This window comes from Terrabacter sp. FW104-15G4B, assembly GCF_058790095.1.
Map to the genome: position 1 here is coordinate 114,135 of NZ_JBYTCI010000001.1, position 56,976 is coordinate 171,110.

The window sequence follows — 56,976 nt, forward strand, 5'->3', positions numbered from 1 at the left end:
CGGCCAGGTAGACCTTCGTCTTGCTGCCGTCCTCGGAGACGAACTCGCCCTCGGTGCCGAGGTGGTACTTCACGTCACCCGAGCCCTGAACCGACTTGGGGTCCTGGGTGCCCTCGAACTCGCGGAAGATCTGGCCGTAGGACTTGCCGGCGATGTTGGCCAGCACGTTGAGCCGGCCACGGTGCGGCATACCGATGCAGACCTCGTCGAGGTTCTCGCTCGCGGCGCGGCACAGGATGCGGTCGAGGAGCGCGATGACCGACTCGCCGCCCTCGAGCGAGAAGCGCTTCTGACCGACGAACTTCGTCTGCAGGAACGTCTCGAAGGCCTCGGCCGCGTTGAGCCGGCGCATGATCCGCATCTGCTCGTCGCGGTTGGCCTTCTCGTAGGGGCGCTCGACCTTGTTCTGGATCCACTTGCGCTGATCGGGGTCCTGGATGTGCATGTACTCGATGCCGACGGTGCGGCAGTACGAGTCGCGGAGGATGCCGAGGATCTTGCGCAGCTTCAGGAACGGGTAACCGCCGAAGCCGCCGGTGGCGAAGGTCCGGTCGAGGTCCCAGAGGCTCAGGCCGTGGGTGGTGACGTCGAGGTCATGGTGCCGGCGCTGCTTGTACTCGAGCGGGTCGGTGTCGGCCATCAGGTGGCCGCGCACGCGGTACGCGTGGATGAGCTCCTGCACTCGCGCGACCTTGTTGATGTCGTCGTCGTGCGAGGAGTCGACGTCCTGGATCCAGCGGATCGGCTCGTAGGGGATGCGCAGCGACTCGAAGATCTCGTCGTAGAAGTGGTTGTCGCCGAGCAGCAGCTGGTGGATGATCCGCAGGAAGTCACCGCTCTGGGCGCCCTGGATGATCCGGTGGTCGTAGGTCGAGGTGAGCGTGAGGATCTTGCTCACGGCGTTCCTGTTGAGCGTCTCGTTGCTCGCGCCCTGCCACTCCGCGGGGTAGTCGAGGGCGCCGACGCCGATGATCGCGCCCTGGCCCTGCATGAGCCGCGGCACCGAGTGGACGGTGCCGATGCCGCCCGGGTTGGTGAGGGAGATCGTCGTGCCCTGGAAGTCCTCGACCGTCAGCTTGTTGCTGCGGGCCTTGCGCACGATGTCCTCGTAGGCGGTCCAGAAGTGGACGAAGTCCATCTCCTCGGCGGACTTGATCGACGGCACGACGAGGGTGCGGCTGCCGTCGTCCTTCTGCAGGTCGATGGCGAGGCCGAAGTTCACGTGGGCCGGGCGGACGAGGGCGGGCTTGCCGTTCTTCTCCGTGTAACCGTTGTTCATCTCGGGCATGAGCGCCAGGGCCTTGACCATGGCGTAGCCGATGAGGTGGGTGAAGCTGACCTTGCCGCCACGCGAGCGCGCGAGGTGGTTGTTGACGACGACGCGGTTGTCGATGAGCAACTTGGCGGGAACGGCGCGCACGCTCGTCGCCGTCGGGACGGTGAGGGAGACCTCCATGTTGGCCACGACGCGCGCCGGCGCGCCGCGCAGGGGCGTCACGACGTCCTCGCTGACGGGACCGGTCCCCTTGACGGCGGGGATGTCGCGCGGCTTCGGAGCTTCTGCCGGGGAGTCGCCCTTGGCCTCGGGCGCCTTGGTCTCGGGCGCCTTGGTCTCGGGCGCATTGGTCTCGGGCGCCTTCGCTGCCGGCGCCTCAGCGGCCTTCGTCGGAGCCTTCGGAGCGGCCTGCGGCGCAGGGGCGGCGGCCGGCTTCGTCTCTGCCTTCGTCTCTGCCTTCGTCGCTGCCCTGGCGGGGGAGCCGTTGGCGGTGCCGTTCGCCGTGCCGTTCGTGGTGGGGGTGGTGCCGGCCTGCGGCTTGGTCGCGGTCGCCGCGCGTCCGGAGGCTGCGCTGGTGTCGGCCTCAGCCGGCCGGTAGTCCTCGAAGAAGCCCCACCACGCCTTGTCGACCGACGTCTTGTCGGTCAGGAACTGCTGGTAGAGCTCGTCGACGAGCCATTCGTTCGGCCCGAATGCTGCAATCGGGTCACCGGACGTGGACTGATCGGACACGGCGAATGCGCCTCTTTCGTTTGGCTCGGGTGCGTCGTTGCGTATACAGGGGTCAAGCCTAGACCCGAACCTCGTGATACCGGCCGGGGGCTCGCGTGTCGGGCCCGAGGGGCGACGAGGCGTTCGGCGCCGGTCAGGTGATGTCCGCCCGCAGCGTGCGCCAGGTGCCCAGACCGGCCATGACGGCGGCATACGCCATCAGCACGAACGCGCCGGCCCACCATGAGAGCTGGTCGATCGGCTGCCCGTTGAGACCCCCACCCGTGGACTCCAGCATGGCACTGGTGGCACGGCTCGGCAGGTAGGGGGAGATGCTCTTGCCCCAGTCGGTGAGGGCCAGCACCAGGCTCAGCACGGGTTCGACGATCCAGGCGACGGCGACCGAGATGAGCAGCGCGGCGACCTGGTTGGGGATGAGGATGCCGGCACCGAGCCCGATCAGGGCCCACAGCCCCAGCACCAGCAGGGAGAGGGCGAGGGTGCGCCAGATGGAGGGGTCGGCGAAGGGCGAGACGCCCTTGGAGGTCAGCACGAGCGTGCCGGCGCCCACCGCGCCGGCCAGGGAGAGCACGCCGTACATGGCGCCGATGGCCAGCAGCGACACGACCTTCGCCGCCATGACTCGCCCACGTCGCGGGATCGCGAGGAAGGTCGCGGTGATGGTCTGGTGGCGGTACTCCGAACCGATGGTCAGCACCCCGATGGCGAGGGTGAGCAGGTAGCCGACCTGCAGGCCCCCGGTGAAGACGGCCTTGGTCAGGGCTGCGTCGGTCCGCGGAGCGGCAGCGGCCTGTGGCCCGCGGACGGCGTCGCTGGTGAAGACGAAGGCGAACAGCACGGCGAAGGCCGCCCCGCTGAGCAGCACCGCGATGGCCATGCCCCACCAGAGTCGGGTCGTGAACAGCTTGCGGAGCTCGGCGCGCACGGCGGCGGTCATCGTGGGTCTCCGTCGCGGTCCGGGACGGGAGTCGGTTCCGGTGCTGTGAGCAGGGCCGGGTCGATGGGCGGGCCGCTCGGCGGCGGCAGGTCGACGGGTACGCCGCTCGGCAGCCCGTCCGGCCCCGGTGCGCCGAGGTTGCGGTTGCGGTGCTCGTCGCTCTCGGTGAGGTTGAAGAAGAGCTCCTCGAGGTGCGTCTGCTCGCTGCGCAGCTCGTGGATGGCCACGTCGCTCGCGTGGGCCGTGTCGCCGACGACGGCGAGGTCCTCGGTGGTCACCCTCAGGCCACGTCCGCTCGTGGTGACCGCGAGCCCGCGGCGACGCAGGGCCTCGGAGAGCCGCTCAGGATCCGAGGTGCGGACGTATGCCGTGGGCTCCCCGCGCAGGTCGGCGACGGTGCCCTGGGCGACGCGCCTGCCGTTGGCGATGATGACGACGTCGTCGACGGTCTGCTCGACCTCGCCGAGCATGTGGCTGGAGATGAGCAGCGTGCGGCCCTCGTCGGCGAGGTGGCGCAGGAAGCCGCGCAGCCACCGGATGCCCTCGGGGTCGAGGCCGTTGGCGGGCTCGTCGAGGATGATGACCCGTGGGTCGCCGAGCAGGGCCGCCGCCAGTCCGAGGCGCTGGCGCATGCCCATGGAGTAGCCGCCTGCGCGCTGGCGTGCGGCCGCCGGGATGCCGACGAGCTCGAGCAGCTCGTCGACGCGTGAGTCGGGAACACCGGCCACCGCGGCCTGCACCCTCAGGTGGTTGCGGCCCGTGCGCCCGGGGTGGAAGTTCGTCGCCTCGAGGGCGGAGCCGACGAGCGTCAGCGGGTTGGCGATGTCGGCGTAGCGGCGCCCGTCGATGGTGGCCGTACCGGCAGTCGCCCGGACGAGGCCGAGCAGCATCCGAAGCGTGGTCGTCTTGCCGCTGCCGTTGGGGCCGAGGAACCCGGTGACCCGTCCCGGCTCGACGTCGAAGTCGAGGTGGTCGACGGCGGTGAAGGAGCCGAACCGCTTGGTCAGGCCCCGCACCTCGATGCGCCCGGATGCATCCGGTCCTGCGTTCACCACCTGGCTCCGTCCGTCGCGTCCGCACCGGCCCCCGCCGGACCGTCGTGACGCGCCCACTCAACCACACGGCATACCCGTCCACACGCAGGCGGGGCGAAGAGGTCCGGGCCGCGGGCGGGCCCCGCCGCTCCATATAGTGGGCGGACCATGACCCCCTCTCGCCAGGTCCCGGCGCCGTCCGCCGGCCCGACCGTCCCGACCGGACGGGAGGCCCGTCCGTGACCGAGTGGCTGCTCGTGCTGGGGGCGGTGCTGCTGACGGCGGGCACCGCCGTCTTCGTCGCGGCCGAGTTCTCGCTCGTGGCCCTCGACCGGCCCACGGTCCAGCGCGCCATCGACGAGGGCGACTCGCGCGCCCGGGTCGTGCTCCAGTCGCTCAAGCAGCTCTCCACGCAGCTGTCGGCGGCCCAGGTCGGCATCACCATCACGACGCTGGTCGTCGGCTACCTGGCTCAGCCGTCGATCGGCGTGCTCCTCGCGGGTCCGCTCGAGGAGCTGGGGCTGGGACAGGGCGCGGTCGAGGCGGTCTCCAGCGCCCTCGCTCTCCTGCTCGCGACCGTCTTCTCGATGGTCTTCGGCGAGCTGCTGCCGCAGTTCCTCGGCATCTCGGCCCCCTTGGCGACCGCCAAGGTCGTCGCCGTGCCGGTCCGCTTCTTCGCCGTCCTGTCCAAGCCGCTCATCCTGGTGCTCAACGGCTCGGCCAACGCCTTCCTCCGGTCGCTCGGCATCGAGCCGCAGGAGGAGCTGTCCGGCGCGCGCACGCCGCAGGAGCTCGCGAGCCTGGTGCAGCGGTCGGCCGAGGCGGGGACCCTCGACGTCACGACCGCGCGGATGCTGACGCGCTCGCTCGGCTTCGGCGAGCGGACGGCCGACGACGTCATGACCCCACGGGTGCGGTGCACCGGCATCCATCGGGAGGAGTCGGCCGACGACGTGCTGCGGCTCTCGCGCCGGACGGGACACTCCCGGTTTCCCGTCCTCGGCGACGACTGGGACGACATCGACGGTGTCGTGCACGTCAAGAAGGCGATGGCGGTGCCGCACGAGCGACGCAAGGACGTCCCCGTGTCGGCACTGATGTCCGACCGCCTGGTCGTCCCCGAGACGATCCGGCTCGACCCGCTCCTGCGCCAGCTGCGCGAGGGCGGCTTCCAGATGGCCGTGGTCGTCGACGAGTACGGTGGCACGTCCGGCATCGTGACCCTGGAGGACGTCGTCGAGGAGATCGTCGGCGAGGTCTCCGACGAGCACGACCGCAGCCGCCAGGGCGGTCGTGAGCTGATCGACGGTTCGTGGACCGTGCCCGGGCTCTGGCGCCCCGACGAGGTGCGCGACGCGTTCGGCGCCGAGGTGCCTGACGGGTCCACCTACGAGACGATGGGCGGTTTCGTCATGACGAGCCTCGGCCGGGTGCCGGTCGTGGGGGACGTCGTGCCCGTGCCCGGCTGGCGCATTCACGTCGCGGCGATGGAGGGCCGCCGGGTCGACCGGCTGCGTTTCGTGCCGGACCCCGGCTCGCTGCCCCGTCTGGACGCCGACGAGGAGTCGTCGGACGGCGCGTCGCAGGCTTCCGGGCGTATGCCGTCCGGTGACGGTCAGGGGCAGGAGACGTGAGCGGCGCCTGGGTGTATGTCGTGTCGGTGGTGCTCCTGTTCGGCAACGCTTTCTTCGTCGGGGCGGAGTTCGCAGCCATGGCGGTGCGGCGTTCGACGCTCGAGCCGCTCGCCGACGCCGGGAGCAAGCGCGCCCAGTCGTGCCTGCTGGCTCTGGAGCGGCTGGGGTCGATGCTGGCCACGGCGCAGCTCGGCATCACCGTCTGCTCGGTCGGGCTCGGTGCGCTCGCGGAGGCGGCGCTGCACCACCTCCTGGAGCCCGTCTTCCACACCTGGGGGCTCTCCGACGCCTGGGCCAGCGGAGTGGCCCTGGCCCTGGCCCTGCTCATCGTGTCGTACCTGCACGTCGTGGTCGGCGAGATGATCCCGAAGAACCTCGCCATCGCCGGACCCGACCGGGCTGCCCTGCTGCTCGTGCCACCGCTCTTCCTCATCGCCAGCGCGCTGCGCCCGATCGTGCACGCCATGGAGGCCGTGGCCAAGGGGCTGGTACGGCTCTTCCGGGTCGAGCCCAAGGACGAGATCACCTCGGCGTTCACGGTCGAGGAGGTCGCCCACATCGTGGGGGAGTCCCGCCGTGAGGGACTCATCGAGGAGGAGCGGCACGGGCTGGTCGCCAAGACGCTGGAGTTCTCCGACAAGCGGGCTCACGAGGTGGCGGTCGACGTCGCCTCGCTGACCACCGTGGAGCTCGGCGCGACCCCGGCGGACATCGAGCGACTGGTGGCCAGGCACGGGTTCTCGCGCTACCCCGTGCGCGACGCGGCCGGTGAGATCGCGGGCTACATCCACCTCAAGGACGTGCTCTACGCCGACGACGAGCGCCACGAGCAGCCGATCCCGCCCAAGCGGATCCGGCGGCTGGCCACGGTGCGCGAGGACGACGACGTGGAGGACGTGCTCGCCACGATGCAGCTGACCGGCACGCACCTGGCGCGGGTCATCGACGCCGACGCGGCGGTGACGGGCATCGTCTTCCTCGAGGACGTGCTGGAGGAGCTGGTCGGCGAGGTCACCGACACGACCCAGCGCTGAGGCCGCGACCGCGACGTGTCAGCGGGCCTGGCGGCCCAACCACTCGAGGTATGCCGTCCCGCGCGGTGACAGCTCGTAGCCGACGTCGTGGCTGAGGGTGAGACCCAGGGCCTTGAGCTTGCGGATGTCGGTCTTCATCGGCAGCAGCTCGACCCCGCGCAACGCCGCGAGCTCCTTCGAGACCACGCGGGGGTTCTCGCGGATCCACTCGAGGATGTCGCGGGTCCACGGTCCCGTCCCGCGGGCGTCGAGCCGAGCCAGCCCGGCCGCGATCGCGTCCAGCTCGTCGTCGCCCGGGACGTCCTCGCGCAGGGCTATCCGAGGGTCCTCGCCGGCCCAGCTCAGCCGGACGCGATACACCGTGTCCCCGCCGCGGCCACCCCGCGCGGACGGCTTGCGGGTCGAGGGAGCCAGGAACTTCTGGAGGGCGGCGAGGTCCTTGACGCCCGCCTTGCGCGCGTCGCGCTCCGTGAGGCGGCTCGGGTCGCGCACGACACTCACACCGTCGAACCTCACGAGCCCGGCCGACGTCAGGTGCACGCCGCCGACCTTGACCCTGGGCATGTCCCAACGGCGGAAGGCCTGGGTGACGGTGCCCGCGCGGATCGCCTCGGCGACGGGCTTGGAGATCAGCACGTCGCCATCGTGGCACGAAAGAGGGCCGACCTGCTGGGCGCTTCGCGCCCATCACGTCGGCCCTTCGTCCGTTGGTGCCCCCGGCAGGATTCGAACCTGCGCTCCCGCCTCCGGAGGGCGGTGCTCTATCCCCTGAGCTACGGGGGCGGCACGCACTTTCGTGCGCCCGGTGAGATTAGCAGCAGTGCGCCGCGAATGCTGAATGGGGCGGCGCTCGTGGACCTCCTCCCGGCACCTGGAGCCGGAGGAGCTCCTCGAGGTGAGTGCTTCGTGCCCCTCTAGCCCCTTCTAGACTCTGGCGCATGACGCCGGAGCAGCTGCGCGCCCTCCTCCTGGGGGTGGCCGCACAGGCGGTGGAGGCCGGCGAGCTGCCTGCCCCGGTCCTGGACGGGCCCCCCGGGGGACCGCTGTTCCGCCCCACCGACGCCCGGGGCGCGGGGGTCGTCGCCGACTGGGTGACGCCTGTCGCGCAGCGCTGGGGACCGCAGGTCGACCTCGAGCCGCGAGAGCTGGCCAGGCTGCTGGCGCAGGGCCTGACCCTCCTCGAGCGGGTCGCCGCGGTGGAGGTCGCGCCGAGCGGGTTGATCGCGATCACCCTCGAGGACGACGCGCGCTCGGACATCGTCGCCCTTGTCCTGGAGAGCCAGGACACCTATGCCTTCCCGCCGGGGGAGAGCTACCGCGACATCGAGGAGCAGCCCGGCAGCCGGCCACCTGACGACCCCGTGCGGACCGCCCAGCTGGCCCACGCCCGGCTGTGCCGGATCATCCGCAACGCCGAGGCGACGGGCGTCGAGCGCCGGCCGTCCACCCGGCTCGCGGAGCTCGTCCACGTGGCCGAGCGCCAGCTGCTCGTCGCCATCGCGGACCTGCCGCAGCGGCTCGAGACGCACGCCGGCGACGAGGCGCAGCAGCGTCGCGCCGTGACCGACCTCGCCGCCCTCGCGGACCAGTGGGACCACCCGGCGCGGCCCACCGTCGTCGGCGCCTCGGTGGAGTCCGTCCACGGCGCCCGGCTGCTCCTCGCGGACGTCGTCCGAGTCGTCTTGCGCAATGGACTGTCGCGCTTGGGGGCGGCAGCCCCGGAGAGGATGTAGCCATGCGCGCACACGAAGCCGGAGCGCTGCACGCCGAGGGCTATCGCGGCCCCACGTGGCTCCAGCACCCCGCCGACGTCAACGCCCTCGTCCCGTCCCTCTGGGCGTCGTCGGTGACCCGCTCGGACGACGGCGTCCTCACCGTCGGAGGGGTCAGTGTCACCGAGCTCGCCCGCGAGTTCGGCACACCGGCATACGTCATCGACGAGGACGACTTCCGCTCTCGCGCAAGGGAGTTCAAGCAGACGTATGCCGAGGTGTTCGGCAGCGTGTCAGGTGGGGCCGACGTGTTCTACGCCGGCAAGGCCTTCCTGTGCACCGAGGTCGCGCGGTGGGTGAACGACGAGGGCCTGCACCTCGACGTGTGCACCGGCGGTGAGCTCGCCGTCGCCAAGCGCGCCGGGGTGCCCGGCGAGCGAATCGGCTTCCACGGCAACAACAAGAGCGTGGCCGAGATCCGCGACGCCCTCGACTACGGCGTGAGCCGCATCGTCATCGACTCCCTCCAGGAGATCGAGCGCGTGGCCGAGGTGGCGGCCGAGCTCGGGGTGGTCGCGCCCGTCCTCATCCGGGTCACAGTCGGGGTCGAGGCCCACACCCACGAGTTCATCGCCACCGCCCACGAGGACCAGAAGTTCGGCCTGTCGCTCTCCGGCGGACACGCCCTGGAGGCCGCCCGACGGATCCTCGACAAGCCGGAGTCGCTGCGGCTGCTCGGGCTGCACAGCCACATCGGCTCGCAGATCTTCGACACCGCGGGGTTCGAGGTCTCGGCCCGGCGCATCGTGGGCCTGCACACCCAGATCGCGCGGGAGCTCGGCGCCGAGCTGCCCGAGCTCGACCTCGGCGGCGGCTTCGGCATCGCCTACACGACGGAGCACGACCCCCTCCCGCCGAAGCGCCTCGCGGCCGGCATGGCCGAGATCATCGCGCGGGAGTGCCGCGCCGAGCAGGTCGCCGTGCCTCGGATCTCCGTCGAGCCAGGTCGCGCCATCGCCGGACCCAGCACCTTCACGCTCTACGAGGTCGGCACGGTCAAGGCGGTCGACCTCGACGGCGGGGCCGAGCGTGTCTACGTCTCCGTCGACGGCGGCATGAGCGACAACGTCCGCACCGCCCTCTACGACGCCGACTACTCGTGCACGCTGGCGAGCCGCGCCTCGGGCGCCGACCCCGTCCTCGCCCGCGTCGTCGGTCGGCACTGTGAGAGCGGCGACATCGTCGTCAAGGACGAGTTCCTGCCGGCCGACGTCGGGGCCGGTGACCTCATCGCCGTGCCCGGCACGGGCGCCTACTGCCGCTCGCTCTCGAGCCAGTACAACCACACGCCGCGGCCCCCGGTCGTCGCAGTGCGCGACGGCGCCGCGCGGGTCATCGTGCGGCGCGAGACGATCGACGACCTGCTGTCCCTCGACGTCTGATGGGCGCCGCAGATCCTGCGACGCCCATGTCCGGATCGCGAAACAATGCCGTCCAGCACTCGGACAGACGGCAGGATTCCCAGCGTGGACAGCGTCGTGAGTGACCCCCAGCCGTTGCGCGTCGCCCTGCTCGGGGCCGGCGTCGTGGGCGGAGCCGTCGCGCGCCTGCTCACCGAGCATGCCGATGACATGGCGGCCCGCGTCGGCGCACCGCTGGAGATCGTCGGCATCGCGGTCCGCCGCGCGGGCCGCGACCGGGCCGCCCTCGGAGTGGACCCCGACCTGTTCACCACCGACGCCGAGCAGCTCGTCACCAGCGCCGACGTCGTCGTCGAGGTCATCGGCGGCATCGAGCCGGCGCGCTCGCTGATCCTCCGGGCCATGGAGCACGGCGCCTCGGTCGTCACCGCCAACAAGGCGCTGCTCGCCGAGGACGGCCCGGCCCTGTACGCGGCCGCTGCGCAGTACGGCGTCGACCTGTACTACGAGGCTTCCGTGGCAGGTGCGATCCCGCTCCTGCGCCCGTTGCGCGAGTCGCTCGCCGGTGACGAGGTGCGCAAGGTGCTCGGCATCGTCAACGGCACGACCAACTACGTCCTCGACAAGATGCACACGACCGGTGCCGGTTTTGCCGACGCGGTCGAGCAGGCTCAGGCCCTGGGCTACGCGGAGGCCGACCCGACGGCCGACGTCGAGGGCTTCGACGCCGCGGCCAAGGCGGCCATCCTCGCCTCGCTCGCCTTCCACACCCGGGTCTCCGGCGCCGACGTCTACCGCGAGGGCATCACCGAGGTCTCCGCCGCCGACGTCGCTGCGGCGAGGGAGATGGACTCCGTCGTCAAGCTCCTCGCCATCTGCGAGCGAAGCGACAAGGGCGTCAGCGTGCGCGTGCACCCGGCGATGATCCCCCGCTCCCACCCCCTGGCCGGGGTGCGCGAGGCCTTCAACGCCGTCTTCGTCGAGGCCGACGCCGCCGGCGAGCTGATGTTCTACGGCAAGGGCGCCGGCGGCGACCCCACCGCATCGGCGGTTCTGGGCGACCTCGTCGCGGTTGCGCGCCACCGGGTCGGGGGTGGGCTCGGGCCAGGGGAGTCGAGCTACGCCGACCTGCCGGTCCTCACGATGGGCGACGCCCAGACCAGGTACCACATCAGCCTCGACGTCGAGGACCGCTCGGGTGTCCTCGCGCAGGTCGCCGCAGCCTTCGCCGACCACGACGTGTCCATCGAGACCGTCCGGCAGCAGCTCGTCCCGGCCGGCGACGGCCAGGGCGCCCGCGCCCACCTCATCGTCGTGACGCACACCGCGAGCGACGCGGCCCTGTCGTCCACCGTCGAGCGCCTGCGCACGCTCGACGTCGTGCGTGGCGTCAACTCCGTGATGCGCGTGGAAGGTTCCTGATGGCTCACCAGTGGCGCGGCGTGATCCGCGAGTACGCCGACCGACTCCCGATGCTCGAGGGCGCCCCCGTCATCACGCTGCACGAGGGTGGCACGCCGCTCATCCATGCCGAGAAGCTCTCGGAGCGGGTGGGCGCGGAGGTTCACCTGAAGTACGAAGGCCTCAACCCGACCGGGTCCTTCAAGGACCGGGGCATGACGACGGCGATCAGCGTCGCCGCGCGCAAGGGCGCCAAGGCCGTCATCTGCGCGAGCACGGGCAACACGAGTGCGTCGGCGGCGGCATACGCCACCAAGGCCGGCATGACGTGCGGTGTCCTCGTACCCGACGGCAAGATCGCCATAGGCAAGCTGAGCCAGGCGATCGCCCACGGCGCGACCCTGCTCCAGGTCGACGGCAACTTCGACGACTGCCTCACCCTGGCTCGCAAGCTCGCGGAGGCCTACCCGGTCGAGCTCGTCAACTCGGTCAACCCGGCCCGGATCGAGGGCCAGAAGACCGCGAGCTTCGAGGTGGTCGACGCGCTCGGCGACGCCCCCGACATCCACTGCCTTCCCGTGGGCAACGCCGGAAACATCACGGCGTACTGGCGCGGTTACCGCGAGTACTCCGCCGACCCAGCCGTCACCGATCGGCCCGGCCCGGCCACGCACCTGCCGGCCATGTGGGGCTTCCAGGCGGCCGGTGCGGCGCCGATCGTCCTGGGACACCCGGTCGACCACCCGGAGACCATCGCCACCGCCATCCGCATCGGCAATCCCGCGTCGTGGGAGCAGGCCGTCGCCGCCCGCGACGAGTCCGGCGGGCGCATCGACGCCGTCACCGACGAGCAGATCCTCGACGCCCACCGCTACCTGTCGTCGCAGGAGGGCGTCTTCGTCGAGCCGGGTTCCGCCGCGTCCGTCGCGGGCCTGCTCGCGAGCCACGCCGCAGGCCTCGTGCCGCCCGGTGCCCGCATCGTCTGCACCGTCACCGGTCACGGCCTGAAGGACCCTCAGTGGGCGCTGCGCACCGCCGACGGGAGCGAGGTGGTGCCGACGCGGGTGTCGGTCGACGCGTTCTCGGCGGCGCAGGCGCTCGGGCTCGAGGGCTGACCGCGTGAGCCGGGTGCCCGCGGGCCGCTCCGTCGAGGTGCGCGTGCCGGCCAGCAGCGCCAACCTCGGGCCCGGCTTCGACTCCATCGGACTGGCCCTCGGGCTCTGGGACACCTACGTCGTGACCACGTCCGACGCTGACGGCCTCCTCATCGAGGTGGCGGGCGAGGGCGCCGGTGAGGTGCCGACCGACGAGCGCCACCTCGTCCACGCCACCCTGCAGCACACGTGGCGCGTCCTCGGCGTCGCGCCACCGCCGGGCCTGCACATCGAGGCCTCCAACGGAGTGCCGCACAGTCGTGGCCTCGGGTCCTCGGCGACTGCCATCGTCGCGGGCGTCGTTGCAGCACAAGCCCTTTCGAGCGGCCTTGGCGACGATGAGGGTGCGTATGCCGTCTGGCCGAGTCCCGGTCAGGACGTCCCCATAGACCTCGGGCTCGCGACCCACCTGTCCAGCCAGATGGAGGGGCATCCCGACAACGCCTCTGCGAGTGCGCTCGGCGGCCTGACCGTGAGCTGGATGCCCGACGGAAGCGGTCTCGACCGCGGGGAGCGCACCGTGACGGCACGCATCGACCCGCACGCCGACGTCGAGGTCGTGGTCTTCGTGCCCGAGACGCAGCTCGCCACGCGCACCGCCCGGGCGGTGCTGCCGGAGATGGTCCCCCTGGCCGCAGCCGCAGCCGGTGCAGGGCGCGCCGCCCTCCTCGTCCACGCGCTCACCGCCGATCCGGCACACCTGCACGCCGCCACCCGGGACTGGCTCCACCAGGAGCCGAGGCGCTCGTCCTACCCGGGCACGATGGAGCTCGTCGACCTGCTGCGCGCCGAGGGCCATGCCGCCGTCGTCTCGGGGGCGGGTCCGAGCGTGCTCGTGCTGACCACGCGCGACGCCGCCCCGAGCGTCCAGGCGGGAGGCCTGAGCGCAGGGTGGGAGCGGCTCACCCCGGGCGTTCCGGCCCACGGGGCCTCGGTGCGCGCCTGCTGAGACCCCACGCCGGGCACGGGACAACGCCCGATCTGCGAGGTCGATGACCGTACGGGCGGCGGGGCGGGGCGCCCGGGTGTTATCCTGAGCGCGCACCACTCGCCGCGGTATCGCAGGCCGGTGCACCACCCCCACACTGAGGCGACATCACCTGCCTCGTGGCGCGATCTGCGCCGACGTGGATCTCAGACGGCCAGGGCACCTGGTCCAAGTCCGGCCCGCTGGAATCACCCCGGGCCGCAAACGAGGGGGAAGGATCCTTCGTGTCAGAAACAACCACCCGTCCGCTCTCCGGCCTGTCGGCCATGAAGCTGGACGAGCTCAAGGGCGTCGCGTCGTCGATGGGCATCACCGGGACGACGAAGATGCGCAAGAGCGACCTGGTCGAGGCCATCAAGGCCCGACAGTCGGGCGGATCGTCCGCCCCGGCGGCGGCTGCCCCGGCCGCCACGACGCCGACCACCTCCTCGGCCGACGCCTCCGCCCCGGCCGAGTCCTCCGCGCCGGCGGACGGCGCCGGTTCCGCCCAGACCGCCCGTGAGGCAGCCCCTGCCCGTGCGTCGCGCCGGGTCAGCCGCCCCGCCGGCTCCGCCGGGAGCGTCGACGCCGGCACGCCGTCCGCGACCCCCGACGCCTCCGAGGCCTCGGACGGCGCGGCCGTGGGAGACCGGTCGAGCGAGTCCCAGCCCGACCGCCGCACGAACCGTGCCGGCCGCACAGATCGCGCCGAGCGCGCGGACCGCGCGGTCCGCGAGACGCTCGCCGACGTCACCTCCGCCGGGTCCGTGGAGTCGGCGGAGTCCGCCGGGTCTGCGGACTTCCACCCCTCGGACGGCTCCGCCTCGACGGGCGGCGACGACCGACAGGGTCGTCAGCGCGACCGCGGTCGCCAGAACGACCGGGGTCAGCAGAACGACCGTCAGACGGACCGACGTGACGACCGCGCCGCTCGCCAGCAGGGCAGCCGGGGGCAGCAGGACCGCCAGCAGGACCGCCAGCAGGACCGCCAGCAGGACCGCCAGCAGGACCGCCAGCAGGACCGCCAGCAGGACCAGGGCAACGACCAGAACCGCGGTCCGCAGTCGCACTTCGACGACGACAGCGCCGGCAGCCGCCGCAGCCGCAACCGCCAGCGCAGCCGGGACCGCAAGCGCGGTCGCGGTCGCGAGGGCGGCCAGGACTGGAACGACGTCGACCTGCAGGTCGGAGACGACGACGTGCTCGTGCCCGTGGGGGGCATCCTCGACGTGCTCGACAACTACGCGTTCGTCCGCACCTCCGGCTACCTCGCCGGTGCCAACGACGTCTACGTCCCCCTCGGCATGGTCAAGAAGAACGGCCTGCGCAAGGGAGACGCCGTCACCGGCGCGGTCAAGGCGCTGCGTGACGGTGAGCAGCCCTCCGGCAACGTGGGGCGCCAGAAGTTCAACGCGCTCGTGCGCCTCGACACGGTCAACGGCCAGACCCCCGAGGAGGCGGCCAAGCGTGTCGAGTTCGGCAAGCTGACGCCGCTCTACCCCCAGCAGCGCCTGCGCCTCGAGACCGAGCCCAACGTCCTGACGACCCGGATCATCGACCTCGTCGCCCCGATCGGCAAGGGCCAGCGCGGCCTCATCGTCGCCCCGGCCAAGGCGGGCAAGACGATGATCATGCAGACCCTCGCCAACGCGATCACGACGAACAACCCCGAGTGCCACCTCATGGTCGTCCTCGTCGACGAGCGTCCCGAGGAGGTCACCGACATGCAGCGCGCCGTCAAGGGCGAGGTCATCTCCTCGACCTTCGACCGGCCGGCCGAGGACCACACCACGGTCGCCGAGCTCGCCATCGAGCGTGCCAAGCGCCTCGTCGAGCTGGGTCACGACGTCGTCGTGCTCCTCGACTCGATCACCAAGCTGGGTCGCGCCTACAACCTCGCCGCCCCGGCGAGCGGACGCATCCTCTCCGGCGGCGTCGACTCGGCAGCGCTCTACCCGCCGAAGAAGTTCTTCGGCGCCGCGCGCAACATCGAGAACGGCGGCTCGCTCACCATCCTGGCCACGGCCCTGGTCGAGACCGGCTCGAAGATGGACGAGGTGATCTTCGAGGAGTTCAAGGGCACCGGGAACATGGAGCTGCGCCTGAGCCGTGACCTGGCCAACCGTCGCATCTTCCCCGCCGTCGACATCAACAGCTCGGGCACGCGCCGCGAGGAGATCCTCCTCGCGAGCGAGGAGCTGAAGATCATGTGGAAGCTGCGCCGGGTCCTCGGCGGGCTCGACGCGCAGCAGGCGATCGAGCTGCTCATCGACCGGCTCAAGAAGACGCGGACGAACTACGAGTTCCTCACCCAGGTGCAGGCGACGAGCGGCTCCAAGCTCGACGACGAGACCTGAGCGCTTCCTGACGGACCGGGCGGCCAGCCAGCGGCCGGACCGTCGACGAGGGGGGACGACGCCACATCGGCGCCGTCCCCTTTCGGCGTTTCATGGGCTCTTGGGGTGAAATGTTCCTAAACTGGGACTTCACCTTCGACCTTCACCATGGAGAGCCATGTCTGCGCCCGCCGGCGACCCCGATGCCAGCCTCGTCCGTGTCCTCGTGGCCGATGACGATGCCGACATCCGAGACCTCGTCGAGTTCAAGCTGACCCAGGCCGGCTATGCCGTCGAGGCCGTTCCGGACGGGGTGAGCGCCTGGGAGGCGTTCGCGGCCAACCCTCCTCAGCTGGCCGTGCTGGACGTCATGATGCCGGGCCTGTCCGGCATCGACGTCCTGCGCAAGATCCGCGAGAGCGAGTTCGCAGCCGTGCCCGTGCTGCTGCTCAGCGCCAAGTCGCGCGACTCCGACGTCGACACCGGCTTTGCCGTCGGGGCCGACGACTACGTCATCAAGCCGTTCAGCCCTCGTGAGCTGCTCCACCGGGTCAACGGCATGTTGGCCCGGTCCCGTTGAGCGGCGAGCGATCGTGATCGTCGGCGCAGCGCTGCTCATCGGTGCCACGGTCGTGGTCCTGGGTTCGTGCGTGCTGCTCGTGCTCGCCGTCGTCGCCGTGCGCACCCGGCGCCACAGCCGCCGCAAGCGCGACGAGATGCTCCTGTCACCGCTCCGGCCCTCGCTGATCAGGGTCGCCTCCGGCGAGGACGACGATGGTTCGGCCGCCGAGGAGCTGACGTGGGCCACCGGTGTCTCCCGCACCGTGCTGGACGACCACATCGTCGAGATGCTGACCAAGATCCGCGGGGTTCCTGCCGAGCAGCTCGTGCACGTCCTCGAGGTCCACGGCGCCGTCGAGGCGGCGAGCCGTGACATCACCAACCGGTCGTCGGTGCGACGGGCCCGGGCGGCCCAACTGCTGGGCCTTGCCCATGCCGGCCAAGCCGTCCCGCTTCTCGTGGAGGCCCTGCGCGACGAGTCCGTGGAGGTCCGCAACAGCGCGGCGTATGCCTTGGGCCTCATCGGTGACGACTCCGCCGCTGGGCCGGTCCTGGCGGCCATCGGCGCCCGGGATCGCGGGCTGGCCGCGGCCACGGCCGCCGAGACGCTGCAGTCGATGGGAGTCGGGATCTCCGAGGTCCTGCGGCGGGGCCTGACCGACGACGACCCCCGCACGCGCATGGTGTCGGCGCACCTCAGCGGCGAACGCAGCTTCACCCGCGGCCTGCCAGAGCTGCGACACCTGCTTGATCACGACACCGACGTCACCGTGCGTGAGACCTGCGCCGTCGCCATCGGGCGCCTGGGTCGCGCGGAGGACGCCGAGGTGCTCGCGCGCAATACCGCGTCCACCGAGCCGCTGTCCTTGCGTCGTGCCTGTGTCATCGCCCTCGGTGAGCTGGGGGGAGGCCCAGCCCTGCCGACACTCGCCGGCCTGCTCGATGACCCTGACCCGCGGTTGGCCGAGCTGGCCGCGACGGCGCTCATCGACATGGGTTCCCCCGGTCTAGCGGCTCTGGCCGGGCACGAGGACCAACCTGCTGTGCGCACCGCGCGTCTCGTGGCAGGCCTGCAGAAGGCCGCTGCGTGAGCTGGGACAGCCTCCTCGAGGGACTGCGCTCCTTCGTCGTGTGGATCATGGACGTCGCCAGCATCCCGGTCCTCGTCTACTTCGTCTTGATCAACACCTCGCTCCTGGTCCTGGTCGCGCTCGCCTACCTCGAGTTCCGGGCGCAGGAGCGACGGCGCGCAACATCCCTGTCCTGGCAGGGTGCCGGCCTCGCGCCAGGGGTGTCGCTGCTCGTGCCGGCGTACAACGAGGAGGCCGGCATCGTCACGGCCGTCAAGTCCTTCCTCACCCTGCGCTACCCGCAGCACGAGGTCGTCGTCGTCGACGACGGCAGCACCGATCAGACCTTTGCGCGCCTCGAGGAGGCCTTCGACCTCGTCCGCGTGCCGCGCGAGCTGCCACGGGAGATCCCGGTGCGCGCTCGGGTGCTCGGTGTCTACGTGCCTCGGGACGGCCGAACCCGGCTCGTCGTCGTCCGCAAGGAGAACTCCGGCAAGACCGAGGCGCTCAACCTGGGCGTCAACGCCGCGACCGAGCCCCTCGTCGCGATGCTCGACGGCGACTCCATCCTCGAGCCCGACGGCCTGCTCCACGTCACCCGCCCCTTCGCCGACGACCCCACCCGCATGGTGGCGACGGGCGGGGCGATCCGTCCCGTCAACGGCAGTCGCGTCGTCTCGGGCCGCATCGTGCGCGTCGAGATGCCACAGACGTGGCTGCCGCGGATCCAGCTCGTCGAGTACCTCCGCGCCTTCCTGCTCGGGCGCACCGGATGGTCGCGGCTCGGCGGCCTCATCCTCATCAGCGGCGCGTTCGGCCTCTTCCGCCGCGACGTCGTCGTGGAGGTCGGCGGCCTGGAGCCGGGCACCATCGGCGAGGACTTCGAGCTGGTCATGCGCATCCACAAGCGGCTGCGCGACGAGGGCCGGGACTACCGCATCGAGTTCGTGCCCGAGCCTGTCTCGTGGACCGAGGTGCCGGTGACGGCCAAGGTGCTGCGCAACCAGCGGCGTCGGTGGCACCGGGGGCTCTGGGAGACGCTCTGGGCCTACCGCACGATGCTCTTCCGCCCGAAGTACGGCCGGATCGGCTGGCTGGCGCTGCCGTACTACTGGGCCTTCGAGCTCATCGCCCCCCTGCTCGAGCTCTTCGGCATCATCATCGTCCCGCTGGCGCTGCTCCTGGGCGTCATCAACGTGCCCTTCGCGATCCTCTTCCTGGTGCTGGCCTACGGGTATGCCGTCCTCGTGACGCTCTCGGCGATGCTCGTCGACGAGTGGGCCTTCCACAAGCAGGACCGCTGGCGGGCCATCGGCCAGACCATCATCGCGTCGGTTCTCGAGAACGTCGGCTATCGCCAGGCAACGGTCTGGTGGCGCCTCGAGGGCTGGTGGGCCAGCCTTCGCGGGCGCAAACACGTCTGGGGCGTCATGACGCGCACAGGTTTCGACGAGGACCCGGCGTGACGGGTGGTCTGCCGGCGATGTCCGGCAGGTCCGTCGGCAGCCAGATCCGGCTGCTGATCGGCATCCTCGTCGTGCTGGTGCCGCTGGGCGCCATCGTCTCGGTGGCGACGATCCACACCCAGGGCGCCGCGGTGCGCGCCCTGACCCTCGCCCTCGGCCCGGCCCGCGAGGCGAACGGCGAGGTCCTGCTCGACATGGCTCGGGCGGAGGGTGCATGGCGGCAGTCGGCCGCCGGCATCGCGCCCCCGCTCGACCCGCTGTCGCTGCAGGCTCCCGTGGACGCGACGCTGGCCAAGGTGGGGGACGCCTTGCGTAGCGAGGAGCTCTCCGCCGAGGACCAGGCCGGGTACGCCGGGCTGGTCACCGAGCAGCGGTCGGCCGTGGACGCCTGGTTCCTCGCCGCCCGCGGGTCGCTGCAACGTGTCGCCCCCGGCGCCTCGGCGGGCGCGCCCGAGCGGGCCCGCGCGGAGACGGCATACGCCCGCTTCACGACCGCCAACGCGTCCCTGGGCAGCGCCGTGCAGACCCAGCGGGACGCGGCGCGCATCGACTCACGCGAAGCGACGGCCATCACCTCCGGTGTGATCGCCGCAGTGGCCGCCGCCGTCGTGCTCGTGCTCGCGGCCGCAGGGTTCGGGATGCACCGGGCCGTTGGCCGCCCGCTCGCCAGGCTGCGCGAGGTGGTGCGCCGGCAGGCCGAGGACGACGTCATCGCGATGGCCAACCAGGAGGAGGGCGCGCTCGAGGTGCGGATGCTCGCGCGCGACTTCAACGACCTCACCCGCGCCAACGCGCGGCTCGTCGACCAGCAGGCGGCCGTCCTCGAGATGCAGGAGCTCGTCCTCGACGTGGGGCGCGGTGCGCGGTCGGCCAGCGACGTCCGCGAGGCGCTCCAGCGTGTCACGACCAAGCTCGGAGCGGGCCTGGGCGCCGATCGCGTGCTGCTCTACACGCTGGCCGAGGACGGCATCACCGTCGAGGATCGCCTCCAGTGGCACACCGACGACCTGCCGGACCTGCCGCCGCTGCCGCGGTCGCTGGCCCAGCAGGTCGGGGCCGTCAACGACGAGCTGCGCCGTGACGTCGGCTTCTTCGCCCTGGCGGACCTGCTCGTCGAGGAGGCGTACGCCGACGAGCGCGTCCGCGCCTTCCACCGCGCGACCGGCACGCGCTCGCTGCTGATGCTCCCGGTCGGCACGGGCGGCCGCGGCCTCGGCATCCTGTCGGTGATGATGGTGAGCGCACCGCGCCGGTGGCACCGGCACGAGATCCAGGCAGCGCAGCAGTGCTCCGCGATCGCTGCCCAGTCCATCGTTGCGCTCCGGCTGTCGCAGATGCAGGACGAGCAGGTGCGGCGCCTGACCGAGCTGGACCGCCAGAAGACCGACTTCATGGCGACCGTCAGCCACGAGCTGCGCACGCCCCTCACGTCCATCAGCGGCTACCTCGAGCTGCTCGTCGACGGCGACTTCGGGGAGGTCTCGGACGCGCAGCACGTCGCCCTCGACATCATCGGTCGCAACGCCACCCGGTTGCGCGGGCTCATCGAGGACCTCCTCGTGCTGAACAAGATCGAGATCAGCGGCCTCGAGGCGGTCTCCGAGGAGGTCGCCGTGCGTGACCTGCTCCGCACCGTGACCGAGACGATGGAGCCGGTGGCCGCCAACGGCGGGGTGCAGCTGGTCTGCACCGACGTGCCCGACGACCTCGTGGTCCGGGTCGACCGCGGCCAGGTCGAGCGAGCCCTGATCAACCTCGGCTCCAACGCCGTGAAGTTCACCCCGGAGGGCGGGCACGTGGTTCTCGCGGCCGAGCGCTCCGGTGACTCGACGATCATCTCGGTGCAGGACACCGGCATCGGCATCCCCGCCGGCGACCTGACGCGGCTGTCGGAGCGCTTCTTCCGTGCCGGAAACGCCACGGCGGCGGCGATCCCCGGCACCGGTCTGGGGCTCGCGATCGTGCGCGCCATCGTCGAGGGCCATGGCGGGGAGCTCGTCATCGCCTCCGTGGAGGGTGAGGGGACGACCATGCAGGTCGTGCTGCCCGTCTCGCGGCACGCAACCGTGCCGGCCTGATCGGGCGACGCCCGGTCCCAACCACCTGTCGAAACCAGCCATCCCTCAGAAGCACCCGCCGTGGAGCTGCTCCGACAGCTGCTGGGTGACGCTCCAGCCGCTCGCGGGGTCGCGCAGCGACGACGACGGTCGTGAGTCCGTGTGGCCGGGACGAGTGCCCGTACGCGTGGTCCGCGGGGTGACGACGGCGCCGGAGCGTGGGTCCAGCGACCACGTCTCGGTCACCCACACCGCCTCCCCGCTGACGGCCGGCGCGGTCGTGCGCGGGTACCAGACCTCGGCAACGACCCGGCTGCCCTCGACGTGCACGGCGACGCCCGCGGGCGCGTCCGGCCGGGTCGGCATCGAGCGCCACGTCACCGAGCCGGTGCCCAGGTCGACCCCGAGAACGGATCCGTCCGAGCCGGGGACGACCACATGGGTGTCGTCGACGGCGGCGAGCCTCTCCGCCCGCCACGACCCGACAGGCAGCCGCACCTCGGCCGTCGTCCATCGACCGTCACGCAGCGTCCACGCGACGACGTCCTGCCCGCGGACACCGACGAGACCGTCGGCGGTGACCACGGCCGAGGTGCGGTAGCCCTCGTTGGCCCGCGGGTCGGGCGGGGCCACGACCCATGACCAGCTGCCCGGGCCGCCTGTGAGGTGCTCCGCCGCCACGACGGCATCACCCTCGGAGGGCACGCCCACGGCATACCCGTCGACGACACCGAGAACCTGCTCGACCTCGTGAGGAGACGTCACGGCTCCCGACGCCACGTCCACGACATGCGTCGCATGGCAGCCGACGAGGACGACGTGGCCGTTGCTGACGAAGGGCGCCTCACTGAGCAGGTCGGCAACCGTCGTCGTCCAGCGAACCACCCCGGCCGGGTCACGGCCCACGACGTGTCCCGACTGTGCTCCCGGCACGTCGGGGCAGTCGTCGAAGTCGCAGGAGGTGCGCGTGCAGCCTGCGGAGGCCAGCAGCACCGCGACCGCTGCAGCCCCTGCCGCGCGGCGCGCGCCCGTCCTGCTCCTGACCCCCATGTGCGCATCCTCGCCGTCGGTCCACGTCCTTGTGGGACAAGACACCGAGCTGCCGCGGATCGATGCACGTCCGGGCGACCGTTCCGGGAGCCGGGAGGGGGAATGCCGGCGGCCACCCGGGCGTTTGGGAGGAGGTGCGCCTGTCTGGCACACTCTTCCTTTGGACCGGTTCACGGAAGAGCAGCTCGAGCTGAGCAGCGATGACACCGACCCGGCCGACTACCTCGAGGAGACAACGTTGAAGAAGGACCTTCACCCCGCCTACGTGGAGACCATGGTCACCTGCACCTGTGGCAACACGTTCACCACCAAGAGCACCGAGACCTCCGGCAAGATCTCTGCCGACGTGTGCTCGCAGTGCCACCCGTTCTACACGGGCAAGCAGAAGATCCTCGACACCGGTGGCCGCGTGGCCCGGTTCGAGGCCCGTTACGGCAAGAAGGCCGCCAAGTAGGTCTCCCGCACGCCGGCCCCACGACTTCGGTCGTCGGGGCCGGCGTTCGTCGTTCCCGTCCCTCCCACCGAAGCCGAAGGGCCCGCCGTGCTCGAATCCGTCCAGTCGATCCTCGACGAGTACGCCGAGCTCGAGTCGCGCCTCGCCGACCCCGCCGTGCACGCCGACCAGGACCTCGTCCGCTCGCTCAACAAGCGGTATGCCGCCCTGGCCCCGACCGTCGCCGCAGCCCGCGAGTGGACGGCTGCGGGCGACGACCTCACGGCGGCCCGCGAGCTCGCCGTCGACGACGAGTCCTTCGCGCAGGAGGTCCCCTCCCTCGAGGCGCGGCACGCCGAGGCGGAGGGACACCTGCGGCGCATGCTCGTGCCGCGCGACCCCGACGACGACCGCGACGTCATCCTCGAGGTCAAGGCCGGCGAGGGGGGCGACGAGTCGGCCCTCTTCGCCGGCGACCTGCTGCGGATGTACCTGCGGTACGCCGAGCAGCGCGGCTGGCGCACGGCCATCGAGGACGCCACCGAGAGCAACCTCGGCGGCTACAAGGACGTTCGGGTCTCGGTGCGTGCCAAGGGCGCTCCGGGTCTGGGGGAGGGCCCGTGGGCGCGGCTGAAGTACGAGGGCGGGGTGCACCGCGTCCAGCGGGTTCCCGTCACGGAGAGCCAGGGCCGCATCCACACCTCGGCGGCCGGCGTGCTCGTCATGCCCGAGGCCGAGGAGGTCGAGGTCGGCATCGACCCCAACGACCTGCGCATCGACGTCTACCGCAGCAGCGGTCCGGGCGGCCAGAGCGTCAACACGACCGACTCCGCCGTGCGTATCACGCACGTGCCCACCGGTGTCGTGGTGTCGTGCCAGAACGAGAAGTCGCAGCTGCAGAACAAGGAGGCGGCGATGCGCGTCCTGCGCGCCCGGCTGCACCAGCTGGCCAAGGACGAGGCCGACGCCGAGGCGAGCGCGGCCCGCCGGTCGCAGGTGCGCACCGTCGACCGCTCGGAGCGCATCCGCACCTACAACTTCCCGGAGAACCGCATCTCCGACCACCGCACCGGCTACAAGTCCTACAACCTCGACGCGGTCCTTGACGGCGACCTCGACCCTGTCGTGCAGTCCGCGCTCGACGCGGACGAGGCCGCCAAGCTCGCGGCGCTCGCCGACGACGGGTCGCGCCCGTGACCGACCTGCGCGACGGCGTCCGCGCTGCCGCTGCGCGGCTGCGCGACGCCGGGGTGGCCTCTGCCGAGGTGGACGCCATGGAGCTCGCGGCCCACGTGCTGGGCGTCGAGACCCCGGAGGTCCGCCGGCTCATGGTGCTCGGCGGGCGCACGCTCCCGGGGGCGTATGCCGTCCTCGTCGACGAGCGCGCCCGCCGCGTGCCGCTCCAGCACCTGACGGGCCGGGCCCACTTCCGCCGGCTGACGCTGTCGGTGGGTCCCGGCGTCTTCGTGCCGCGGCCGGAGACGGAGGTGCTCGTCGACCTCGCCCTGACCGAGGTCGGCCGGCTCGCCACGGAGCCCGACGACCGGCCCGTGCGGGTCGTGGACCTGTGTTCCGGCTCCGGAGCGATCGCGCTGTCCGTGAAGGACGAGCGACCGGACGCAGACGTCCGCGGGCTCGAGCTGTCACCCGACGCACACGCCTGGGCCGTGGCCAACCGCGACCGCCTCGGTCTCGACGTGGAGCTGGCTCGGGGCGACGCGACGCTGCCGTGCTTCGAGGACTGGGCGGGCACGGTCGACGTCGTGACCATCAACCCGCCCTACATCCCTGTCGGCGCCGTGCCCCTCGACCCCGAGGTCCGGGACCACGACCCCGACGTGGCGCTCTACGGTGGCAGCGAGGATGGTCTTGCCATCCCGCTCGCCGTGGCGCGGGTCGCCGCCGCGCTGCTGCATGCGGGGGGCCTCGTCCTCGTCGAGCACGCCGACTCCCAGGGGGCGAGTCTGCCGCGCCGGCTGGCTGCGACCGGGCAGTGGACGGATGTCACCGACCACGAGGACCTCTCCGGCCGCCCCAGGGTGACGCTCGCCCGTCGCGCCGGCTGACGCGGGCGGTGCGGATGGGCCGGAACGAAGGGCGGTTGGGTCCTCCAGGGCCAGATCCGGCCATTCGTTCCGCCCCACGACCGTCGCGGCGGCCACGAGCGCGCGGGCTGAGGCCCTGGCCACCTCGGGCGCCGCGGGGCTCGCCGAGCGAGCAGCTGGCCAGGCCTCCGTCAGGCAGCAGCGTCAGCGACCGGGCAAGCGACTGCGGGTCCCCCGCTCCGGCTCCAGCCGCCGTGGCCGGCATCAGCTGCTCGGTCCGCAGGCCGTCGACCCTGTCGAGGTAGGTGACGACGACGTCGTCCTTGGCGGGGAAGTGCCTTGTAGAAGTGGCCTTGACCGCGCCGGACTCGGCGATGATGAGGTCGACCCGTCCATGTCGATCCTTTCGAGCAGCACCAGGGGGACCATGAAGATCGCAGTCCTCAGCACCGCACGCGGCACCGAGATGCTCTTGCCTGTGTGGCTGCGCCTCATGAAGGCTCCTGGCACGGCAGCCTTCAACGTCAAGATCGTCCGCTGACATGACCGGCCCCATGACCGGCCGGACCGTGCTGGTCACCGGCGGGACCGGCGGGATCGGGCTGGCCACGGCCACCCGTCTCGCCGGTCTCGGAGCCCGTGTGGGGCTCGTCGGCCGCGACGCAGGGCGCGGCGAGAGCGCCGCGGCCCCCATCCGCGCAACCGGCGCCGAGGTCGACGTCTTCGAGGCAGACCTCTCCGTCCAGCGCGACGTCCGCGCGCTGGCGGACAGGGTCCTCGCGGCATATCCCCGCCTCGACGTCCTCGTCAACAACGTCGGAGGCTACTGGGCCACCCGGCACATGACACCGGACGGGCTGGAGCGCACCTTCGCCGTCAACCACCTGGCGCCATTCCTGCTCACCCACCTGCTCCTCGACCGATTGCGCGCGAGCGCCCCTGCCCGCGTCGCCACCGTCTCGTCGGGCGCCCACTCCCTGGGCCGGATCGACCTCGACGACCTGCAGGGGGCGCGGGGCTACAACGGGCAGCGCGCCTACAACCAGTCCAAGCTCGCCAACGTCATGTTCACCTACGAGCTGGCCCGACGCCTCGAGGGCTCGGGCGTCACGGCCAACGTGCTGCACCCCGGCGTGGTCAGGACCGCCTTCGGGCAGGAGGACTCGCGCGGGTGGATGCGGCTCCTGCTGCCCGTCGTCCGACCTTTCATGAAGAGCCCGGGACGTGGCGCGGACACCTCGGTCCTGCTCGCGTCGTCGCCCGAGCTCGAGCACGTGTCCGGCGCCTACTTCGTGAGGGGCCGCGCGAGGCCCTCGGCGCCGGCCTCCTACGACACCGACGTCGCGGCGCGGCTCTGGCGCGCCTCCGCCGAACTCGTCGGGATCGAGTCCCCCTGACGGGGCCTGAGGAACGCGGTCCGGGACCGAGGTCGGACCCCCCCGGACGCAAGTAGGCTCTGCCCGTGAGCGAGCGCTACGACTGCACTGATCCCGACGGGCGTGCGGAGGGCATCCCCGCTGCTGCGGCGGCGGTCCGCCGCGGCGAGGTCGTCGTCCTGCCGACCGACACCGTCTACGGCATCGGCTGCGACGCCTTCGACGCCACCGCGGTCGCGTCGGTCCTGGCTGCCAAGGGCCGCGGTCGGGACATGCCGCCGCCCGTGCTCATCCCGACGGCGCGCACGGCCCAGGGCCTGGCCACGGAGGTCCCTGACTACGCCCAGCGCCTCATGGAGAAGTTCTGGCCGGGACCGCTCACGCTCGTGCTCAAGGCGCAGACGTCCCTGCACTGGGACCTCGGCGACACCAACGGCACGGTGGCGCTGCGCGTGCCGGACCACGAGATCACGCTCGAGCTGCTCGGCGACATCGGGCCCATGGCGGTGACGAGCGCCAACACCACCGGCGACCCCGCCGCCCGCACCGTCGACGAGGCCCTCGGCATGCTGGGGGAGTCCGTCTCGGTCTACCTCGACGGCGGCCCGGCAGGGGAGGGGCAGCCGTCGACGATCGTCGACTGCACCGGTGAGATCCCGCTGACCCTGCGGGTCGGCACCCTGTCGCGGGAGGACATCGACGCCGCGCTCGAGCCGGAGCCCGTGCTCGAGGCGCCCGAGCCCGACGCGGTGCCGGAGGCCGAGCCGGAGCCGGCCGGGGCGATCGAGCCGGAGCCGTTCGGGGCGACCGAGCCGGAGGTGGCCGTTGGCGCCGAGCCGCCGGGGGAGGGGCACGAGGTGCCGACGGCCGAGCGGCCGAGCGACGGCCCCAGCACGACCCCCTAGAGTTGGCTCGCGCTCGCGCCCCACTCCCGACCCTTTCCGGAGACTCCCATGGCTGACGACACGTTCTACGGCTCCGACTTCGGCGCCCTGCAGTCCTTCGACCCCGACATCGCCGGGGTGCTCCTGTCCGAGCTGGACCGCATCCGCAGCGGCCTGCAGCTGATCGCGAGCGAGAACATCAGCTCGCCGGCCGTGCTCACCGCGCTCGGCTCCACGCTCTCGAACAAGTACGCCGAGGGCTACCCGGGCCGCCGCTACTACGGCGGGTGCTCCGAGGTCGACAAGGCCGAGTCGATCGCCATCGAGCGCGCCAAGACGCTCTTCGGCGCCGACCACGCCAATGTGCAGGCCCACTCGGGAGCGAGCGCCAACCAGGCCGTCTACGGCGCCTTCATGGTCCCCGGCGACACCATCCTGGCGATGGCGCTGCCGATGGGTGGCCACCTCACGCACGGGACCAAGGTCTCGTTCTCCGGCAAGTGGTTCAACGCCGTCCACTACGGCGTCGACAAGGAGAGCGAGAACATCGACTACGACCAGGTCGAGGCCCTCGCCCGGGAGCACCGGCCCAAGGTCATCTGCGCGGGCGGCTCAGCCATCCCGCGCCTCATCGACTTCGAGCGCTTCCGCGCCATCGCCGACGAGGTGGGCGCGATCCTCTGGGTCGACGCCGCGCACTTCATCGGCCTCGTGGCCGGCCAGGCCATCCCCTCGCCCGTCCCGTACGCCGACGTGGTGACCTTCACGACGCACAAGGTGCTCCGCGGCCCGCGATCGGGCGCGCTCGTGTGCAAGGCGGAGCACGCCGCCGCCATGGACAAGGCGATCTTCCCGATGATGCAGGGCGGCCCGCAGATGCACACCATCGCGGCCAAGGCGGTCAACTTCAAGGAGGCGGCGACCCCGGAGTACGCCCGGTACGCCAAGGACGTCATCGCCAACAGCCGGCAGCTCGCGGCAAGCCTGCTCGAGCTCGGCATCCGCCCGACCACCGGCGGCACCGACACCCACCTGTCCCTGCTCGACCTGCAGGGCGTCGGCGTCACCGGCAAGGAAGCCGAGGAGCGCGCCGACGCAGCCGGCATCGTGCTCAACAAGAACGCCATCCCCTTCGACCCGCAGAAGCCCAACATCGCCTCCGGCATCCGGGTGGGTACGCCGTCGGTCACCACCCAGGGCATGGGGCTGGAGGAGATGAAGCAGATCGCCTCGCTCATCCACCGGGCCGTCACGCAGGGCGACGCGGACCCCGACCACGCGGTGAGCAAGGACGTGCGTGCGGAGGTCACCGACCTCGTGACGCGCTTCCCGGCATACCCTCGCTGAGTGAGCCCACGTCGTCAGCGTCGGCGTCCGAGCGAAGGTCGGTAGGTGCACGAGTACGTCCTCGTCCTCATCGTGGCCGCTGCGGTCACGTACCTCGCGACACCCTTCATCCGGAGCCTCGCCGTCGCGACGGGCGCCTTCACGGCCGTCCGTGAGCGTGACGTCCACAAGACGCCGATCCCGCGGCTCGGGGGAGTGGGGATCTACATCGGATTCGTCGCCGCCGTGCTCGTCGCGCGCGCGCTGCCCTACCTCGGAGGCCTCTTCTCGACGCGGCAGCTGTGGGGCGTCGTGGTGGCGGGTGGGATCGTCTGCCTCCTCGGTGCGTTCGATGACATCCGTGAGCTCGACTGGCTGACCAAGCTGGCCGGGCAGATGCTCGCGGCCGGACTGATGGCCTACACCGGGGTCCAGCTGCTCTCGCTGCCGATCTTCGGCACGACGATCCTGCCGACCCCGGTGCTCGTGCTCGTCACGGTGCTCGTCGTCATCGCGTCGACGAATGCCGTCAACTTCATCGACGGACTCGACGGGCTGGCCGCGGGCGTCGTCGGGATCGCCGCCTTCGCGTTCTTCATCTACAGCTACCTCGTGTCGCGCTCGTTCGTGCCGGCCAACGTCTTCTCCACCGCCACGTTCATCTGCGCGGCGCTGGTGGGCTGCTGCGCCGGCTTCCTGCCGCACAACTTCCATCCCGCGCGGCTCTTCATGGGTGACTCCGGCGCACTGACGCTCGGGCTGCTGCTGTCGGCGGCCACGATCACGTTGACCGGCAACGTCGACCCCGGCCAGGTCAGCGCCAACGAGGTGTCGGCCGCGTTCCTGCCGATCCTCGTGCCACTCGCGGTGCTGCTGCTCCCGCTGCTCGACATGCTGCTCGCCGTCGTGCGGCGCACGCGGGCCGGCCAGCGCCCGTGGCACCCGGACGCCATGCACCTGCACCACCGCATGCTCCGCATCGGCCACGGCCACCGCCGGGCCGTGCTGATCCTCTACCTGTGGGCCGCGATCGTGGCCCTGGGCTCCGTCTCCTTCGTCATCTGGGACGGCCCCCGTCCGGTGGCGGTCGTCGGAGCGGCCGCCGCCATGGGGGCCGTGCTCACCGTCTGGCTTCCGCGGTGGAGGCCTTCCAAGCGCTTGTGATAGCATTCACAAGCACCTGAGGGGAGGCTGAGAAGCCTCGCCCAGATCGCCCGACATCCTTCCCACAGCACCGATCCGAGCACGATCCGGATCACCGAGCCCCGCCCGCACTACGCCTCACGACGCACCCAGGCAGGTTTCCTTGAGCGCCACACCGGCCCGCGACGCATCACAGTCCGATGCGTTCGCGCAGCTCCTCCGGGGCTCGCTGCTGCCGACGGCCGTCGCCGGGCTCGTCTGCGTGGTCGTCGGCTTCTTCTCGAGCCCCAAGGCCGCCTGGTCGGCCGCGCTCGGCGCCGCGATCGTGGTCTTCTTCTTCAGCCTGACGCTGCTGGTCATGAAGCGCACCGCCGACCTGCCGCCGACCACGACGATGATGATCGTCATGGTGACCTACACCTTCAAGGTGCTGGTGCTCGGCATCGTCATGTTCGCGCTGCGTGACGTCACCTGGGCCTCCGGCTTCGCCGTCGGCCTGTCGATCACGGTGTGCGCCGTCGTCTGGCTCTTCTTCGAGATGCGCGCCTACAAGCGACTGCGGATCTTCGCGTACGACCCCCGGGGTGAGGCCTCGCTCGACGCCGAGCCCACGCGGGAGCCGCGTGATGAGCCGTGAGACCGGAGGTCGGCATGAGTACTCCATTGGCACCCGAGCCGTCGGAGCCCACCGAGCCCACCGAGCCCACCGAGGCGCCCGAGCCGACCGAGGCGAGAGAGCCCACGGAGCCGAGCGCGGCCGACCGGGCCGAGGAGCTGCGGCGGTTCAACTCGCGCGAGCAGGACTCCGCCTGGCGTGCCGTCGCGTACATGCTGACCGGCCCACTCATCTACGGTGGCCTCGGCGCGCTGGCCGACCACTGGCTGGGCACCACGTGGCTGGTCGGAGTCGGGATCGTGGGTGGGATGGCGCTGTCGCTCTACCTGATCTGGTTCCGATACGGTACCCATTGAGCCCATCGACCCCCTTGCCGCTTCCAGACAGGCCCGCGGGCGTGCCGACCAGCACGCCGACGACGGGCCCGGCCGGAAGCCCGGAGCTTTGCGGGGAGCCCCCACCGCTGACGCAGGTCGTCACCCGAAGTGCCCAGAACCTACAAAGGAGTAACCCGTGAGCATCGTGGCCGCCGCCCCGACGGACTACACCGCCCCCGGCGTCAGTGAGTTCTGGCAGCCCCTCTTCGGGACCGACGGTCCCTGGGCGATCACGCGTCCGATCCTCCTCATGGTCGTTGCCACCGGCCTCGTCGTCTGGTGGCTGCTCGCCACGACGAAGAAGAAGGCGCTCGTGCCGAGCCGCGGGCAGATGGGGACCGAGGCCGTCTACGGCCTCGTTCGCAACGGCATCGCCAAGGACCTCATCGGCACCAAGGAGTTCATGCGGTTCGTGCCGCTGCTCTTCGCGCTCTTCACGACGATCCTGGTCAACAACTTCTTCGGCGTCATCCCGCCGTTCAGCTTCCCGACCTTCAGCCGCATCGGCTTCCCGATCGCCCTCTCGCTGATCGTGTGGATCGTCTTCCACGTCGTGGGCATGCGCAAGCACGGCTTCATCGGCTACTGGAAGTCGCTCGTGCCCGCGGGTCTGCCCAAGGCGATGATCCCCGCCATCTTCTTCCTCGAGCTCATCACCGACCTCTTCACGCGTCCGGTCACGCTCGCGCTGCGACTCTTCGGCAACATGTTCGCCGGTCACATCCTCATCGTCCTGTTCATCACGGGCGGCTGGTACATGCTCAACTCCGGCGGGGTCCTCGTCGTCGCCGGTGGTGTCACGTGGATCTTCGCCTTCGTGATGACCCTGTTCGAGCTGCTGGTCGAGTTCCTCCAGGCGTACGTCTTCACCCTTCTGGCCGCCCTCTACATCGGCGGCGCGGTCGCCGACGAGCACTGAGCGGTCACCTCCGAGCTGCACCACAGGCACCACCGGCACCACCACCAGCACGACCCACGGCGTCACCCAGCCCCGGCGGCAACCGTCTCCGGGACCGACAAGAAGGAAATGGAACACAACATGACTGGCAACATCGCCATCCTCGGTTACGGCCTCTCCGCCATCGGCCCCGGTATCGGTGTCGGTCTGATCTTCGCCGCGTACATCAACGGCGTCGCCCGTCAGCCCGAGGCCCGCGGCATGCTGCAGCCGATCGCCTTCCTGGGCATGGCCATCACCGAGGCGCTCGCCATCTTCGGTATCGCGCTCGCGTTCGTCTTCAAGGGCTGACGCCCCCCGGGGCAGCTCGAAGCACCGTTCGTCTTTTCTCTCTAGGAGAACCTCATGCAAGCAGTGACCGTGACCGCCGAAGGCGGCGAGAGCGGCTTCTGGGCCACCGCGGCTCCCATCATCCCGCACCCGCTCGAGTTCTTCTTCGGCCTGGCGTGCTTCGCGATCCTGTACTACGTGGTGGCCAAGAAGGTCGTGCCGCGGCTGGAGCAGATCTACGCCGAGCGCACCGCTGCCATCGAGGGCGGGATGAACAAGGCGGAGGAGGCCCAGGCGCAGGCCCAGGCCGCGCTCGAGCAGTACCAGGCGCAGCTCGTGGAGGCTCGCTCCGAGGCCGCCCGCATCCGTGAGGACGCGAAGGCTCAGGGCGCGCAGATCATCGCCGAGATGCGTGAGCACGCGGCCGCCGAGGCCGCTCGGATCGGCGAGACGGCGCAGAAGCAGATCGAGGCCGAGCGCCAGCAGGCGGTCGTCTCGCTCCGCGGTGACGTCGGGCGCATCTCGACCGAGCTCGCCAGCCGCATCGTCGGCGAGTCGCTCCACGAGGAGACCCGCCAGAAGGGCATCGTCGAGCGCTTCCTCGCCGACCTCGAGTCCGGCGACGTCGTGCGCGAGAAGGTCGGCCGCAGTGCCGGCAGCCAGGACGGGGACGCCTGATGCAGGGACCCTCACGCGCAGCAGCGGCGGCGAGCCGCGAGGCGTTCACCGGCGCCCTGGCTGCCGGCGTCGACCGTTCGCGGTTGGCGGGGGAGCTCTTCGCGGTCGTCGACGTCATCGACGGCAGCGCGACCCTGCGTCGCGCCGTGGCCGACCCGGCCCGTGAGGGTGCGGACAAGGTTCGCTTCGCCGAACGGCTCTTCTCCGGCAAGGTCGGCGCCGAGACGCTCGTCGTGCTCAAGGGTGTCGTCGGGCAGCGGTGGAGCTCGGAGCGTGACCTCTCCGACACGCTCGAGTCGTATGCCGTCGAGGCGGTCGTCGCCCAGGCGGAGGCCTCCGGCCGCGCCGACCGGGTCGAGGACGAGCTCTTCCGCTTCGAGCGGATCGTCGCGGCGGACCCGGCCCTGCGCGCCGCGCTGGTCGAGGCGCAGGCCCCCTCCGACAAGCGCGCCGACCTCGTGTCGTCGCTGCTCCAGGCGAGGGTCACGCCGGAGACCCTCCTGCTGGCCCGCCGGGCTGTGGTCGCACCTCGCGGCCGTCGCTTCGACCGGGTCGTGGAGAACTACCTCGAGACGGCCTCGCGCCGCCGCGAGCAGCAGACGGCCATCGTGACCTCGGCCGTCCCGCTCACCGACGACGACCGCACCCGCCTCGCCGCGGGACTCGCTGCCATCTACGGCGGCACGGTCCACGTCAACACCGTCGTCGACCCCCGGGTCATGGGCGGGGTCAAGGTCGAGATCGGTGACGAGGTCATCGACGGCACCGTCATCCGCAAGCTCGACGCGGCTCGCCGCGCCATGGGCGCCTGAGGCACCCACCACCTGCTGTGAACAACCACCGGCCCGTCATGCGGGTCGAAACCGAGGAGAAGATCTGACATGACGGAGCTTTCGATCCGTCCGGAGGAGATCCGGGACGCACTGGACTCGTTCGTCCAGTCCTACGAGCCCGGCGCGGCCTCCCGCGAAGAGGTCGGCCGCGTCACCGACGCCGGTGACGGCATCGCCCACGTCGAGGGTCTGCCCTCGGCCATGACCAACGAGCTGCTCCAGTTCGAGGACGGCACGCTCGGCCTCGCCCTGAACCTCGACGTCCACGAGATCGGTGTCGTCGTCCTCGGTGACTTCGCCGGCATCGAGGAGGGCCAGCCCGTCAAGCGCACGGGCGAGGTCCTCTCGGTCCCGGTCGGTGACGCGTTCCTCGGCCGGGTCATCGACCCGCTCGGCACCCCGATCGACGGTCTCGGCGACATCAACGCCGAAGGTCGCCGTGCCCTCGAGCTGCAGGCGCCGACGGTCGTCCAGCGCAAGTCGGTCCACGAGCCGCTCCAGACCGGCATCAAGTCCGTGGACGCCATGACGCCGATCGGTCGCGGCCAGCGCCAGCTCATCATCGGTGACCGGCAGACCGGCAAGACGACGGTTGCGATCGACACGATCATCAACCAGAAGCGCAACTGGGAGTCCGGCGACCCCGACGCCCAGGTCCGCTGCATCTACGTCGCGATCGGCCAGAAGGGCTCGACCATCGCGTCCGTCCGCAGCACCCTCGCCGAGGCCGGGGCGCTCGAGTACACGACCATCGTCGCGTCCCCCGCGTCCGACTCGGCCGGCTTCAAGTACCTCGCGCCCTACACCGGTTCCGCCATCGGCCAGCACTGGATGTACCAGGGCAAGCACGTGCTCATCGTGTTCGACGACCTGTCCAAGCAGGCCGAGGCCTACCGCGCCGTGTCACTGCTCCTGCGCCGTCCGCCGGGCCGCGAGGCCTACCCCGGTGACGTCTTCTACCTGCACAGCCGGCTCCTCGAGCGCTGCGCGAAGCTCTCCGACGAGCTCGGCCACGGCTCGATGACGGGACTGCCGATCATCGAGACCAAGGCCGGTGACGTCAGCGCGTACATCCCGACCAACGTCATCTCCATCACGGACGGCCAGATCTACCTGCAGGCCGACCTGTTCAACGCCAACGTGCGTCCGGCCATCGACGTGGGTGTCTCGGTCTCCCGAGTCGGTGGTGCCGCGCAGATCAAGGCGATGAAGTCGGTCGCCGGGCGACTCAAGCTCGACCTCGCGCAGTTCCGCGCGATGGAGGCGTTCGCCATGTTCGCCTCCGACCTCGACCCGGCCTCGCGTGCGCAGCTCGCCCGCGGTGCGCGCCTCGTCGAGCTGCTCAAGCAGCCGCAGAGCTCGCCATACCCCGTCGAGGAGCAGGTCGTCTCGATCTGGACCGGGACGACGGGCAAGCTCGACGACATCGCAGTCGAGGACGTCCGCTCCTTCGAGAAGGAGCTGCTCGAGACGCTGCGTCGTGACGCCAGCATCCTGCAGACCATCCGCGAGACCCTCAAGCTGGACGAGGACACCGAGACGGCCCTCTCGAAGGTCGTCGACGAGGTGAAGTTCACCTTCCGGGGCACCGGCAGGGAGGGCCTCGAGGCGGGCAACGAGGAGTTCGACGAGATCGCCGACGACCAGATCACCCAGGCGCAGATCGTCAAGCAGAAGTAAACGCTCGGGGGCTTCGCCCCCCTGGCGACCCGGAACGGCCCGCGTGGCCGGGAGGGCGCCCGGGGGCGAAGCCGCCCACACGGCATACGCCATGCCGTGAACCCCGCAGGACACGTCACCACAGACTCACGAGACCAAGAGAGGCGGAGCACATGGGAGCGCAGATGCGGATCTACCGCCAGCGCATCAAGTCCGTCAACTCCATCAAGAAGATCACCAACGCGATGGAGCTGATCGCGGCCGCACGCGTCGTCAAGGCCCGCCAGCGGGCCACCGAGGCGATGCCGTACACGACCGCGCTGACGCGCGCCGTCTCCGCGGTGGCGACCAACACGAACGAGGACCACCCGCTGACGACGGCGAAGGAGACCGCCACGCGGGCCGGCGTCGTCATCATCACGGCGGACCGCGGACTTGCCGGTGCCTACTCCGTCGCGGCGATCAAGGAGAGCGCGGAGCTGATCTCCAAGCTGACCGCCGAGGGCAAGCAGGTCGTGCCCTACCTCGTCGGTCGCAAGGCCGTGAGCTACTACAAGTTCCGCAAGCGCGAGTACGCCGCTGAGTGGACCGGCTTCTCCGACGCCCCGACGTTCGAGAACGCCAAGGAGATCGCCGACCGCGTCACGGCCGACTTCCTCAAGGACACGGCGGAGGGGGGCCACGACGAGATCCACGTCGTCTTCACCCGCTTCCGCTCGATGGTCCGACAGGAGCCGCACGTCCTTCGCCTGCTGCCCCTCGAGGTGGTGGACGCCGACGACGCCCGCGACGAGGACAGCCTCGACCTCAGCGTGCACCACTACGAAGAGGGCCAGATCGCGCCGGAGTACTCCTTCGAGCCCGGCGCCGCAGAGGTCCTCGACCTGCTGCTGCCGAAGTACGTCCGCAACCGCATCTTCACCGCGTTGCTGAGCTCGGCCGCCTCCGAGCTCGCCGCCCGCCAGCGGGCCATGAAGTCGGCCACCGACAACGCGACCGAGCTCATCAAGAAGTACGAGCGCCTCGCCAACCAGGCACGCCAGGCAGGCATCACCCAAGAGATCAGCGAAATCGTGGGCGGCGCGAACGCCCTCGCCGACGCCGAGAAGTAACCCGCCCAGAAGGTAAGGAAGTCAACACCCATGACTGCAACCGTCAGTGACAATGCAGTGGCTGCTGAGGCCGCGGGCGGCGTCGGCCGCATCGCCCGGATCATCGGCCCGGTCGTCGACGTGGAGTTCCCCGTCGAGGCCATGCCCGAGCAGTACAACCTGCTCACGACCGAGGTGACCCTCGCGGGCGAGACGAAGAACATCAACCTCGAGGTCGCCCAGCACATCGGCGACAACATGGTCCGCGCCATCTCGCTCCAGCCGACCGACGGCCTGGTGCGCGGCTCGGCCGTGCAGGACACCGGTGGCCCGATCACCGTGCCCGTCGGTGACGTGACCCTCGGCAAGGTCTTCAACACCACCGGTGTCTGCATGAACCTCAAGGAGGGCGAGACCCTCGAGGTCAAGGAGCGGTGGGGCATCCACCGCAAGGCCCCGGCCTTCGACCAGCTCGAGTCCAAGACCACGATGTTCGAGACGGGCATCAAGGTCATCGACCTGATGACCCCGTACGTCCAGGGCGGCAAGATCGGCCTGTTCGGTGGTGCCGGTGTGGGCAAGACCGTGCTCATCCAGGAGATGATCGCCCGCGTCGCCCGTGACCACGGTGGCGTTTCGGTGTTCGCCGGTGTCGGTGAGCGCACCCGTGAGGGCAACGACCTCATGGTCGAGATGGAGGAGGCGGGCGTCCTCGGGCAGACCGCCCTCGTGTTCGGCCAGATGGACGAGCCGCCGGGCACGCGTCTTCGCGTCGCCCTGTCGGCGCTGACGATGGCGGAGTACTTCCGCGACGTCCAGAAGCAGGACGTCCTGCTCTTCATCGACAACATCTTCCGCTTCACGCAGGCCGGCTCGGAGGTCTCCACCCTCCTCGGCCGTATGCCGTCCGCCGTGGGCTACCAGCCCACCCTCGCCGACGAGATGGGCACGCTCCAGGAGCGCATCACGTCCACGCGTGGACACTCGATCACCTCGATGCAGGCGATCTACGTGCCGGCCGACGACTACACCGACCCGGCCCCGGCCACGACGTTCGCGCACCTCGACGCGACGACCGAGCTCTCCCGTGACATCGCGTCGATGGGTATCTACCCCGCCGTCGACCCGCTGTCCTCGACCTCGCGCATCCTCGACCCGCGCTACGTCACGCAGGAGCACTACAGCACCGCGGTCCGGATCCGCTCGATCCTCCAGCGCAACAAGGAGCTGCAGGACATCATCGCGATCCTCGGTATCGACGAGCTGTCCGAGGAGGACAAGATCCTCGTGAACCGTGCCCGTCGCATCCAGCGGTTCCTGTCGCAGAACACCTACGTCGCCAAGCAGTTCACCGGCATCGAGGGCTCGACCGTGCCGCTGGTCGACACCATCGAGGCGTTCACGAAGATCGCCGACGGCGAGTACGACCACGTCGCCGAGCAGGCCTTCTTCATGTGTGGTGGCCTCGACGACGTCGAGCGCCAGTGGGCGGAGATCCAGAAGAACCTCTGATCCATACCCGAGCGCCGGGATGACCGGTCTCACCCGACGACGGGGAGGTGCCCTCTGGGCGCCTCCCCGTTCGTCGTCGGTGGGCCACCTGGCGGTCGTATCGTCCCGGTCCACCGCTGCTTCCCGGCGTCGGGTGCGGGCATGCGGGTAAGACTCCCGGTGTTGGACCAGACGTACCTACGTCAGCGCCGACGGAGCCACCACCGCGAACGAGGAGAAGGATGATCGTGAGCACGTCCAGCCAGCAGGCCCCCCGCCACCGGGTCGTGGTCATCGGATCGGGGTTCGGCGGACTGTTCAGCACGCAGCGGCTGCAGCACGCCGACGTCGACGTGACCGTCATCGGCCGGACGACCCACCACCTCTTCCAGCCCCTGCTCTACCAGGTCGCCACCGGCATCCTCTCCGAGGGGGAGATCGCGCCCTCGACCCGCGAGGTGCTCCGACGACAGGAGAACGCGAAGGTGCTGCTCGGCGAAGTGACCGACATCGACCTGACCGCCCGCACCGTGACGCACACGGCGGTCGGCCGTGAGACGGTCACCCCCTACGACTCGCTCATCGTGGCAGCCGGCGCGGGACAGTCGTGGTTCGGCAACGACCAGTTCGCGCGGCACGCCCCGGGGATGAAGTCGATCGACGACGCGCTCGAGCTGCGCGGTCGCATCTTCGGATCGTTCGAGCTGGCCGAGCTGGCCTCGACGCCCGCCGAGATCGAGCGCCTGATGACCTTCGTCGTCGTCGGGGCCGGACCGACCGGCGTGGAGATGGCGGGACAGATCTCCGAGCTCGCCAAGCGCACCCTGCGGCGCGACTTCCGGCGCATCGACCCCACGAAGGCGCGGGTCATCCTGCTCGACGCCGCCCCGGCGGTGCTCGGCGCCTTCGGCGAGAAGCTGGGCGGCCGCGCGGTCAAGCGACTCACCGAGATGGGGGTGGAGGTGCGCCTCGGCGCGAAGGTCGTCGACGTCGACTCCACCGGCATCGAGGTCGAGACCGACCGCGGTCGCGAGCGCATCGAGTCGGTCTGCAAGGTGTGGGCCGCCGGCGTCAGCGCCTCGCCGCTCGGCCGGCAGCTGGCCGAGCAGACCGGAGCAACGCTCGACCGGGCCGGCCGCATCGAGGTTCAGGACGACCTCACGCTCCCGGGCCACCCGGAGGTCTTCGTGGTCGGCGACATGGCGTCCCTCAAGCGCCTGCCGGGTGTCGCCCAGGTCGCCATCCAGGGTGGTCGCTACGCCGCTGACCAGATCATGCGCCGGCTCAAGGGCCAGGAGCCGAAGGGGCCGTTCGAGTACTTCGACAAGGGGTCGATGGCGACCATCTCGCGGTTCTCCGCCGTCGCGTCGGTCGGCAAGGCGCAGTTCAGCGGCTTCTTCGCCTGGGTGCTGTGGCTCGCCGTCCACCTCGTCTACATCATCGGCTTCAAGCACCGCATCACGACGCTCCTGCACTGGGTCGTGACCTTCATCGGTCGCGGTCGGTCCGAGCGGGTGGTCACGGAGCAGCAGGTCTTCGCACGGCAGGCGATCTCCGACCTCGGGACCGAGTTCAGTCCCGAGCTGCCGCGCCTGACCCGTGACCGGCCCCACGAGCTGGAGGCGGGCGCCGACGGCGACCACGGCGCCCGTGTCACGGCCGGCCCGTCGATCTCGGGGGCCAACAGGGCCCAGGGTGCCCCGCCCCCGGACTCGCCCCCCGCGGACTGAGCCAGCACGCAACGACGTCGGGCCGGCCCGCTGGGGAGCCGCCCGACGCGTACGTGCTCGGTGGCCGGGTCAGGGCACGAGGCGCTCCACCGCGGCACCGAGGCGCGGCAGGGCCGCAATGACCTGCTCCTTCGCCCGTCCCCGCAGCGAGCCGTAGACCTTGGCGGCCGCGCCGTGCGAGGTCTTGGCGGCCTTCGCGTCCGTCACGGTGAGGAGCGCGTCGGCGGCCGCCTCCGGCTGTGACGCCAGGTAGGCCCCGAACGGCTCGTCGCCCTTGGCGGCCCAGAACGGGTCGAGGGCCGTCGCGAACTGGGGGAGCAGGCGGTCGGTGGCGCTCGTGACGAAGCTTCCACCGAGCCGCTTGGCAGCGGCATAGCCGGCCTTGACGGTGGCGCCGCCGAGACCTGACTTGCCGGCCACCTCGGCGTCGATGACGTCGGTGAGGGTCTGGACGGCCACCGGTCGGCGGGCCGGTTCGAGGAGGGCGTCGGACACGGCGGTGCTCATGGATGGGACTCCTGTGGAAGGTTGCGACGGCACGGGCGACCGACGCCGCCTCGCGTACGGAGCATCCTTGCAGAGGCACTAAACTCGGGACCACCACCCCACGATCCGGAGGAAACGTGAGTTCGCTCAAGGTTGAGATGGTTGCCGCCGACCGGAAGGTCTGGGAGGGCGAGGCCAAGTTCGTACGCGCCCGGTCCATCTCAGGCGAGCTGGGCATCCTGCCCGGCCACACCCCGCTGCTCGGTGTTCTCGTCGAAGGTGAGGTCGCCATCGAGTCGCTCGAGGGTGAGCGTCGCACCGTGATGGTGGACGGCGGCTTCCTCTCCGTCGACTCCGACGTCGTGACCATCGTCGCCGAGCACGTCGACGCCTCGTCGCTCCAGACGAACTGAGGTCACCGCGTGCCGTCCGTTCTCGCCTCGACCGAGATGGTGATCGGCACGCTCCTGGTGGTCGCGGTGGCCGTCCTGCTGACGACCTTCCTCCGCCGTCGTTACATCGCCAAGGGCCTGCCGCTGACTCTCTGCGGCCTGCGCCGCTCGGAGGGCGACCGCTGGCGCCTGGGCCTGATCAGGTTCGGCGACAACGCCCTCGAGTGGTACGCCCTCGGGGGCGTCTCGGTGCGTCCGAAGCACCGCTGGCTGCGTCAGCGCCTGCTGCTCGACGCACCTGAGATGCTCCACGGGAGCGAGTCCATCCCCCTGCTGCCCGATGCGAGCCGGGTGCCGTGCAGCGACGGCGACCGCCGTTTCCAGCTCGCCCTGCAGGGTCCTGCCTACACCGCCCTGAGGTCGTGGCAGGAAGCCTCACCACCCGGCTACAACGTCAACGTCGCCTGACAACGGCGCTCGGCTGGGCCGACCCGTCTCGTGTGCTCGAGATCGCCTGGCTGCTGCTCCCTGGCGACGCGTCCGCGCGATCTCAGGCGCGATCAGCCGCCGACCGTCCGGCCAGCCACGGATCCCGTGGTGTGGCCACCACCGCCGCACGCACGCCGGACGCCTTCGCCTGAACGTATGCCGTCTCGAGCCGTTCGCGGACCCAGTGGTCGTGGTTACCGCTTCGGGCGCCGCTCGGGCTTCTCGACGCGGCCGCCGCCCGGTTGCCAGAGCACGTCCCCGCCGATCGGCTTGTTGGCGACCCGGGCCAGGATGAAGAGCAGGTCCGAGAGCCGGTTGAGGTACTTCGCCGTCAGCACGTTGACCCCGCCGACGCCCCGGCCATCGGTGTCCGAGGGGGCCGCCTCGGTGCCGTGCTGGTCAACGGCCGCCCACGCGGACCGTTCGGCCCGACGCACGATCGTCGTCGCGAGGTGCAGGTGCGCCGATCCGGGGGTGCCGCCGGGAAGGATGAACGACCGCAGCTTCTCGACCTGCTCGAGGTAGTGGTCGCAGTCCCTCTCGAGGTCGTCGACCCAAGGCTGCTCGACGCGCAGCGGCGGGTAGGCGTAGCTGTGGCGCAGCGGTGTCGAGAGGTCGGCCCCGACGTCGAAGAGCTCGTTCTGCACGCGCTGCAGTGTGGCTTTCACCTCGTCGGGCAGCTCGCCGCAGGCAACGGCGATCCCGATGGCCGCGTTGGCCTCGTTCGAGTCGGCGTAGGCGTGCAGCCGGGCATCGTTCTTGCTGACCCGCGAGAAGTCGCCGAGGCTCGTCGTGCCGTCGTCGCCGGTGCGCGTGTAGATCCGCGTCAGGTTGACCATGGGGTCACTCTCTCACCCGGCCTGGGCGGTCCGGCGCGTGGCCGGCGCCCCGATAGGGTTCGGTGGGTGAGAGAGCGATTCCGTGTCGTCGGTGGCGCACACCTCGTGGGCGAGGTGTCGGTCGTGGGCGCCAAGAACAGCGCCCTCAAGCTGATGGCCGTGGCCCTGCTCGCGGTCGGCCGCACCCGACTGACCAATGTCCCGGCCATCGCCGACGTCACGATCATGGCCGAGCTGCTGCGCCGCCTGGGGGTGGGCGTCGACTACGACGCAGCCGCCGGCGTGGTCGTGCTGGACGTGCCGCAGCGCATCGGCCACCGTGCCGACTACGAGCTCGTCCGGGCGCTGCGTGCCTCCATCTCGGTCCTCGGGCCGCTCGTCGCCAGGGTCGGGGAGGCCGACGTCGCGGTCCCCGGCGGAGACGCGATCGGGTCGCGCGGGCTCGACCTGCACGCCGCGGGCCTCGAGGCCCTCGGCGCCGAGGTGCACGTGACCCACGGCTACCTCGTGGCCACCGCCCCGCACGGGCTGCACGGTGCCGACATCCGCCTCGACTTCCCGAGCGTCGGGGCCACCGAGAACATCCTCACGGCCGCGGTGCTCGCCCGCGGCACGACGACGATCGACAACGTCGCCAAGGAGCCGGAGATCGTCGACATCGCCGAGATGCTCGGGTCGATGGGTGCCCGCATCGAGGGCGCCGGCACGTCACGCATCACCGTGCACGGTGTCGAGGGGCTGTCGCCGACCGAGCACCCCGTGGTGTCCGACCGGATCGCGGCCGGCACCTGGGCCTTCGCCGCGGCGACGACGCGAGGGGACATCGAGGTCGTCGGAGGGGTCGCAGAGCACCTCCGCGCGCCGCTCATGGCGCTGGAGGACGCCGGCTGCGAGGTCGCGGTCACGGGCCGCGGCTTCCGCATCACGGCGCTCGGGTGCCGCCCACGCGCCTTCGACGTCGCGACCCTGCCCTACCCGGGCTTCCCGACCGACCTGCAGCCCTTCGCCCTGGCCTACAACGCCGTCGCCGACGGGTCCGCCATGGTGACCGAGAACCTCTTCGAGGCGCGCTTCCGCACCGTGCAGGAGCTCGCCCGTCTCGGCGCCGACGCCCAGGTCGATGGACACCACGTCATGACGCACGGCGTCCCGATCCTCTCCGGTGCCCCGGTGGAGAGCAGCGACATCAGGTCCGGCGCCGCCCTCGTTCTCGCGGGCCTGGTGGCCGACGGCGAGACGCTGGTCAGCGGCGTCCACCACATCGACCGCGGCTACCCGCGGTTCGAGCAGGCGCTCCGGACGCTCGGGGCCGACGTGACGCGCGAACCGGAGGACGAGCCCCCCTTCGCGTAGCCACGAAAGTCGACACCCGATGTTCGTATTTTCTTGACCACTTCTTGACTCCAAGGGACAACGTTTCCGCTGACTGGGGCGTCATCATGGTGACGGCACAGCGTTGAGAGGGGTCAACATGACGCTGCACAACCACCCGGGGGGACCGGTCCGAGTGCTCGAGGCACCGGACGGCCACGACGTGATCATCGAGGGGCGGCTCGACGTCCACACGGTCCCGGACATCCGCGACGCGATCCACGCCGTCATCATCCGAGGTCCCGGCGAGCTGCGACTGCACCTCGGGGCCGCCGAGATCGGCGACGCCACGGGTCTCGGGGTCATCGTCCACCTGCACCGTCGCGCGACCCGGGCGCAGCGCCGCCTCGTGCTCGTCGACGCGAGCGACCGCACGACGCGCCTGCTGCGCGGGTGCCGTCTCGAGCGCATTCTGGCTCCCCGGCACCAGGCGCCGGCCGAGCTCACTGTGGCGCCTCTCACCGCCTGAGCGCCTCCTCACCGCCCGACGCCGCCGCTAGCGTCGAGCCATGTCTTCGACGGAGAGCACCGCGCCCCCGACCGCCCGGGTGACGCCCGACCGTCCGTGGGTGATGCGTACCTATGCCGGCCACTCGAGTGCCGCTGCGAGCAACGCGCTCTACCGCCGCAACCTCGACAAGGGCCAGACCGGCCTGTCGGTGGCCTTCGACCTGCCGACGCAGACCGGCTACGACCCCGACCACGTCCTGTCGCGCGGGGAGGTGGGCAAGGTCGGCGTGCCGATCAGCCACATCGGCGACATGGCGGCGCTCTTCGACGAGATCCCGCTGCGCGAGATGAACACCTCGATGACGATCAACGCCCCAGCCATGTGGCTGCTCGCGCTCTACCAGGTGGCCGCCGAGCGGCAGGCGGAGGCGGCGGGTCAGGACCCGGCCGACTGGGTGCACTCGCTCTCGGGCACGACCCAGAACGACATCATCAAGGAGTACCTCTCACGCGGGACGTACATCTTCCCGCCGGCACCCTCGCTGCGGCTCATCACCGACATGGTGGCCTACACGGTTCGAGAGATCCCGAGGTGGAACCCCGTCAACATCTGCAGCTACCACCTGCAGGAGGCCGGGGCCACGCCCGTGCAGGAGGTCGCGTACGCCATGTCGACCGCGGTCGCAGTGCTCGACGCCGTGCGCGAATCCGGACAGGTCCCGCCGGAGGAGTTCGCGAGCGTCGTCGCCCGGATCTCCTTCTTCGTCAACGCCGGTGTCCGGTTCGTCGAGGAGATGTGCAAGATGCGCGCCTTCGTCGAGCTGTGGGACGAGCTGACCCGCGAGCGCTACGGCGTGACCGATGCAAAGGCGCGGCGGTTCCGCTACGGCGTCCAGGTCAACAGCCTCGGCCTCACCGAGGCGCAGCCCGAGAACAACGTGCAGCGCATCGTCCTGGAGATGCTGGCCGTGACCCTCTCCAAGGACGCGCGGGCCCGGGCCATCCAGCTGCCGGCGTGGAACGAGGCGCTCGGGCTCCCGCGTCCGTGGGACCAGCAGTGGAGCCTGCGGATGCAGCAGGTGCTGGCGTACGAGTCGGACCTGTTGGAGTACGACGACCTCTTCACGGGGTCGGTCGTCGTCGAGGCCAAGGTCGCCGAGCTGGTCGCCGGCGCCAAGGCCGAGATGGCTCGCGTGGAGGAGCTGGGCGGGGCGGTGGCGGCCGTCGAGTCCGGCTACATGAAGTCCGCGCTCGTCGCCTCGCACGCCGAACGGCGCCGCCGCATCGAGGCCGGTGAGGCCGTCATCGTCGGGCTCAACCGCTTCGAGACGACCGAGCCCAACCCGCTCACCGCCGACCTCGAGACCGCGATCCAGACCGTGGACGTCGATGTGGAGCGCCATGCCGCCGAGGCCGTTCGCGTGTGGCGCGAGTCGCGTGACGCCGATCCCGAGCGCCGTGCCCGGGCCGCCGCGGCGATGGGGCGACTGCGCGCCGACGCGGGCTCGGACGCCAACCTCATGCGGGCGTCGCTCGAGTGCGCCCGGGCTGGGGTGACGACGGGGGAGTGGGCGGCGGCCCTGCGTGAGCAGTTCGGCGAGTACCGTGCTCCCACAGGGGTTTCCGGGTCCGTGGGGGTCAGTTCGAGCCAGCCGGGTGACGCGCTGTCGCACGTCCGCGAGCTCGTCGCCTGCACCGGTGAGGAGCTCGGTGAGAAGCTGCGCATCCTCGTCGGCAAGCCCGGTCTCGACGGCCACAGCAACGGTGCCGAGCAGGTGGCGGTGCGCGCGCGCGACGCCGGCTTCGAGGTTGTCTACCAGGGCATCCGCCTGACACCCGCGCAGATCGTCGCTGCGGCGGTGGCCGAGGACGTCCACCTCGTCGGGCTCTCGATCCTGAGCGGCTCCCACATGGAGCTCGTCCCCGACGTGCTGCGTGGTCTGCGCCAGGCGGGCGCGGGCGACGTCCCGGTCATCGTCGGCGGCATCATCCCCGAGTCGGACGCGGCCGCGCTGCGGGCCGCCGGCGTCGCGATGGTCTTCACCCCCAAGGACTTCGGCCTCAACGACATCATGGGCGAGATGGTCGGGGTGATCCGTTCCGCACGTGGACTGTCCCCGCTCGAGTCCGCGGCCGTCCGAGCCGGCGTAGCGTCGCAGCCATGAGCGACCTGCAGTGCGCCGCGCGTCTCATCGTCGTCAACCCGCCGGGGCTGTCGGACGTGGCGTGGCTGGCCTCCGCGATCCACCTCGAGAAGGTCCAGGCGGTGTATGCCGCCGTCGACGTCCCGGACACCGGCCCGGTCGAGTCGCTGGCCGACGACCTGGGCGTGCCCTCGCACCTCGGGCACGGCGCCCTGCACGACGGGTCACCGGGCCTCGAGGAGCTCGTCGACCGGCACCGCGGCGAGACCATCGTCGTCGTGCGCGGCGGCGAAGCCAGCCAGGCCGTGCTGGTCCTCGTCGACGCCGACGGGGTGACCAGGCAGCCGATCGAAGGGCTGCTCTGACCGGGGGGCCGGCCATACGGCATACGCCCGCGGTGGGTCAGAAGAGTCGTGACTCCGCGTCGTCGATGCCCTTGAGTGCGTCGTAGTCGAGCACCACGCAGCGGATGCCGCGGTCCTCCGCCAAGGTGCGCGCCTGCGGCTTGATCTGCTGCGCGGCGAAGACGCCGGTCACGGGCGAGAGGTGCGGGTCGCGGTTCATCAGCTCGAGGTAGCGGGTCAGCTGCTCGACGCCGTCGATCTCGCCGCGGCGCTTGATCTCGACGGCGACGCTCGTGCCGGCCGAGTCCTTGGCGAGGATGTCGACGGGGCCGATCGCCGTCATGTACTCGCGCCGCACGAGGGACCAGCCGTGGCCGAGGGTGTGGATGTGCTCGGCGAGCAGGCGCTGCAGGTGCGCCTCGACGCCGTCCTTCACCAGGCCCGGGTCGACCCCGAGCTCGTGCGCCGAGTCGTGGAGGACCTCGCGGATCAGGACGGTGAGGCGGTCCTCGCTCTTGGCGTGCTGGACCCGCCACACGGCGACGACGCCTTCGGCGGCCTGCGCCTCGTCGGGGTCGACCTCGGCCATGGTGCACGGCGGCGACATCCAGTTGAGCGGCTTGTACGACCCGCCGTCGCTGTGCACGAGCACCGAGCCGTCGGCCTTGACGACGAGCAGCCGGGTCGCGAGCGGGAGGTGGGCGGTGAGCCGACCGTCGTAGTCGACGCTGCACCGGGCTATGACGAGACGCACCGGACCACCCTAAGGGAGGCCGCGTGGGCAGCGTCACGCCCCGGGCGGGTGTGGGCGGCGCAGCCGCTCTGCGAGACTCCACCCATGGCTCGTGAGTTCACCAAGGTCGGCGTCATCGGACTCGGCACCATGGGTGCCGGCATCGTGGAGGTCTTCGCCCGCAACGGCATCGACGTCGTCGCGGTGGAGGTCACCGACGAGGCGGTCGAGAAGGGCAAGGGCGTCCTGCAGCACTCGACCGACCGGGCCGTCTCCCGCGGCAAGCTGAGCGCCGAAGACCAGGCTGCGCTCCACGCCAGGGTGCAGTTCACGAGCGACATGGCCGACCTCAAGGAGTGCCAGCTCGTCGTCGAGGCCGTGCCCGAGCACCTGGACCTGAAGAAGGAGATCTTCGGCAAGCTCGACGCCATCGTCGCCGACGACGCGATCCTCGCGACCAACACGAGCTCCCTCCCGGTCACGGAGATCGCGGTGGCGACGATCAACCCCAAGCGCGTCGTCGGCATGCACTTCTTCAACCCGGCGCCCGTGCTCCAGTTCGTCGAGGTGATCAAGACGGTGATCACGAGCGACGAGATCTTCGAGGACGTCAAGGCGCTCGCCGAGCGGCTCGGCAAGAAGCCGGTCATCGTGGGCGACAAGGCAGGCTTCATCGCCAACGCCCTGCTCTTCGGCTACCTCAACCACGCCGTCTCCATGTACGAGACGAAGTACGCCACGCGTGAGGACATCGACGCCGCGATGAAGCTCGGCTGTGGCTACCCCATGGGTCCGCTCGCGCTGATGGACCTCATCGGGCTCGACACCGCCTACGAGATCCTCGACACCATGTACAAGCAGGGCCGCGACCGCCTGCACGCGCCGAGCCCGATCATCAAGCAGATGGTCAGCGCGGGCCTCAAGGGCCGCAAGAGCGGCCGCGGCTTCTACACGTATGCCGAGCCAGGGAGCTCGCAGGTCGTCGAGGACGCCCTGACCCCGCGGCCGCAGGACGGTGCCCACGTGGCGACGCGTCCGATCCGGACCGTCGGTGTCGTCGGCTCCGGCACGATGGCGACCGGGATGATCGAGGTCTTCGCCAAGGCCGGTCTCGACGTGACGTTCGTGGCCCGCAGCGAGGTCAAGGTCGCGGCGGTGGGCGCAGCCCTCGCCGGGAGCCTCGAGAAGGCGGTGCAGCGCGGCAAGGCCACCGAGCAGGAGCGGGACGCGGCGCTCGCCCGGGTGCGAGGCAGCGTCCGCCTCGAGGACCTCGCGCACGTCGACATCGTCGTCGAGGCCGTCGTCGAGGACCTCACCGTCAAGCGGGCCCTCTTCGAGAACCTCGACGAGATCTGCCGCCCCGGTGCGGTCCTCGCCACGACGACGAGCTCGCTGCCGGTGGTCGAGTGCGCGGCCGCCACCAAGCGCCCACAGGACGTCGTCGGGATCCACTTCTTCAACCCCGCCCAGGTCATGAAGCTCGTCGAGGTCGTGCGCACCGTGTCGACGGCCGACGACGTCGTCGCGACCGTCCAGACCCTGTGCGAGACGGTCGGCAAGCACCCCGTGACGTGCGGCGACCGCGCCGGCTTCATCGTCAACGCGCTGCTCTTCCCCTACCTCAACGACGCCGTCAAGATGCTCGAGGCGAACTACTCGACCGCCGACGACATCGACACCGCGATGAAGACCGGCTGCGGCCTGCCGATGGGCCCGTTCGAGCTGCTCGACGTCGTGGGCCTCGACGTCTCGCTCGCGATCGAGCGCGAGCTCTACCTCGAGTTCCGCGAGCGCGGCTACGCCCCGGCACCGCTGCTGGAGCACCTCGTCACCGCCGGCTACCTCGGCCGCAAGACGGGCCGCGGCTTCCGCACCTACGCCTGACACCTACGCTGGAGGCATGCCGTCGCGCCGTCGTCCCAGCAAGCACGCGCGGGAGCACGTGCCCCTCGACATGACGCGGCTCCAGGGTGGCTCCACGCGCGAGGAGTCGTATGCCGGCACGCGCTGGACCGTACGTTCCGTCAGTGGGGCGTCCGCCACCCGTGACTACCTGTGCCCAGGGTGCCAGCAGGACATCCCGCCCGGTGTCCCGCACGTCGTCGTGTGGCCGGCCGAGGGCGTCGGCGGGCTCGGGGACCGCCGGCACTGGCACACCGGGTGCTGGCAGCGTCGTGACGCGCGCCCGCCGGGCAACGCCTACCGCTGAGGCGGTCAGGCGTCGAGGACGGGGGCCAGCTCCCTGGCCACCAGGCGCAGGGGAGCCGTGTCCCGCTGCGCCCGAGCCATGACGATGGCGCCCTCGAGCGCGCAGAGCATGAGGGTCGAGAGCGCCTCGGCCCGGTGCGGGCGCCCCATGCCCACGAGCGCGTCGGTGATCGGCCGGCGCCACGTCTCGATCGCCGACCACGCTGCCTGCCTGACCACGTCGTTGGTGTCGGCACAGTCGACGACGGACGCGGCGACCGGGCAGCCCCGCGAGAAGTCCCGGGCCTCGAGGTCCGCGACCCACTCGTCGACGATCGCGCCGAAGAGCCGCCCCGGTGTCGGACGGCGCATCCTGGCCATGTGTGCCTCGACCCGACCTGCGGCCCAGCTGCCGGCCCAGTCGAGCGCTTCGCCGACGAGCTGGTCCTTGCCACCGGGGAAGTAGTGCTGGAGCGACCCCCGCGGGGCGCGGGCATCGGTCACAACCCGGCGCAGGCCCGTGCCGCCGACTCCGGCCCGGCGCAGGTGCTGGACCGTCTCGTAGACGATGCGTTCGCGCGGAGTGCGCGAGCCGGTCGCACCAGCGGCCGGGACGTGATTGTTCATGTGCCGACTATGACACCTGTCATAACTGATCGTCTATTATGACGAGCGTCATACTTCGGTGCGTGAGCAAGGAGGCCGTCATGGTCGTTCCCGTGGGGTTCATCGGTCTCGGCATCATGGGCCGGCCCATGGCGCGCAACCTGCTTCGTGCGGGCACGCCCCTCACCGTCTGGAACCGTTCGTCCGAGGCTGCCGCCGCCCTCGCCGCCGAGGGGGCGACCGTGGCATCGAGCGCCGCGGAGGTCTTCACCGCCAGTGACGTGGTCCTGCTCATGCTCGCGCACGAGTCGGCGCTCGATTCGGTGTTGCAGCGGGGGAGCGACGCGTTCGCGGACATGGTGTCCGGCCGCACCGTCGTCCACCTCGGCACGACGTCGCCCGACTACTCCACGGGGCTGGCCCGCGACGTCGAGGCGGCCGGTGGTCACTACTGCGAGGCCCCGGTCTCCGGCTCGCGACTCCCGGCCGAGCACGGCCAGCTCGTCGCCCTCTCCGCCGGAACGGGCGCGGTCCTCGACCGGGTCGAGCCGCTGCTGCGGCCGATGTGCCGGGAGGTCGTCCGGTGCGGGGCGGTGCCCGCCGGCACCGGCACCAAGCTGGCCGTGAACCTCTACCTCTGCACGATGGTCGCCGGGCTTGCCGAGGCCTACCACCTCGCCGGCCGGCTCGGCCTCGACCTCCAGGTCTTCCGGCGAGCCCTCGACTCCGGCCCGATGGCGAGCGCCGTCTCGACCGTGAAGCTCGCCAAGCTCCTCGCCCGCGACTTCGAGCCGCAGGCCGCGATCCACGACGTCCACACCAACACCCGGCTCATCGCAGAGGCAGCCCGGGACGTGGGCGCCGCCAGCCCGCTCCTCGACGCCGCTCGGGAGCTCTACTGCGAGACCGAGGCAGCGGGCCTCGTCGGCCTCGACATGGCCGCCGTGGTCACCGCCCTCGAGCGACGGGACGACCCACGCCCGGGAGGGGCAGGCCCGGGCGGATCCCCGGGCACACGGCATACGCCGTCGGGGGGCGTCAGGGCCTAGTGCCGTCGCTGCCGGGGCACGAGGACCTCCTCGTAGAGCAGCAGCGCCCCGGCGGCGAACGGGATCGCCAGCAGGGCACCCAGGATCCCGAGCAGCGCGCCGCCGGCCAGCGCCGCCACGACCGTGACGGCGCCGGGCACCGCCACCGTCCGCTGCATGATCCGCGGCATGACGGCGTAGTTCTCGATCTGCTGGTAGACGATGAAGTAGACGATGACGATGAGCGCCTTCTTCGGCTCGTCGAAGAACGCCACGACCGCGACCACCGAGGCGCCCAGGGTCGCGCCGATCATCGGGATGAGCCCGAGGAAGCCGACCGCCACGGCCAGCACGGCCGCGAACCGCAGGCCGATGAGGCTCATCATGATCCACGCGCAGAACGCGTTGATGGCGGCCACGGCCACCTGGCCGATGGCGTACGAGCCGACCCTGCGCATCACCTCCTCGGCGAGCGAGACGATGCGCGGCCGCCGGCTGGCGGGGACGACGGCGTATGCCGCCTGCTTGACCGCCGGCAGCGAGGCGAGGAAGTAGAGGGTGAGGACCAGGACGGTCAGCCCGCTGAAGACGCCGGTCGCGATGAGCTTGCCGGCGTCGAGGACCCCGCCGAAGACGCCGGCCCACAGGTTGCCGTCGGCGACGCGTTTGTTGACCTCCTCCTGGACGCGCTGGACGACCTGGTAGCGGTGGTCGACGTCCTGCACCCACGGGTTGGCGAGCAGGTTGTCGAAGATCCGCGGGGCGTTGGTGGCCAGCTCCGCGCCCTGCTCGGCCACGGGTGGGATGACGACCCACCCGACGAGGGCGAAGATCGCCAGCACGCCCAGAAAGACGGTGGTCACGGCCACGCCGCGCCGCACGTTGCGACGGGTCAGCGCCTCGACGAGCGGGTTCAGCGCCAGGGTCAGGAAGAACGAGATGACGAGCAGCGTGATGACCGTGCCCAGGCGGCCGACCGCCTGGACGACGGCATACGCCGTGAGGACGCCGATGGCGCCGACGAAGCCGATGTAGAAGGGGGACTGTCGGTTGAAGGGGGTGCCGCTCGGGCCGAAGTCGCGGCGGGCGCCCTTGCCTCGCTTGCCGCCGCCCGGTACGTCCGCGTGGGGAGGTGGACCGGGCGGCAGGTCCTCCAGCGCCGGCGCGTCGCTGGGCGCCGTCTCCGACGGAGGTGAGCCGAGCGGCAGCGCGCTGGTGAGCAGGTCAGGCTCGGGCTGCTGCCGCTGCTGCCGCTGCTGCTCGGCCGTGGAGAGGTCGCCGTAGGCGGCCCAGGTCTCGCGCTCGTCGAAACCGAGGTCGCGTGCCCGGAACTCGTCCATCCGGGCACGCTGGGCGCGGCGGTAGTGCGTCCACCGACCCCAGATGCTCACGGTCGCGAGCCTACGACAGGTCGCCGCCGGCCACGGGGCAGGCGGGCCGTGGCGTCGATGCGCGGTCGGCGGCCCGGTGGCCGGGCTACTGGTTGCAGAAGCGGTTGATCGCCGACTCGAAGCCGGCGCGCTTCTCCGGGTCGGTCACGCCGAGGCCCGGCTCGGGCGAGAGCGTCAGCACGCCGACCTTGCCCTGGTGGGCGTTCCGGTGGACGTCGAGGGCCGCCTGGCCGACCTCCTCGAGCGGGTAGGTCTTGCTGAGCGTCGGGTGGATGAGGCCGCGGTTGACCAGCTCGTTGGCCTCCCACGCCTCGCGGTAGTTCGCGAAGTGCGAGCTGACGATGCGCTTGAGGTTCATCCACAGGTAGCGGTTGTCGTACTCGTGCATGTAGCCCGACGTCGAGGCACACGTGACGATGGTGCCGCCCTTGCGCGCGATATACACGCTCGCCCCGAAGGTCTCCCGTCCGGGGTGCTCGAAGACGATGTCGACGTCGTAGCCGCCGGTCAGCTCGCGGATCCGCTTGCCCATCCGCTTCCACTCGCGGGGGTCCTGCTCGGTGCCCTCGTCGTTCCAGAAGCGGTACCCCTCCGCGTTGCGGTCGATGATGAGCTCGGCGCCCATGGCCCGGCAGATCTCCGCCTTCTCGGGCGAGGAGACCACGCAGATCGGGGTGGCGCCTCCGGCGAGGGCCATCTGGGTCGCGTAGGAGCCGAGGCCACCTGAAGCGCCCCAGATGAGGACCCGGTCGCCGAGCTTCATGGCGGCGCCGTTCTTGGAGACGAGCTGCCGGTAGGCCGTGCTGTTGACGAGGCCGGGGGAGGCCGCCTCCTCCCACGTGAGGTGGCGAGGTTTGGGCATCAGCTGGTTGGCCTTGACGATCGCGAGCTCGGCCAGGCCGCCGAAGTTCGTCTCGAAGCCCCAGATGCGCTGCTGCGGGTCGAGCATGGTGTCGTTGTGGCCCTCGGCGTCCTCGAGCTCGACCGACAGGCAGTGCGCCACGACCTCGGTGCCTGGCTTCCACTTCGTCACACCGGGGCCGGTGCGCAGGACGACGCCGGCGAGGTCGGAGCCGACGACGTGGTAGGGCAGGTCGTGGCGCTTGGAGAACTCCGACATGCGGCCGTAGCGCTCGAGGAAGCCGAACGTCGCCACCGGCTCGAAGATCGAGGTCCACACCGTGTTGTAGTTGATCGCGCTGGCCATCACCGCCACGAGGGCCTCGCCGGGTGCGAGATCGGGCACCGGCACCTCGTCGATGTGCAGCGACTTGCGAGGGTCCTTGTCGCGTGTGGCGATCCCCTCGAACATCCCGACCTCGTCCTTGTGGACGGTCGCTCCGCGGTAGGTCGCGGGGATCTCGATCGTCGCGTAGGTCTCCTGGGAGCGGTCGCCTGAGAGGATGGCGTCGCGGATGGCCTGCATGGAAGGTCCTTACGTCGCAGCGTCATTGGTGGTGAGAACCGGGGGTGCCATCGAACGTAGCGAGGGGTGACCGGCGGGTAGCTCCTTCTGAGACGGCCACCACAGGTGACCTGGGTCACGGAACCTTGGACACCGCTCGGTCGCGGGCGCGCTCGGGACCGGCGGTAGCGTCTGGCGGGTGCGACGGACGGTGGGGGCCGCGTGCTGGCTGGTCCAGCCGGCATACGTGCTCGTGGAGCTGTTCGTCGCAGCCGGTGCCTCGGCCGCCTACAGCCTGCGCGACGACACGATCAGCGCGCTCGGGACGCTGACGTGCTCGCCCGGTCACGCGGCGCCGGGGCTCGACGTGTGCTCCCCGCGCCACGTGGCGATGAATGCGGCGTTCGTCGGGTTCGGTCTACTGCGTGCGACAGGGGCTGGGCTGTTGCGTCCCCAGCTGGGACGGGGCCGGTGGGGCGGGGCCGCCGTCTGGCTGTGGGTCCTCTCGGGCCTGGCGGCTGCCGCGGTCGGGCTCGTGCCGGTCGACCAGAGGCCCCGGTGGCACGCGGTCGTGGCGCTGCCGGTCTTCGTGCTGCAACCGCTGGCGGTCCTCGCGACCGCAGAAGCGCTACGACGCGGGGTCGCGGTGCCTCGCGCCCTCGTCGGCTCCGGCTTCGTCGTCGGCGCGCTCACCCTGGCCGCAGCCGCAGGCTTCGGCCTGCGCCTCGCGGGCTCCACGTGGGTCGGTGGCCTCGAGCGCGTCGCGCTGTGGCCCGCCTACCTGTGGCTCGCGGTCGTCGCTGCCGCGCTCCCCGTAGCCAGCAGGTCCGAGACGGTCGCGAAGCCGTAGCCGTCGTCGCGAAGACGGCGGATGATCGACCGCAACCGGTCGATCGTGATGAGCCGGTCGTCCGACCCCGTGTCGTGGGCGAGCACGATCGAGCCGGGGCGCACCTGGGACGCGATGTCCTCGACGATGCCGTCCGCGTGTCCGGCCACGAGGTCCTCCCGCGCCTGCGCCGACCACATCACCGTGGTGAGCTTCGACTCCGCGGCCGTCAGCAGCGCCGCGCCACCGACATGACCGTAGGGCGGCCGGAACAGCGTCGGGGCGACGCCGTAGGTCTGCGTCATGAGCTCGGTGGTTCGGGTGATCTCGTCCCGGCAGCGCCACCAGTCGAGCCGCCCGAGGTCGAGGTGGTCGAAGGTGTGGTTGGCCAGCTCGTGGCGTCCGACGCTGTCCCGGTGCAGCCCGCCGTGGTCTCGGACGTTGCGGCCGAGGCAGAAGAAGGTGGCGGGCACGTCCTCGGCGTCGAGGGCCGCCAGCACGCGTGGCGTCCAGTCGGGATGCGGGCCGTCGTCGAAGGTCAGCGCGAGGCGGCGCTCAGGCCCCGCCCCGGCCCACACGACGCTGGTCTCCGTCGCAGCGGGAGCCGACCGGTCCGGGCGAACGGCGCTCACGGGGCTGCCGTAGAAGGGCAGCGGAGTGCTCTCGTCGAGGTGCTCCTCCAGGCGCGCGGCGCCGACCGCTCCGGCCGCGCCGACGGCTGCACCTGCTGCGGCCGTCAGGGCCTGACGGCGTGTGACCTCCATGCCAGCCGATGCTACGGCCAGCGTTCTCGGATACCCCGCGCGCGGCTCGAACGCGTGCCACACTGGCGCCCCGTCGGGGGAGCGTCAGGGAGGTGGCCGTGCGACGTGCCGTGGTGGCTGCCCTCGCCTGCGTCGTCGCAGCAGCCGTTGGCGCCCTGCCCGTCCTCCGGGACGACCCGCTGCCGGTCCTGCGCAACGGCGCGGACTGGCGCACCGGCTCCGTCCTCGGCCCCGCCGCGCTGGGTGCGCGGCTCATCGATCCGCTGGTCGACGACATCTGGCTCGCGGATGGAACGGTGCCTTCGGCAGGTCCGCGCACCCACGTCGTCGCACAGGCCCTGCTGGACCTGCGTGGCTTGACCCGGCCGAACGGAGCGGTCGCGGCCGGCCCCGACCGGCCATGGGCCTATGCGTGGCCCCGGGACTCCGCCTTCGTCGCCGTCGCGTATGCCGAGACCGGCCACCTCACGGACGCCGTCCGGGTGCTGGGCTTCCTCTCCCACGTCCAGCACGCGGACGGCGGATTCGAGGCTCGCTACCGGCTGGACGGCTCCGGCCCGCCGGACGACCGTCCCCGCCAGAGCGACGGCGCCGGCTGGGTGCTCTGGTCGCTCGGTCGAGTGCGCCTGGCCAGTCCCGGGCGGGTCCTCCCACCGGCACTCCGCGGGCTGCGCGACCGGGCCTTCGGGTTCGTCATCGACCAGACAGCGGGGGGCGCGCGCCTGCCTGAGGTGTCGCCGGACTACTGGGAGGTGTCGGAGCGGCGGGTCACGCTGGGGACCGCCGCTCCGCTCGCGGCGGGGCTCGAGGCGGCTGCCGCGACGTACGCCGCCGAGGGGGACGTGCGACGAGTGGACGAGGCGCGGAAGGCGGCCCGCGGCCTGCGCTCACTGATCCGCTCCGAGTTCGGCCCCGACTACGAGCGGCACGGCCACTCCGGGGGACTCGACGCCGGTGTCGCCATGCTCATGCCACCCTTCGCAGCCGTCGACGACGAGGCCGCGGAGCGAGCCTGGGAGCGCTATCCCGTTCTTGCACAACGGGATGCCGGTGGTCTGGCTCCTGGAGTCGGGTGGAAGAGCGACGGCGTCTCGTGGACCCCCGAGACGGCGATGGTCGCCTACACCGCGGCAGCCTCCGGCCATCCCCTCGTCGCCGAGCGGTGGCTCACCTGGCTGGACCGGCACTGCACGCCGTGGGGGAGTGTGCCCGAGAAGGTCCTTCCCGACGGGCAGCCGGCGGGACCGGCGCCGCTCGCCTGGACCGCGGCCCTCGTGGTCCTCACGGAGGGCGAGCTGGCGGTCCAGCGCTCCGGTGTCGAGGCGTCAGTGCCCGGAGTGACCAGTGTGCCCGGAGTTCCGGGGGTGACCGGACTGGCCAGGGTGGCCCGGCTCGGTTGAGGGCTCGACGAGCTCGACGAGGATGCCGCCGGCGTCCTTGGGGTGGATGAAGTTGACCCGGCTGTCGCTCGTGCCGCGCCTGGGGGACTCGTAGAGCAGGCGCAGGCCGCGCTCGCGCAGGGTCGCGCACACGGCGTCGATGTCGGTGACGCGGTAGGCCAGCTGCTGGATGCCGGGGCCGCTGCGGTCGAGGAACTTCGCGATCGTCGACTCGGGGGAGAGTGGCGCGAGCAGCTGGATGCACGAGCCGGAGTCCCCGACGCCCATCATCGCCTCGCGGACGCCCTGCTCCTCGTTGCTCTCCTGGTGGAGCATCGTCATGCCGTACTTCTCCTCGTAGAACGCGATGGCCGCGGCGAGGTCGGGCACGGCGACGCCGACGTGGTCGATGTGGGTGAAGAGGGGGTCGGGAGTCGCGCTCATGGTCCCAACGTAGGGCGGCGTGACGGCATACGGCCCACGTATGCGGTGTGCGCTTGCTCATGCTCGGCGCGGGCCTCACCGGCGCCCCGTCTAGAGTTGTCGGGACATCCCCAATGACGTCGGAAGAGGCTTCACCCATGACTGCTGACCGTCCCACCTCCGTGATCGTCGCCGGTGCCCGGACCCCCATGGGCCGCCTGCTCGGCTCGCTCAAGGACTTCTCCGGATCGGACCTCGGTGGCATCGCCATCAAGGGCGCTCTCGAGAAGGCGGGCGTGGCCCCGGAGCAGGTCGAGTACGTCATCATGGGTCAGGTGCTGCAGGCCGGCGCCGGCCAGATCCCCGCGCGCCAGGCCGCGCACGCCGCCGGCATCCCGCTGACCGTTCCGGCCCTCACGATCAACAAGGTCTGCCTCTCGGGCATCAACGCCATCGCGATGGCCGACCAGCTCATCCGCGCCGGGGAGTTCGACGTCGTCGTCGCCGGCGGCCAGGAGTCGATGACCAACGCGCCGCACCTGATGACGAAGTCACGCGAGGGCTACAAGTACGGCGACGTGACCATGCGCGACCACATGGCGTACGACGGCCTGTGGGACGCCTTCACCGACCAGGCGATGGGGCTGCTGACGGAGCAGGCCAACACAGGGTCGCAGGCCTTCACGCGGGAGCAGCAGGACGAGTTCTCGGCCCGCAGCCACCAGCTCGCGGCCAAGGGCTGGAAGGACGGCATCTTCGACGACGAGGTCGTCGCGGTGAGCATCCCGCAGCGCAAGGGCGAGCCGATGGTCTTCAAGAACGACGAGGGCATCCGCCCCGACACGACGACGGCCTCGCTCGGCGGCCTGCGCCCGGCGTTCAGCAAGGACGGCACGATCACCGCCGGATCGGCCTCGCAGATCTCCGACGGCGCTGCCGCCGTCGTCGTCATGAGCAGGGCGAA

General features: G+C 71.1%; 54 protein-coding genes and 1 tRNA gene (2 of these 55 running past the window's edge). 41 read left to right on the top strand and 14 right to left on the bottom strand.

Features of this window, described 5'->3' with window-relative positions; all coding sequences use genetic code 11:
• The 3 genes from AC3WRT_RS00525 to AC3WRT_RS00535 form a co-directional block, all read right to left on the bottom strand.
• Window positions 1–2,008 carry the 5' portion of a multifunctional oxoglutarate decarboxylase/oxoglutarate dehydrogenase thiamine pyrophosphate-binding subunit/dihydrolipoyllysine-residue succinyltransferase subunit gene (locus AC3WRT_RS00525; protein ID WP_492717846.1) on the bottom strand. It extends 1,907 nt beyond the left edge of the window, so the window shows 2,008 of its 3,915 coding nt (coding positions 1–2,008); it begins with the start codon at window positions 2,006–2,008; its stop codon lies off the left edge, out of view.
• Between the two features lie 133 nt (window positions 2,009–2,141).
• Entirely contained in the window at window positions 2,142–2,945 is an 804-nt protein-coding gene (locus AC3WRT_RS00530; RefSeq protein ID WP_492717848.1) for an ABC transporter permease, read from the bottom strand.
• The gene (locus AC3WRT_RS00535) at window positions 2,942–3,997 is read right to left on the bottom strand and encodes an ABC transporter ATP-binding protein (RefSeq protein WP_492717850.1); all 1,056 of its coding nucleotides are present in this window, start codon (window positions 3,995–3,997) and stop codon (window positions 2,942–2,944) included. Before AC3WRT_RS00535 ends, AC3WRT_RS00530 begins: the two co-directional genes overlap by 4 nt.
• 221 nt (window positions 3,998–4,218) lie before the next feature.
• On the opposite strand from AC3WRT_RS00535, the gene AC3WRT_RS00540 reads away from it, so the two are divergent.
• Window positions 4,219–5,613, top strand: coding sequence for a hemolysin family protein (locus AC3WRT_RS00540; protein WP_492717852.1), 1,395 nt, complete (start codon window positions 4,219–4,221; stop codon window positions 5,611–5,613).
• Window positions 5,610–6,647, top strand: coding sequence for a hemolysin family protein (locus AC3WRT_RS00545; protein ID WP_492717854.1), 1,038 nt, complete (start codon window positions 5,610–5,612; stop codon window positions 6,645–6,647). The genes AC3WRT_RS00540 and AC3WRT_RS00545 overlap by 4 nt, the downstream gene beginning before the upstream one ends.
• A gap of 18 nt (window positions 6,648–6,665) precedes the next feature.
• Here AC3WRT_RS00545 and AC3WRT_RS00550 read toward each other — a convergent pair whose 3' ends face one another.
• Window positions 6,666–7,283, bottom strand: coding sequence for an ASCH domain-containing protein (locus tag AC3WRT_RS00550; RefSeq protein ID WP_492717856.1), 618 nt, complete (start codon window positions 7,281–7,283; stop codon window positions 6,666–6,668).
• A gap of 72 nt (window positions 7,284–7,355) precedes the next feature.
• A tRNA-Arg gene (locus AC3WRT_RS00555) sits at window positions 7,356–7,430 on the bottom strand.
• A gap of 155 nt (window positions 7,431–7,585) precedes the next feature.
• Here AC3WRT_RS00555 and AC3WRT_RS00560 point away from each other — a divergent pair.
• The 10 genes from AC3WRT_RS00560 to AC3WRT_RS00605 all read left to right on the top strand — a co-directional run bounded on the left by AC3WRT_RS00560 (window position 7,586) and on the right by AC3WRT_RS00605 (window position 20,813).
• On the top strand, window positions 7,586–8,380 hold the full coding sequence (locus AC3WRT_RS00560) for a DALR anticodon-binding domain-containing protein (RefSeq protein WP_492717858.1): 795 nt from the start codon (window positions 7,586–7,588) through the stop codon (window positions 8,378–8,380).
• A gap of 2 nt (window positions 8,381–8,382) precedes the next feature.
• The gene (gene lysA / locus AC3WRT_RS00565; RefSeq protein WP_492717860.1) at window positions 8,383–9,801 is read left to right on the top strand and encodes a diaminopimelate decarboxylase; all 1,419 of its coding nucleotides are present in this window, start codon (window positions 8,383–8,385) and stop codon (window positions 9,799–9,801) included.
• Window positions 9,802–9,846: 45 nt separating this feature from the next.
• Window positions 9,847–11,202: a homoserine dehydrogenase gene (locus AC3WRT_RS00570; protein ID WP_492717862.1), complete on the top strand. Its 1,356-nt coding sequence runs from the start codon at window positions 9,847–9,849 to the stop codon at window positions 11,200–11,202.
• Window positions 11,202–12,296: a threonine synthase gene (gene thrC, locus AC3WRT_RS00575; RefSeq protein WP_492717864.1), complete on the top strand. Its 1,095-nt coding sequence runs from the start codon at window positions 11,202–11,204 to the stop codon at window positions 12,294–12,296. The genes AC3WRT_RS00570 and thrC overlap by 1 nt, the downstream gene beginning before the upstream one ends.
• A gap of 4 nt (window positions 12,297–12,300) precedes the next feature.
• Window positions 12,301–13,284 carry a homoserine kinase gene (locus AC3WRT_RS00580; RefSeq protein ID WP_492717866.1) on the top strand — a complete coding sequence of 328 codons (984 nt, stop codon included), beginning with the start codon at window positions 12,301–12,303 and terminating at the stop codon, window positions 13,282–13,284.
• Window positions 13,285–13,589: 305 nt separating this feature from the next.
• Entirely contained in the window at window positions 13,590–15,659 is a 2,070-nt protein-coding gene (gene rho, locus AC3WRT_RS00585; RefSeq protein ID WP_492718409.1) for a transcription termination factor Rho, read from the top strand.
• 157 nt (window positions 15,660–15,816) lie between these two features.
• Entirely contained in the window at window positions 15,817–16,218 is a 402-nt protein-coding gene (locus AC3WRT_RS00590; RefSeq protein WP_492717869.1) for a response regulator transcription factor, read from the top strand.
• 13 nt (window positions 16,219–16,231) lie between these two features.
• On the top strand, window positions 16,232–17,290 hold the full coding sequence (locus AC3WRT_RS00595; protein WP_492717871.1) for a HEAT repeat domain-containing protein: 1,059 nt from the start codon (window positions 16,232–16,234) through the stop codon (window positions 17,288–17,290).
• Entirely contained in the window at window positions 17,287–18,735 is a 1,449-nt protein-coding gene (locus AC3WRT_RS00600; RefSeq protein ID WP_492717873.1) for a glycosyltransferase family 2 protein, read from the top strand. The genes AC3WRT_RS00595 and AC3WRT_RS00600 overlap by 4 nt, the downstream gene beginning before the upstream one ends.
• 17 nt (window positions 18,736–18,752) lie before the next feature.
• Complete coding sequence (locus tag AC3WRT_RS00605) at window positions 18,753–20,813, top strand: sensor histidine kinase (RefSeq protein ID WP_492717875.1); 2,061 nt, start codon at window positions 18,753–18,755, stop codon at window positions 20,811–20,813.
• A gap of 45 nt (window positions 20,814–20,858) precedes the next feature.
• Here AC3WRT_RS00605 and AC3WRT_RS00610 read toward each other — a convergent pair whose 3' ends face one another.
• Window positions 20,859–21,842 carry a hypothetical protein gene (locus AC3WRT_RS00610; protein ID WP_492717877.1) on the bottom strand — a complete coding sequence of 328 codons (984 nt, stop codon included), beginning with the start codon at window positions 21,840–21,842 and terminating at the stop codon, window positions 20,859–20,861.
• A gap of 238 nt (window positions 21,843–22,080) precedes the next feature.
• Here AC3WRT_RS00610 and rpmE point away from each other — a divergent pair, with 238 nt between their 5' ends.
• The 17 genes from rpmE to AC3WRT_RS00695 all read left to right on the top strand — a co-directional run bounded on the left by rpmE (window position 22,081) and on the right by AC3WRT_RS00695 (window position 38,752).
• On the top strand, window positions 22,081–22,296 hold the full coding sequence (gene rpmE / locus AC3WRT_RS00615) for a 50S ribosomal protein L31 (protein ID WP_492718411.1): 216 nt from the start codon (window positions 22,081–22,083) through the stop codon (window positions 22,294–22,296).
• Between the two features lie 87 nt (window positions 22,297–22,383).
• On the top strand, window positions 22,384–23,472 hold the full coding sequence (gene prfA, locus AC3WRT_RS00620; RefSeq protein ID WP_492717879.1) for a peptide chain release factor 1: 1,089 nt from the start codon (window positions 22,384–22,386) through the stop codon (window positions 23,470–23,472).
• Window positions 23,469–24,341 (top strand): peptide chain release factor N(5)-glutamine methyltransferase, encoded by an 873-nt coding sequence (prmC, locus tag AC3WRT_RS00625; RefSeq protein ID WP_492717881.1) that lies wholly within the window; start codon window positions 23,469–23,471, stop codon window positions 24,339–24,341. Before prfA ends, prmC begins: the two co-directional genes overlap by 4 nt.
• A gap of 521 nt (window positions 24,342–24,862) precedes the next feature.
• Window positions 24,863–25,717, top strand: a complete 855-nt coding sequence (locus AC3WRT_RS00630) for an SDR family oxidoreductase (protein WP_492717883.1) — start codon at window positions 24,863–24,865, stop codon at window positions 25,715–25,717.
• A gap of 65 nt (window positions 25,718–25,782) precedes the next feature.
• Window positions 25,783–26,601 carry an L-threonylcarbamoyladenylate synthase gene (locus AC3WRT_RS00635; RefSeq protein WP_492717885.1) on the top strand — a complete coding sequence of 273 codons (819 nt, stop codon included), beginning with the start codon at window positions 25,783–25,785 and terminating at the stop codon, window positions 26,599–26,601.
• Between the two features lie 48 nt (window positions 26,602–26,649).
• Window positions 26,650–27,927: a serine hydroxymethyltransferase gene (gene glyA, locus AC3WRT_RS00640; protein ID WP_492717887.1), complete on the top strand. Its 1,278-nt coding sequence runs from the start codon at window positions 26,650–26,652 to the stop codon at window positions 27,925–27,927.
• Window positions 27,928–27,972: 45 nt separating this feature from the next.
• Window positions 27,973–29,070, top strand: a complete 1,098-nt coding sequence (locus AC3WRT_RS00645) for a glycosyltransferase family 4 protein (protein WP_492717889.1) — start codon at window positions 27,973–27,975, stop codon at window positions 29,068–29,070.
• Window positions 29,071–29,212: 142 nt separating this feature from the next.
• Window positions 29,213–29,686, top strand: a complete 474-nt coding sequence (locus AC3WRT_RS00650) for a Cg1360 family ATP-synthase-associated protein (RefSeq protein ID WP_492717894.1) — start codon at window positions 29,213–29,215, stop codon at window positions 29,684–29,686.
• A 14-nt stretch (window positions 29,687–29,700) separates the two neighbouring features.
• Window positions 29,701–30,021: a hypothetical protein gene (locus AC3WRT_RS00655; RefSeq protein ID WP_492717898.1), complete on the top strand. Its 321-nt coding sequence runs from the start codon at window positions 29,701–29,703 to the stop codon at window positions 30,019–30,021.
• Window positions 30,022–30,178: 157 nt separating this feature from the next.
• Window positions 30,179–30,961: a F0F1 ATP synthase subunit A gene (atpB, locus tag AC3WRT_RS00660; protein WP_492717900.1), complete on the top strand. Its 783-nt coding sequence runs from the start codon at window positions 30,179–30,181 to the stop codon at window positions 30,959–30,961.
• 120 nt (window positions 30,962–31,081) lie between these two features.
• Entirely contained in the window at window positions 31,082–31,291 is a 210-nt protein-coding gene (gene atpE, locus AC3WRT_RS00665) for an ATP synthase F0 subunit C (protein ID WP_020142944.1), read from the top strand.
• A gap of 54 nt (window positions 31,292–31,345) precedes the next feature.
• Window positions 31,346–31,948: a F0F1 ATP synthase subunit B gene (locus AC3WRT_RS00670; protein ID WP_492717903.1), complete on the top strand. Its 603-nt coding sequence runs from the start codon at window positions 31,346–31,348 to the stop codon at window positions 31,946–31,948.
• Window positions 31,948–32,760 (top strand): F0F1 ATP synthase subunit delta, encoded by an 813-nt coding sequence (locus AC3WRT_RS00675; RefSeq protein ID WP_492717905.1) that lies wholly within the window; start codon window positions 31,948–31,950, stop codon window positions 32,758–32,760. The genes AC3WRT_RS00670 and AC3WRT_RS00675 overlap by 1 nt, the downstream gene beginning before the upstream one ends.
• Window positions 32,761–32,829: 69 nt before the next feature.
• Entirely contained in the window at window positions 32,830–34,461 is a 1,632-nt protein-coding gene (gene atpA / locus AC3WRT_RS00680) for a F0F1 ATP synthase subunit alpha (protein ID WP_492717907.1), read from the top strand.
• Window positions 34,462–34,613: 152 nt separating this feature from the next.
• Entirely contained in the window at window positions 34,614–35,552 is a 939-nt protein-coding gene (locus AC3WRT_RS00685) for a F0F1 ATP synthase subunit gamma (protein WP_492717909.1), read from the top strand.
• A gap of 30 nt (window positions 35,553–35,582) precedes the next feature.
• Window positions 35,583–37,043, top strand: a complete 1,461-nt coding sequence (gene atpD, locus AC3WRT_RS00690; RefSeq protein ID WP_492717911.1) for a F0F1 ATP synthase subunit beta — start codon at window positions 35,583–35,585, stop codon at window positions 37,041–37,043.
• Between the two features lie 227 nt (window positions 37,044–37,270).
• Entirely contained in the window at window positions 37,271–38,752 is a 1,482-nt protein-coding gene (locus AC3WRT_RS00695) for an NAD(P)/FAD-dependent oxidoreductase (protein ID WP_492717913.1), read from the top strand.
• Window positions 38,753–38,821: 69 nt separating this feature from the next.
• Here AC3WRT_RS00695 and AC3WRT_RS00700 read toward each other — a convergent pair whose 3' ends face one another.
• Window positions 38,822–39,259, bottom strand: coding sequence for a DUF6918 family protein (locus tag AC3WRT_RS00700; RefSeq protein WP_492717915.1), 438 nt, complete (start codon window positions 39,257–39,259; stop codon window positions 38,822–38,824).
• 116 nt (window positions 39,260–39,375) lie between these two features.
• Between AC3WRT_RS00700 and AC3WRT_RS00705 the strand changes: the two genes are divergently transcribed.
• Window positions 39,376–39,651 carry a F0F1 ATP synthase subunit epsilon gene (locus AC3WRT_RS00705; protein ID WP_030194945.1) on the top strand — a complete coding sequence of 92 codons (276 nt, stop codon included), beginning with the start codon at window positions 39,376–39,378 and terminating at the stop codon, window positions 39,649–39,651.
• Window positions 39,652–39,660: 9 nt separating this feature from the next.
• Window positions 39,661–40,098, top strand: a complete 438-nt coding sequence (locus AC3WRT_RS00710; protein WP_492717918.1) for a DUF2550 domain-containing protein — start codon at window positions 39,661–39,663, stop codon at window positions 40,096–40,098.
• A gap of 215 nt (window positions 40,099–40,313) precedes the next feature.
• Here the strand turns inward: AC3WRT_RS00710 and AC3WRT_RS00715 are convergent, their stop codons facing one another.
• Complete coding sequence (locus AC3WRT_RS00715; protein ID WP_492717920.1) at window positions 40,314–40,958, bottom strand: cob(I)yrinic acid a,c-diamide adenosyltransferase; 645 nt, start codon at window positions 40,956–40,958, stop codon at window positions 40,314–40,316.
• A gap of 66 nt (window positions 40,959–41,024) precedes the next feature.
• Between AC3WRT_RS00715 and murA the strand changes: the two genes are divergently transcribed.
• The 4 genes from murA (at window position 41,025) to AC3WRT_RS00735 (ending at window position 45,288) form a co-directional block, all read left to right on the top strand.
• Complete coding sequence (gene murA / locus AC3WRT_RS00720; protein WP_492717922.1) at window positions 41,025–42,311, top strand: UDP-N-acetylglucosamine 1-carboxyvinyltransferase; 1,287 nt, start codon at window positions 41,025–41,027, stop codon at window positions 42,309–42,311.
• A 118-nt stretch (window positions 42,312–42,429) separates the two neighbouring features.
• On the top strand, window positions 42,430–42,798 hold the full coding sequence (locus AC3WRT_RS00725) for an STAS domain-containing protein (RefSeq protein ID WP_492717924.1): 369 nt from the start codon (window positions 42,430–42,432) through the stop codon (window positions 42,796–42,798).
• A gap of 40 nt (window positions 42,799–42,838) precedes the next feature.
• Window positions 42,839–44,944, top strand: coding sequence for a protein meaA (locus AC3WRT_RS00730; protein ID WP_492717926.1), 2,106 nt, complete (start codon window positions 42,839–42,841; stop codon window positions 44,942–44,944).
• On the top strand, window positions 44,941–45,288 hold the full coding sequence (locus tag AC3WRT_RS00735; protein WP_492717928.1) for a hypothetical protein: 348 nt from the start codon (window positions 44,941–44,943) through the stop codon (window positions 45,286–45,288). Before AC3WRT_RS00730 ends, AC3WRT_RS00735 begins: the two co-directional genes overlap by 4 nt.
• 37 nt (window positions 45,289–45,325) lie before the next feature.
• Here the strand turns inward: AC3WRT_RS00735 and nucS are convergent, their stop codons facing one another.
• On the bottom strand, window positions 45,326–46,021 hold the full coding sequence (gene nucS / locus AC3WRT_RS00740; protein ID WP_492717930.1) for an endonuclease NucS: 696 nt from the start codon (window positions 46,019–46,021) through the stop codon (window positions 45,326–45,328).
• A gap of 84 nt (window positions 46,022–46,105) precedes the next feature.
• Here nucS and AC3WRT_RS00745 point away from each other — a divergent pair, with 84 nt between their 5' ends.
• Together AC3WRT_RS00745 and AC3WRT_RS00750 are read left to right on the top strand one after the other, a co-directional pair.
• Window positions 46,106–47,884, top strand: a complete 1,779-nt coding sequence (locus tag AC3WRT_RS00745) for a 3-hydroxyacyl-CoA dehydrogenase family protein (protein ID WP_492717932.1) — start codon at window positions 46,106–46,108, stop codon at window positions 47,882–47,884.
• 16 nt (window positions 47,885–47,900) lie between these two features.
• Window positions 47,901–48,209, top strand: a complete 309-nt coding sequence (locus tag AC3WRT_RS00750; protein WP_492717934.1) for an Rv1322 family protein — start codon at window positions 47,901–47,903, stop codon at window positions 48,207–48,209.
• A 5-nt stretch (window positions 48,210–48,214) separates the two neighbouring features.
• On the opposite strand, the gene AC3WRT_RS00755 is transcribed toward AC3WRT_RS00750, so the two are convergent.
• A complete protein-coding gene (locus AC3WRT_RS00755) occupies window positions 48,215–48,814 on the bottom strand; it encodes a TetR/AcrR family transcriptional regulator (protein WP_492717936.1) in 600 nt (199 codons plus the stop codon).
• A gap of 62 nt (window positions 48,815–48,876) precedes the next feature.
• Between AC3WRT_RS00755 and AC3WRT_RS00760 the strand changes: the two genes are divergently transcribed.
• Window positions 48,877–49,842 carry an NAD(P)-dependent oxidoreductase gene (locus AC3WRT_RS00760; protein ID WP_492717938.1) on the top strand — a complete coding sequence of 322 codons (966 nt, stop codon included), beginning with the start codon at window positions 48,877–48,879 and terminating at the stop codon, window positions 49,840–49,842.
• Here AC3WRT_RS00760 and AC3WRT_RS00765 read toward each other — a convergent pair.
• Both AC3WRT_RS00765 and ccrA read right to left on the bottom strand, forming a co-directional pair.
• A complete protein-coding gene (locus AC3WRT_RS00765; RefSeq protein WP_492717941.1) occupies window positions 49,839–51,212 on the bottom strand; it encodes an AI-2E family transporter in 1,374 nt (457 codons plus the stop codon). The genes AC3WRT_RS00760 and AC3WRT_RS00765 overlap by 4 nt on opposite strands.
• Before the next feature lie 85 nt (window positions 51,213–51,297).
• Complete coding sequence (gene ccrA / locus AC3WRT_RS00770) at window positions 51,298–52,638, bottom strand: crotonyl-CoA carboxylase/reductase (protein WP_492717943.1); 1,341 nt, start codon at window positions 52,636–52,638, stop codon at window positions 51,298–51,300.
• A 178-nt stretch (window positions 52,639–52,816) separates the two neighbouring features.
• Here ccrA and AC3WRT_RS00775 point away from each other — a divergent pair, with 178 nt between their 5' ends.
• Window positions 52,817–53,467 carry a DUF998 domain-containing protein gene (locus AC3WRT_RS00775; protein ID WP_492717944.1) on the top strand — a complete coding sequence of 217 codons (651 nt, stop codon included), beginning with the start codon at window positions 52,817–52,819 and terminating at the stop codon, window positions 53,465–53,467.
• Here AC3WRT_RS00775 and AC3WRT_RS00780 read toward each other — a convergent pair.
• On the bottom strand, window positions 53,395–54,210 hold the full coding sequence (locus AC3WRT_RS00780) for a polysaccharide deacetylase family protein (RefSeq protein ID WP_492717946.1): 816 nt from the start codon (window positions 54,208–54,210) through the stop codon (window positions 53,395–53,397). The genes AC3WRT_RS00775 and AC3WRT_RS00780 overlap by 73 nt on opposite strands.
• A gap of 98 nt (window positions 54,211–54,308) precedes the next feature.
• Here AC3WRT_RS00780 and AC3WRT_RS00785 point away from each other — a divergent pair, with 98 nt between their 5' ends.
• A complete protein-coding gene (locus AC3WRT_RS00785; RefSeq protein WP_492717948.1) occupies window positions 54,309–55,610 on the top strand; it encodes a glycoside hydrolase family 15 in 1,302 nt (433 codons plus the stop codon).
• On the opposite strand, the gene mce is transcribed toward AC3WRT_RS00785, so the two are convergent.
• Window positions 55,536–56,033, bottom strand: coding sequence for a methylmalonyl-CoA epimerase (gene mce / locus AC3WRT_RS00790; RefSeq protein WP_492717952.1), 498 nt, complete (start codon window positions 56,031–56,033; stop codon window positions 55,536–55,538). The two genes, AC3WRT_RS00785 and mce, sit on opposite strands and share 75 nt — an antisense overlap.
• A gap of 137 nt (window positions 56,034–56,170) precedes the next feature.
• On the opposite strand from mce, the gene AC3WRT_RS00795 reads away from it, so the two are divergent.
• Window positions 56,171–56,976, top strand: partial view of an acetyl-CoA C-acetyltransferase gene (locus AC3WRT_RS00795; protein WP_492717956.1) — the 5' portion only. Its footprint extends 400 nt past the window's final position; 806 of the gene's 1,206 nt are visible here — the first part of the coding sequence; the start codon lies at window positions 56,171–56,173; the stop codon falls past the right edge of the window.

Bases quoted from the DNA above. Each gene is read 5' to 3' on its own strand.
- atpD (WP_492717911.1), top strand. From the start codon at position 35,583: ATGACTGCAACCGTCAGTGACAATGCAGTGGCTGCTGAGGCCGCGGGC.
- AC3WRT_RS00745 (WP_492717932.1), top strand. From the start codon at position 46,106: ATGGCTCGTGAGTTCACCAAGGTCGGCGTCATCGGACTCGGCACCATG.
- AC3WRT_RS00685 (WP_492717909.1), top strand. From the start codon at position 34,614: ATGGGAGCGCAGATGCGGATCTACCGCCAGCGCATCAAGTCCGTCAAC.
- rho (WP_492718409.1), top strand. From the start codon at position 13,590: ATGAAGCTGGACGAGCTCAAGGGCGTCGCGTCGTCGATGGGCATCACC.
- atpE (WP_020142944.1), top strand. From the start codon at position 31,082: ATGACTGGCAACATCGCCATCCTCGGTTACGGCCTCTCCGCCATCGGC.
- glyA (WP_492717887.1), top strand. From the start codon at position 26,650: ATGGCTGACGACACGTTCTACGGCTCCGACTTCGGCGCCCTGCAGTCC.
- AC3WRT_RS00725 (WP_492717924.1), top strand. From the start codon at position 42,430: ATGACGCTGCACAACCACCCGGGGGGACCGGTCCGAGTGCTCGAGGCA.
- lysA (WP_492717860.1), top strand. From the start codon at position 8,383: ATGCGCGCACACGAAGCCGGAGCGCTGCACGCCGAGGGCTATCGCGGC.
- AC3WRT_RS00700 (WP_492717915.1), bottom strand. From the start codon at position 39,259: ATGAGCACCGCCGTGTCCGACGCCCTCCTCGAACCGGCCCGCCGACCG.
- AC3WRT_RS00730 (WP_492717926.1), top strand. From the start codon at position 42,839: ATGTCTTCGACGGAGAGCACCGCGCCCCCGACCGCCCGGGTGACGCCC.
- AC3WRT_RS00715 (WP_492717920.1), bottom strand. From the start codon at position 40,958: ATGGTCAACCTGACGCGGATCTACACGCGCACCGGCGACGACGGCACG.
- ccrA (WP_492717943.1), bottom strand. From the start codon at position 52,638: ATGCAGGCCATCCGCGACGCCATCCTCTCAGGCGACCGCTCCCAGGAG.
- thrC (WP_492717864.1), top strand. From the start codon at position 11,202: ATGGCTCACCAGTGGCGCGGCGTGATCCGCGAGTACGCCGACCGACTC.
- AC3WRT_RS00605 (WP_492717875.1), top strand. From the start codon at position 18,753: ATGTCCGGCAGGTCCGTCGGCAGCCAGATCCGGCTGCTGATCGGCATC.
- AC3WRT_RS00610 (WP_492717877.1), bottom strand. From the start codon at position 21,842: ATGGGGGTCAGGAGCAGGACGGGCGCGCGCCGCGCGGCAGGGGCTGCA.
- AC3WRT_RS00655 (WP_492717898.1), top strand. From the start codon at position 29,701: ATGAGTACTCCATTGGCACCCGAGCCGTCGGAGCCCACCGAGCCCACC.
- AC3WRT_RS00590 (WP_492717869.1), top strand. From the start codon at position 15,817: ATGTCTGCGCCCGCCGGCGACCCCGATGCCAGCCTCGTCCGTGTCCTC.
- AC3WRT_RS00570 (WP_492717862.1), top strand. From the start codon at position 9,847: ATGCCGTCCAGCACTCGGACAGACGGCAGGATTCCCAGCGTGGACAGC.
- AC3WRT_RS00750 (WP_492717934.1), top strand. From the start codon at position 47,901: ATGCCGTCGCGCCGTCGTCCCAGCAAGCACGCGCGGGAGCACGTGCCC.
- AC3WRT_RS00675 (WP_492717905.1), top strand. From the start codon at position 31,948: ATGCAGGGACCCTCACGCGCAGCAGCGGCGGCGAGCCGCGAGGCGTTC.
- AC3WRT_RS00670 (WP_492717903.1), top strand. From the start codon at position 31,346: ATGCAAGCAGTGACCGTGACCGCCGAAGGCGGCGAGAGCGGCTTCTGG.
- AC3WRT_RS00630 (WP_492717883.1), top strand. From the start codon at position 24,863: ATGACCGGCCCCATGACCGGCCGGACCGTGCTGGTCACCGGCGGGACC.
- mce (WP_492717952.1), bottom strand. From the start codon at position 56,033: ATGAGCGCGACTCCCGACCCCCTCTTCACCCACATCGACCACGTCGGC.
- atpA (WP_492717907.1), top strand. From the start codon at position 32,830: ATGACGGAGCTTTCGATCCGTCCGGAGGAGATCCGGGACGCACTGGAC.
- AC3WRT_RS00735 (WP_492717928.1), top strand. From the start codon at position 44,941: ATGAGCGACCTGCAGTGCGCCGCGCGTCTCATCGTCGTCAACCCGCCG.
- AC3WRT_RS00780 (WP_492717946.1), bottom strand. From the start codon at position 54,210: ATGGAGGTCACACGCCGTCAGGCCCTGACGGCCGCAGCAGGTGCAGCC.
- AC3WRT_RS00530 (WP_492717848.1), bottom strand. From the start codon at position 2,945: ATGACCGCCGCCGTGCGCGCCGAGCTCCGCAAGCTGTTCACGACCCGA.
- AC3WRT_RS00560 (WP_492717858.1), top strand. From the start codon at position 7,586: ATGACGCCGGAGCAGCTGCGCGCCCTCCTCCTGGGGGTGGCCGCACAG.
- AC3WRT_RS00755 (WP_492717936.1), bottom strand. From the start codon at position 48,814: ATGAACAATCACGTCCCGGCCGCTGGTGCGACCGGCTCGCGCACTCCG.